This window comes from Thermomonas sp., assembly GCF_041919455.1.
Lineage (GTDB): Bacteria > Pseudomonadota > Gammaproteobacteria > Xanthomonadales > Xanthomonadaceae > Thermomonas.
The window spans coordinates 1-56,734 of the sequence record NZ_JAYRTQ010000017.1 but is presented as its reverse complement, the minus strand read 5'-3'; the positions used below and the strand labels follow the sequence as shown (position 1 = coordinate 56,734).

Below are 56,734 nucleotides of genomic sequence, written 5' to 3'. Positions count from 1 at the left end.
GCCGAAAAGCCGCTCACCGACATCGATTTCTCGCGCTACAAGCAGGTGCAGATCTCGACCTATCGCGACATGGGCGGCACCGTCGAACCCAGTGGAGTGATGGTGCGCGATGTCGAGATCGGGGTGATAAACCGCAATACACTGACCGAGCGCACCGTCCGCTACCGCGAGCGCTGGCGCTACGACGAGACGGCCAAGACCTGGTGGCTGCTCAGCGGCCTGCCGGACCTGTGGCAGGGCGATTGAGCGCGGCGCGGGTACAATCCACGCCCCGCACCACCCGGTCATTCCCGTGACGTTTGCCGAACTGGTCGCTTTCGCCGGCCGCCACCCGATCCTCTCGCTGGCACTGGCCGGCATTACCCTGGCCCTGCTCTACAACGAGATCGCCGGCCGCTTCAGCGGTTTCCGCCGGATCGGCCCGGCGCAGCTGACCGGGATGATCAATCGCGACGACGCCCTGGTCGTGGACCTGCGCCCCGCCGCGGACTTCGAGAAAGGCCACATCGCCGGCGCGAAGAACGTGCAGATGGCCCAGTTCGATCCCGAGAACAAGCACTTGGCCCCGGCCAAGGCATTGCCGGTGGTGCTGGTCTGCAAGTCCGGCGAGACCGCCAGCGGCGCCGCCAAGCGCCTGCGCAAGGCCGGTTTCGCCAACGTCAACGTGCTCGAGGGCGGCGTCCAGGCCTGGCAGGGCGCGGACCTGCCGCTGGTCAAGGGACGCTGACCCGCCGCGCCGGCCTGGCCGGCGCTTGCGAAACCGCCCGGCCGCCCCAACTCAGGCAGCAAGCGCCTCGCGGTGCGATAATCGCCGTCTTCACTCCGCGCGCCCCACCGCGCATCCATGTGCAATTCCTGGAGCCACCATGTCCGATGAAATCCTGAACGGCGCTTCCCCGCTCGCCGACGCCCAGCCGCAAGGCGCGACCTTCACCGTCGAGAAGCTGTACGTGAAGGATCTGTCCTTCGAGGCGCCGAATGCGCCGCAGGTGTTCAACGAACAGGGCCAGCCGGACCTGCAGATGAAGCTCAACCAGAAGGTCCAGCGCCTCGGCGAGAACGCCTTCGAGGTCAGCCTGGGCATCACCCTGACCTGCACCATCAATGGTCGCACCGCCTACCTGGCCGAAGTCGAGCAGGCCGGCGTGTTCGGCCTGGGCGGGTTCGAGGACCACATCCTCGACGCGATGCTCGGCACCCAGTGCCCGAACATCCTGTACCCGTATGCCTCCGCCGCGGTGGGTCAGCTGATCGTCTCCGGCGGCTTCCCGCCGTTCCCGATGCAGCCGATCAATTTCGATGCGCTGTACGGCGAAACCCTGCGCCAGCGCGTTGCGCAGCAGGCCGGCGGCGAGCTGGCCAACACCGAAACCGCCGGCAACGCGTAACCTGTCGACTGCATGACGCAGTCCAGCAAAAAACCGGCGGTCGCGGTTCTCGGGGCAGGCTCCTGGGGGACTGCGCTGGCCGCGCTGATCGCACGGCACGGTCACGCGACCGTGCTGTGGGGTCGCGATGCCGCCACGATCTCGGCGATCGAAGCGACCGGCGAGAACCCCCGCTACCTGCCCGGCATTCCGCTGCCGGGCAGCCTGCGCGCGACCACCGCACTGCCGGAGGCGATGGCCGATGCCGACCTGGTGCTGGTCGTCGTTCCCTCGCACGCCTTTGCCGAAACCTTGCGCGCGCTGGCACCGTGGCGCGAGCCGGGCGCGGGCGTGGCATGGGCGACCAAGGGCTTCGAGCCCGGCAGTGGCCGCTTCCTGCACGAGGTCGCCGGCGAAGTGCTGGGCGATGACGTGCCGCTGGCCGTCGTCACCGGTCCGTCGTTCGCCAAGGAAGTGGCCGAAGGCCTGCCGACCGCATTGACCGTGCATTCCGAGGATGCGGTGTTCTGCCAGCAGGTCGCCGATGCGCTGCATGGTCCCGCTTTCCGCGCCTACACCGGCGACGACATGTGCGGCGCCGAACTGGGCGGCGCGATGAAGAACGTGCTGGCGGTGGCCACCGGCGTCGCCGACGGCATGGGGCTGGGCCTGAATGCCCGTGCCGGCCTGATCACGCGCGGCCTCAACGAGATGCTGCGGCTCAACATCGGCATCGGCGGGCGTCCGGAAACCCTGATGGGCCTGGCCGGCCTGGGTGACCTGGTGCTGACCTGCACCGGCGACCTCTCGCGCAATCGCCGGCTCGGCCTGGCCCTGGGCCGCGGTCAGTCGATCGAGGATGCCGTCCGCGCGATCGGCCAGGTGGTCGAATCCATCCAGACCGCGGACGAAGTGATGCGGCTGGCGCAGCGCCACGGCATCGAGCTGCCGATCGCCGAGAATGTGCGTGACGTCCTGCACGGCGACATCACCCCGGCCGAAGGCCTCAAGCGCCTGATGGCCCGCGAGCGCAAGGCGGAATACCCGCAGTCGCTGTTCGGCGACTGATCCCCTGACGACCGTGTTGCTGCGCCTCTTTTGCCGGCGTGCAGAAAGAAAAACGCCCGGCATGTGCCGGGCGTTTTCGTTGGCGGACATCCCGGATGGGCTGTTCGCCGATCTTGCCGTGCGGATTACCAGGTGATGCGCGGGCCGACGAAGTACTGGGTGTCGCCGTCGGCGATCTTGACGTCGGCCACCACGCCCCAGGTCTGGTTGAACTTCACCTGCGCACCAAGGCGGCCGTAGGCGTCGCCGTCGAAGTCGCCGCCGTCCTCGTAGCCGAGCAGGGCATAGCCTTCCAGCATCGGGGTCAGTGCGCCACGCACGCCGGCCTCGGCGCTATAGCCGTCGAAGTCCAGGCCGCCGCCGAGGTCGTACTTCTCGTACGCCACGTTGGCCACGAAGTCGGCCTTCGGCGAGAACGACTTGTTGTAGCCGGCACCGACGCGCCACTGGTCGAAGTCGGCATTGACGCCATCGACGTTCTGGCTGGTGTAGTTGCCGAACAGGTGCACGTTCGGATGCACCGCGACCGAGCCACCCAGGCTCCAGCCGTCGGCGTCGCCAGCGTCGGTATTGGTGCCGACGTAGCCGCCCTGCACATAGTTATAGGAGAGACCGCTCTTGGCATCCTGCGCAGAGGCGGCAAAGGGAAGGGCGGCCAGCAGGACAAGGGCAAGCAAGGAACGCTTCATGGGGGAAAACCTCTTTGAGTTGTTGTTATTGCGCCCGGCCAGGAGGCAGGACGTGGGCGCATTCTGGGGAGGCGGTCACAACCCAAGATGAATACAAAACTCGTTGGTGCAGGAACTATTCCGGTTCCTTCCGGTCGAGGTGCGCGCGCCGTTTGGCTGCCAGCGTGTCACGACGCCGCCCGGTGCACGGTGATGTGCGCGGCCACGCACCACCAGTGTCCGGCGCGCTTCACCCAGATGTCGGTGTAGCGGTTCACCCCCTTCCGCCCGTCCTTCAGCGTGTAGGCGTTCTCGGCGTGGACGAGGGCGACATCGCCGAAGCGGCGGATTCGCACCTTGTCCACCGGGAATGAGGCGATGCTTTCGGCGTAATGGGGCTTGGCGAAGTCGGCCAGTGCCGCCGCCCGGCCATGCAGCGAACCGTCGCCGAACACCACCTGGTAGTCCGGCGCGAGGTGGGTGTTGTACCAGGCCACGTCCGCGTCGCGGAATGCTTGCACGTACTGCGCGTTCAGCGATGCCAGCATGGCGATGTCGTCGCCGGCGGGATCCTTGCGCTGGCTTGGCGTCCCGGTGTCGGCGACCGCGACGGCGGCGTCCTGTGCCGTCGCGGAGGTTTTGATCGGGGTGCTCTGCGCGCTGACCAGCCGCCAGCGACCGTCCTGCCATGCATACACATGGGTGTAGCGCACATGTGCGCGTTCGCCTGCTGGCGTGCGGGCATGGAACACCCCGTGAAGCATCGCCACCTCGCCCAGCAACCGCACCTGCACAGCGTCGTAGGCCACCTCGTCGAACGGCGCCTGCCCGCGCAAGCGCGCCAGGAAGGCGTCCCGATCCACCCATGCGCCGTCGCTGTCGGTAAGCAGGAAGTCGCGAGGGGTGAGCTTGCTCATGTAGGCCACGTCGGAGCCCCGAAAAGCATCGGCGAAGCGGTGGTTGATCGCGCGCAGCTGCAGCTCTGCTTCCACGGGGAAGGGTGGGATGGACGCAGGCGCTGCAGCCACGGGCGAACCATTGGCCATCACGGCAATGGCGAGCAGGATGGACATCGATGCCTGCATCTCAGGCAGCCCGATCGTCGCGTGCTTCGCGCAGCTTCTGCGCGCATTCCTCGCAGCACACCTCGACGCTGCGGCCGCCGACGGTGACCTGGATTGGATTGTCCTCCAGCGGATAGTCGCAGGCGGCGCAGGTTTGTTCTGCCATGGCACTTCTCCTGATGAAAGGTGCCCGGATTGGGCAGGCGCAGGAGACCATCGCGAGCGCGGCGGCGCTGTCGGATTCTTTAGCGGTTTCCCCGGCTGCGATCAGCCGGCCTGGCGGAATTCCGTCGGGGAGCGTCCGTACGCTTGGCGGAATGCCGCCGAAAAATGGCTGTGGCTGGTGAACCCGAGCGACAGCGAAAGCGCGGACAGGTCGACGTCGTCGCCCAGCAGGTCAAGCGCTCGTGCCAGTCGCAATCGCAATTGATAGCGATAGAGCGGCATGCCTTCGACTTGCTTGAAGGCCTGGGTCAGGTACACCGCTGAGCCTCCGACCTCGGCCGCGATCTCCGCCAGTGTCCAGCGCCGGCCAAGGTTGCTGGCCAGCAACAGCTTGGCGCGATCGACCAGGCGCTGGCGCGCACGGGTCGCGCCGGGCGCACGCGCGGTACGCGGGCCCAGGCTGCGCGAGGCGAGGGTGAGCGCAAGGCCTTCGGCTTCGAGCGCCTCGATCCGGCCGTGACGCAATGCATGCCGAAGGAGTGCGGCCAGCGCCTGCGCCCGCGCATCGATGCGCAGCGATTGCTCGCGGAACCCGCCGCCCTCGCCCGCGCGGAGGGATTCCTTCGGCGCGAGTTCGCGCAGCACCGGGTCGGCAAGCTCGAGCGACAGGCTGGCATCGCCACCATCGAGGGGATGGCTGACTTGGTAACCCTCGCCCGCATTGAAGAGCAGCACGTGGTTGGCATCCGCCACCGACTGTGCGCGTCCGACATGGCGCAGGTAGACGCCGCGATACGGAAACACGAGGCGGGTGGCGACGACGCATTCTTCCGCGCTGCGATGCCTGCATTCGCCGCCACAGGCGACGTCGCGCACGGAGATCGCAGCAGTATCGAGCAGATGCGCGATGTCGAATCTTGGCGGCGGGTTGCCGTGGCTAGTGGCCATGCCGCTAGCGTACGCGCTCATGCGCCGCCGTCGAAACCCTGTTGCCGCCAGCACTCGAACACCACCACCGCCACCGTGTTGGACAAGTTGAGGCTGCGATTGCCGGGCCGCATGGGCAGGCGCAGGCGCTGTGCCTCGGGGATGTCGTCGAGCACGGCCTGCGGCAGGCCCGTGGTCTCGCTGCCGAACAGGAAGGCGTCACCGGCGCGATAGTCGGGAGCGTCGAAACGGACCGTGCCGCGGGTGGACAGGGCGAACACGCGCGGCGCGGCGCCCTCGATCGCGGTGATGGCGGCAAGCGCGCCGGCAAGGTCGTCATGCACCTGCATCGGCGCGTACTCGTGGTAGTCCAGGCCAGCGCGGCGCAGCTGCTTGTCGTCGATGTCGAAGCCGAGCGGCCGCACCAGGTGCAGGTGCGCACCGGTGTTGGCGCACAACCGGATCACGTTGCCGGTGTTGGGCGGGATTTCGGGGCGATGCAGGATGACGTGGAACATTAGAGGCGTGCGCTCACCACGGCAGCGGCTCGCCGCGCCAGTCGACGAAGCTCCCGGACTGTGCCTGTGTCGCGCCGTCGATCACCTGCAGCAGCCCTGCCACCGCATCCGCGGGCGCAACCTGCGCCTGCGCCCCGCCCATCTCGGTCTGCACCCAGCCGGGATGCAGGGCCAGGACCAGGATGCCGCGTTCGGCCAGCGCCCGCGCCAGCAGCACGCTGCCCATGTTCTGCGCTGACTTGCTGATGTCGTAGCTGGGCGTGCCGAAGCGCGTCGTGCTGGCGATCGAGCCCAGTTGCGAGCTGATGTTGGCAATGACGGTACGGGAAAGCTTGGGTTCGTCGGCGCGGCTGGGGGTGCGGTCAACCGAGCGAGTATCGGGGAGCGAATTGACCGCACCCCCGGCCGCGCTGGCGACATCGGTAAGTAGATGCGCCAAGGCCTGCGCCAGCAGGAACGGTCCGATCGCATTGATCCGCAGGCTGTCCTCCAGCATCGCCTGCTCGACCTGGCCGAAGCGCTCGCCGGAATGCAGCACGCCGGCGTTGTTGACCAGCAGGTCGAGCGTGCCCGGCGTGCCGTCCTCGCGTTCGCCGAGTACCAGCGGCAGTTCGTGGGCCAGGCGCGCGCGTGATTTCGCATCGGCCACGTCCAGCGGCAGCACGTGCAGGCGGCCGGGGTGTTCGCCGGCCAGCGAATTCAGCGCGGCAGCCTTGCCGGGGTTTCGGCAGGCGGCAACCACGTGATCACCACGCGCCAGCAACTGGCGGACGAATTCCAGGCCGATGCCGCGGTTGGCGCCGGTGACCAGGGCGGTACGGGCCATGCCAGGCTCCTCGGGTGGCTTCCGGCCTAGTGTATCGACCGGTCCCGGCGGCTAACATCGGCGGTTCGCTGTCCCGCGCCTGTCCCTGGAGTTGCCCATGTCCGTGTTCCGTCCCGCCGTGCTCGCCGTTGCCCTCGCCACCGCCTTGTCCGCCGGCGCCTATGCGCCACAGGCCCGCGCCGCCACCGCCCCGGTGGTCGACATCGCCTACGAGAGCTTCACCCTGCCGAACGGCCTGCGGGTGATCGTGCACACCGACCGCAAGGCGCCGATCGTGGCCGTGAACGTCTGGTACCACGTCGGCAGCAAGGACGAGCCGGCCGGCCGCAGCGGCTTCGCCCACCTGTTCGAACACCTGATGTTCAACGGTTCGGAGAACAACCCGGGCGAGTTCTTCGCCCCGTTCAAGCAGGTCGGCGCCACCAACCAGAACGGCACCACCAATTCCGACCGCACCAATTATTTCGAGAACGTGCCGACCACCGCGTTGGACATGGCGTTGTGGATGGAATCCGACCGCATGGGCCATCTGCTCGGCGCGATCGACCAGAAGACCCTGGACGAGCAGCGCGGCGTGGTCCAGAACGAGAAGCGCCAGGGCCAGAACCAGCCCTACGGCCAGGTCTGGGACGTGCTGGGCAAGGCCATGTATCCGAAGGGCCATCCGTACAACCACAGCACCATCGGCTCGATGAACGACCTCAACGCGGCCTCGCTGGAGGACGTGAAGACGTGGTTCAAGACCTGGTACGGCCCGAACAACGCGGTGCTGGTGCTGGCCGGCGACATCGACGTCGCCACCGCCAGGGAAAAGGTCGCGAAGTACTTCGGCGACATCCCGGCCGGTCCGACCATGGCCCAGCCGAAGGTGGACGTGGCCGCGCACACCAAGGACAGCCGCGGCGAGATGACCGACAGCGTGCCGCAGTCGCGGATTTTCCGGATGTGGAACGTGGCCGAATACGGCCAGCCCGACCTGGACCGGCTGCAGCTGTTCGCGCAGGTGCTGGGCGGCGGCAAGTCGTCGCGCCTGGACCGTCGCCTGGTCCACCAGGACAAGCTGGTCGACAACGTCGGCGCGTCCCCGTACGGCTCGCAGCTGGGCAGCAATTTCATGATCACCGCCGCGGTGAAGCAGGGCGTGGACGTGGCCAAGGTCGAGGCGGCGATCGACGAGGAACTGCAGGAGCTGCTCAAGGACGGCCCGACCGCGGATGAGCTGGAGCGCGCGCGCACCAGCATCCAGGCCGGCTGGATCCGTGGCGTGGAGCGCATCGGCGGCTCCGGTGGCAAGGCCGACGCGCTGGCGGAATGCGCGGTCTACACCGGCGACCCCGGCTGCTTTCGCGACAGCCTGAAGACCTTGGGCGATGCCACCGTGGCCTCGGTGCGCAGCACCGGCAACACCTGGCTGGGCGCCGGCAAGGGCAGCCACACCCTGGTGGTCAATCCGGGCAAGCGCGTCGACATTCCCGAGGAGCCGGCGGTCACCCCGGCGCCGTTCAAGCTGCCGGCCGTGGACAAGAAGTACACGACCACCGCGAGCACGGTCGACCGCAAGGCCGGCGTGCCGGTCACCGCCAGCTTCCCCGACCTCAAGTTCCCCAGCCTGCAGCGCGCGACGCTGAAGAACGGCACCAAGGTGATCCTGGCTGAGCGCCACGACATCCCGGTGGTGCAGATGAGCTACGAGTTCCGCGGCGGCCAGTCGGCCGACCCGGCGGCCAAGCTCGGCACCGCCAGCTTCGCCATGGGCCTGCTGGACGAAGGTGCCGGCGACCTCGACGCCTTGGCGTTCGCCGACCGTGCCGAATCGCTGGGTGCCAATCTCGGCGCCAGCGCCGGCCTGGACAGCAGCAGCGCGTACCTGTCGTCGTTGAAGCAGAACCTGGAGCCGTCGGTCGCGCTGTACGCCGACATGCTGCGCAAGCCGCGCTTCGAGCAGGCCGACATCGACCGCGTGAAAGGCCAGTGGATCGCCGGCATCAAGCAGGAGAAGGTGAACCCGGACGGGATCATCCAGCGCGTGGTGCCGGGCCTGGTCTACGGCGCTGATCATCCGTACGGCGCGCCGCGCACCGGCAGCGGCACCGAGGCGTCCATCGCCAGCCTGACCCGCGCCGACCTGGTCGGCTTCCACGGCAGCGCGCTGCGTCCGCAGGACGCGACCCTGGTCGTGGTCGGCGACACCACCCTGGGCGAGATCGTGCCGGTGCTGGAGAAGCACTTCGGCGACTGGAAGGCGACCGGCGATGCCGCCGCCGCTTCGAAGCTCCCGGCGGTCGCGGCGCAGAAGAAGCCGCGGGTGTTCCTGATCGACCAGCCGGGCGCGGTGCAGGCGAACATCGTGGCCGCCCAGCTGGCGCCGTCCAGCATGGATCCGGCCGCGGTGGCCTTCGACATGGCCAACATGGTGATCGGCGGCGACTTCTCCGCCCGCCTCAACATGAACCTGCGCGAGGACAAGCACTGGTCGTACGGTGCCAGCAGCGGCGCCGGCAATTCGGTCGGCCCGCGCATGTGGACGGCATCGGCGCCGGTGCAGATCGACAAGACCGCCGAGTCGGTGGCCGAGATCAAGCGCGAGATCGCCGACTTCGCCAGCGGCAAGCAGAGCGCGAGCGCCGAGGAAGTCAGCGGCATGCAGAAGATCCGTACCCTGAGCCTGCCCGGCGCCTACGAGACCGCGGCGTCGGTGATGGGCACGATCGGCAGCAATGTGCTGTACAGCCGCCCGGACGACTACGTGTTCAAGCGCAAGGCCGAGATCGAGGCGATGACCCCGGCGCAGGTCGATGCCGCCGCCAAGGCGCTGGATCCGAACGCGCTGACCTGGGTGGTCGTGGGCGACCTGAGCAAGACCGAGCAGGTGGTGCGCGCGCTGAACCTGGGCGAGGTCACCATCCTCGACGCCGACGGCAAGCCGGTGGCGAAGAAGTAAGCCAACCGTTCAGCAATGCCCTGTCGATGCCGTCCACACTGGACGGCATCGGCTTTTTGGGAGACCACGATGCGCCTGATGCTCGTTGCTGCACTCGCGTTGTCCTTGCCCGCCTGCACCTTCGTGCACATGGCCCCCAGCGCGGGCAAGGTGAAAGTGCTGGCCAGCGCGCCGTCCTGCGATAAGCGCGGCGAGGCCGAGGTCTCGGTCCGCCACAAGGTCGGCTTCTACGAACGCAGCGAGGCGCAGGTGCGCGACGAACTGGAAACCCTGGCCCGCAACGAGGCTCCCGGGGTGGGTGCGGACAGCATCAGTCCACTCGGCCAGCCGGTGGATGGCACCCAGCGCTGGGCCTTGTGGCGGTGCACGCGCTGAGGCGCATGTTCCACGCTGCGGAACCGCGACCGCCGTTCGCGCAAGCGCGGGGCTAACCCGTTATCCTGTCAGGTTCCCGCGTCTCCGCGTCCCTGAAGTCCGCGCCCATGCTGTTCCAACATGTTGCCATCGCCGGCCTGGCCCACATCGATGCCCCCCGTCGCCTGTCGTCGGAGGAGATCAATGCGCGGCTCAAGCCGACCATGGATCGCCTCGGCATCAAGACCGACGTGCTGGGCGAGATCGCCGGCATCCATGCACGCTACCTGTGGGAAGACAACGTACAGGCCTCGGACGTAGCCACCCTTGCCGGCGTCAAGGCATTGGGTGATGCCGGCATCGATCCGGACAAGGTCGGCCTGCTGGTCAATACCTCGGTCAGCCGCGACTACCTGGAGCCGTCCACCGCCTCCATCGTTAGCGGCAACCTCGGCCTGCCGGACACCTGCCAGAACTTCGACGTCGCCAATGCCTGCCTGGCCTTCATCAACGGCATGGACATCGCCAGCCGGATGATCGAGCGCGGCGAGATCGACTACGCGCTGATCGTCGATGGCGAAACCGCCAACCTCGCCTACGAGAAGACCCTCGAGCGCCTGGGCCGCGAGGACGCCACCGAGGAGCAGTTCCGCAACGAACTGGCCACGCTGACCCTGGGTTCCGGCGCCGCCGCGATGGTGCTGGCCCGCGCCGAACTGGCCCCGGGCGCACCGCGCTACAAGGGTGGCGTCACCCGCGCCGCGACCGAGTGGAACAAGCTGTGCCGCGGCAACCTAGACGGCATGGTCACCGACACCCGCATGCTGCTGATCGAAGGCATCAAGCTGGCGCAGAAGACCTTCGTCGCCGCCAAGCACGCGCTGGGCTGGGTCTCCGAGGAACTGGACCAGTTCGTCATCCACCAGGTCAGCAAGGTCCATACCGCCGCCTTCACCAAGGCGATCGGCATCGACCCGCGCAAGGTCATGACCATCTTCGGCGAACACGGCAACATCGGCCCGGCATCGGTTCCGATCGTGCTGTCCAAGCTGCGCGAGATGGGCCGCCTGAAGAAGGGCGATCGGGTCGCCCTGCTGGGGATCGGGTCGGGGCTGAATTGCTCGATGGCGGAAGTCGTCTGGTGAGAGCTGCCGATTGATATAGATAGTTTCTGCAAATTTCTTTCGTTGACGCTTGTTTTCTAGATTCTTAAAAAAATATTTGCTATTTATCTTTCCTTGCGTTGGTCAAGACGCCGCGTAAGGAAAGCAGATGCCCATCCGTAGTACCGGTCATTACGTTCCCGGCTCATTGGCCGGTAGTCGCTATCAGGCCTTTGTGCCGGATCCACTGCCACCGCAGCCTCCACTGGCGCTGTCCAGCCCCGACCTGATCGCCCGGAAGGAACGCGCCGACCAGGCGCTCGGCCGCCTCGACGGCATCACCTTGATGCTGCCGGACCCCGAGTTGTTCCTGTACCAGTACGTGCGCAAGGAAGCGCTGCTGTCCTCGCAGATCGAGGGCACCCAATCGTCCCTGTCCGACTTGCTGCTGTTCGAGCTGGACGAAGCGCCCGGCGTGCCGCTGGACGATGTCGAGGAAGTCTCAAATTACGTCGCTGCGCTGAATCATGGACTCAAGCGCCTGCGCGAGGACGACTTCCCGTTGTCGTTGAGGCTGATCCGCGAGATGCATGCGTTGCTGCTGCGCGGCGGGCGCGGCGCTGGCAAGCAACCCGGGGAGTTCCGCAAGGGGCAAGTCTGGATCGGCGGCGCAACGCCGGCCTTGGCGCATTTCGTGCCGCCACCACCGGATGCGCTGGATGAGGCGCTGGCTGCCTTCGAGCGCTTCCTGCATGTGCCGGCAACGGATACCTCGCCGTTGATCAAGGCCGCGCTGGCACATGTGCAGTTCGAGACCATCCATCCCTTCGGCGACGGTAATGGCCGCCTCGGTCGCCTGCTGATCGCGCTGATCCTCTGCAATGAAGGCGTCCTGCGCGAACCCAGTCTGTATCTCAGCCTTTACTTCAAGCGCCGCCGCGCTGATTACTACGACATGCTCAACGGCGTACGCGTGCGCGGCGACTGGGAAGCTTGGCTGGGTTTCTTCCTGGAAGGCGTGGCGGAAACCGCGCAGCAGGCGGTGGAGACCGCACAACGCCTGCTGGCCCTGCTGGCGCGTGATCGCGCCCGCATCGCTGCCCTCGGTACGCGCGCCGGCAACGTGGGGTTGGTGTTCGACCAGTTCGCGCGTCGCGTCCTGCTCGGCGTGCCGCAAGTGCAGCCGCAAATGGCCTTGAGTGCGCCCACCATCCGCGCCGCGATTCGTACACTCGAGGACATGGAGATCGTCAATGAATTGACCGGCCAGCGCCGCCATCGGGTGTTCGCGTACAGCGACTACCTGGCCATCCTCAGCGAGGGAGCGCAACCGCTGTGAAAAAACGATTGGACGCGTTGCTGAAGCGGTTGGACAAGAGCCGCACAGAAGAAGACGTGAAAGCCGCCTGGGCTCGGCACCTGCGGTTGGACTACAACACTTCGGACGATCACGACCTGTATTCGCCGCAGGTGCTGTTCGAATTCAAGTACGACAAGAAGCTCTCGAGCGCGTCCCAGCTTGCCCCGGTCGTTGCGCAGCTTATGTATTACCTGCATCGTTTGAAATATCACCAGTCGTCCAAATCGATTCCGCTGGAATGGTGCGCCGCCGACAAGAACGAGATGGTCTTCGGCCACGTGGCGGATTGGAGCGAGATCTATAGCGACGATGGCAGCCGCTTCGACTGGTCACTGCGCCCTTCCTCGCCCGATCCCCGGCTGGTGGCGGCAGTGCGCGCGCATCCTGCATTCCGCAAAGTGGTCACGCGCAACTTGTCGATCCCGGCGGAAGCTGCGGCCCTCCTGGTGGAGCTGGACCAGCGCTTCACCGTGCAGGCCGGCTTCCGCTTTGGCGACAAGAAGCTGATCACCGAGGAAAACTTCGAGGAGGTGTATGCCTACTGGGCGGAAATTTTCGAGGAATCCGTGCGCAACGGCTTCAAGCCCTCACGCTATTTCGTCAACGACATCCAGCATGGCCGCTCGCAGGTCATGCGCGAGGAAGGCAAGGTCTATTTCCAGGTTGGCCAAGACGAAGTGCGAGTCAAGAAGATCCTAGCCGAGGACTATGACCGGTTCTGGAGCCTGTACGAGAAAGTGCGCGACCCCGAGGTAACGCGCGGCATCCTGGCCAAGATCGACCGCCTGACCGATGACGAGGCGCGTCGCCGCGAAGGCGAATTCTTCACCCCATTGCCATTTGCAGCGAAGGCGCTGGAAGGACTGGCGAAGGCCCTGGGTCCGCACTGGTGGCGCAGCGGTGAATACCGCCTGTGGGATATGGCCGCCGGTACCGGCAACTTGGAATACCACCTGCCGTCCGAGGCGTGGCCTTACCTGTACCTCTCCACTCTGCATCCGCAAGACGTCACCCACATGGAGCGCATCTTTCCGGGTGTGGACGTGTTCCAGTACGACTACCTCAACGACGATATCGGCAACCTGTTCTCCGGCGACGACGACCAGAACGTCAGCCACGGGTTTTCTGCGCAAGGCGGGTTCGCCTTCGCCAAATCCGCCACCTGGAAAATGCCAGAACGCCTGCGCCGCGATCTGGACAATCCGGCGCTCAAATGGATAGTCCTGATCAATCCGCCGTTCGCCACCGCGCAGAAGGGTGGGGCCAAGGGTGCCAACAAGGCCGATGTCGCGCGCACACATGTGCGCGAGAAAATGCACGAACATGAGCTTGGCGAAGTCAGCCGCGAATTGTTCACGCAGTTCCTGTATCGCATTCGTCGGGAATTCCGCGGCAAGCAGGCCTGGTTGGGCTTGTTCTCGACGCTCAAGTACATCAATGCAACCAACGATCAGAAATTCCGCGACCGCATCTTCCGATTCGGCTTCAAGCGCGGCTTCATGTTTTCCTCGGTCAACTTCGCTGGCACCTCGGGTGCCAGCCAGTTCCCGGTGGGCCATCTGCTGTGGGATTTGGCGCATGAGGAAGGCTTGGACGCACAAGACATCCTGCTAGACGTATATGACACTCGCGTGCAGAAGATCGGCCGCAAGCGGCTGGGCAGCGCGCACCGTAACCGCTTCCTGTCCAAGTGGATCAAACGGCCAGACGGTGTGACCACCTTCCCGCCGTTCTCTTCCGCGATCACCGTCAAGACCGCTGGGCCAGATATTCGCGATCGCATTGGTGCGGGCTTCATTGCGTCCTTGTCGTGCGCAGGAAACGATATACAACACCAGAACATGACGGCGTTGTACTCGGGTCCGTCAGCTAGCGCCGGTGCGCTGAGCATTACCCCGGACAACTTCGAGCAAGCGATGGTTGTGCACGCAGTGCGCCGTTTGCCCAAAGCGGAATGGCATAACGACCGCGACCAGTTCATGCAGCCGTCCGTACGGTTGCCGGCGCACTTTGTCACCGACTGCACGGTGTGGAACCTGTTCCACAACAGCAATCACACCGCTGCCTTGAAGGACGTTGCGTATGCCAGCAGGATCTGGCAAGTGCCTAACCACTTCTTCCCGTGGCGACTGGCAGCACTGCGTGGCTGGAACATCGGCGATGGTGATATCGCACTGCAATTGCCCGGTGCGCAGGACCGCTTCATGGCCGAATGGCTGAGCAGACGGGAGCTGTCCGTTGAAGCGCACACCCTGTTGGATGCTGGGCAGGCGGCATGGCGGATTTATTTGGACGCATTGGGCCAGCTGCGTACCGGCAAGTTCAGGATCGACACATGGGACGCCGGATGGTGGCAGGTGCGCAGTGCGTTGAGGGAGCGTGGGCTAGGCGAAGCGGAAATGGCCGCAGTGAAAGCCGCACACGATGCGTTGCGCGACAAATTGCGGCCGCAGTTGGCGGGCTACGGATTTATTGATGATGCGTTGTTGCCAGCGTCGGCAGTCACGGATGGCGAGGAACCGCAGGCGTGAGCGGTGTCCCGACATCGGGGATCAGCGGCAATTACACGCGATGTGCTTGGCATGAGTAGCGGAAAAATCAGTGACTTACCCATGATCACGAGTTTAACTGTCAAATATAATTGATTTAACTAGCAAATAGGCGCGCTTAATTTTAGAGTGGCGGCATGGCCCGCCCCAACCGTTCTGCCGAGATCGATGCCGCCCTCTTGCAGGCGGTGACGGCGCATCCGCACGACCTGGTGGGCATGGTGGCCGCGCAACTCGGCTTGTCCGGCGCGCGCATCAGCACGCAGGTTCGGGAGCTTGTGGCAGATGGTTACCTGCTGAAGGCAGGGAGCACTCGTCCAACCTATTCTTTGGGTCCCAAACGGCGGTTTCAGCAGTTTTACCCGCGGGCAAATCTGGCTGAGGATCGAGTGTGGTTCAGCGACCTGCTGCCATTGCTCGAGCAACTGCCGCGCAATGTCCTGGACATCGCCCACCACGGCGTGACCGAGATGGTGAACAACGCGGTCGATCATTCCGACGCGACGCATGTGATGGTGCGGATGGACCTTCGCGATGGCCAGTTGGGGTTCGAAGTGGCCGATGAAGGGGTCGGCATTTTTCGCAAGATCACCCGCGCCTTGGACCTGCCGGACGAACGACTGGCGCTGCTGGAACTGGCCAAGGGAAAGCTGACCACGGATCCGCGCCGGCATTCCGGCGAAGGCATTTTCTTCACTTCGCGCATGTTCGATCGCTTTCGAATCGCATCGGAAGGCTTGGTATTCGACCACGATCACGTCTATGACGAGGATCTCCTGGACGATGCCGACGAGGCTGGTGGCACCCGCGTTGCGATGCAAATCGGCTTGGGCTCGACACGCACCGCGAAGGAAGTGATTGATCAGTTCTCCAGTGGCCCGGACGACTACAGTTTCGCCAAAACCGTGGTGCCCGTGAGGCTGGCGAAGATCGGCGACGAGAATCTTGTCTCGCGCTCGCAAGCCAAGCGACTGCTGCAGCGGGTAGACCGGTTCCGCTGCGTGGTGCTCGACTTCGATCAAGTTGGCAGCATCGGCCAGGCGTTTGCTGATGAAATCTTCCGCGTATTCGCCAACGAACACCCGGAAGTGGAGCTGGTCGTCGTCAATGCCGTCGCCGAGGTTCAGCAGATGATCCGCCGCGCGGAAGTCCTGCGCGAAGAACAAGGTGGGCAGTTGCCGTTGCTGAAATAGGCTTATCCCCAACGCTGCAGCACCCACGCCCACGTCGGCAGGGTGACCAGCGACAACAAAATCCCGTAACCCACCAGTGCCGCCGCCAGCCGTGGCGCCAGCTGGTGGGAGATCGCCAGTGCGGCAGCGGTGATCATGCTGGGCATTGCGGATTCCAGCACGTTCGCCTGCAGCATCGCGCCCTGCAGGCCGAAGGCCAGCGACAGCGGCAGCGCCAGCGCGGGCAGCACCAGCAGGCGCAGCACCAAGCCGACTGCCAGCGGCTTGACCTCGTCGCGCGGCAGCTTGAGCTGGATGGTCAGGCCGACCGCCAGCATCACCAGCGGCAGCAGGGCATCGGCCAGCCGTTGCAGGCCGCCGGCGATCCACGTCGGTGGCTCGGCCGGCATCACGGTCAGGCCAAGCACCAGTGCCCACAGCGGCGGGAAGCGGAGCATCCGCATCGCCACCATGCGCAGGGTCGGCGGTGCATCGCCGCCGTAGCGGGCCAGCACATACAGGCCGAAGGTCGACAGCAGCACGAAGATGCCGAACTGATCGTAGACCACGGCGTAAGGCAGCGCGTGTTCGCCCAGCAGGGCATGGACCATCGGGTAGCCGATGAAGCTGCTGTTGCCCAGCGCCACGCACAGCAGCAGCACGGCATGTTCGTCGCGGCGGAACCGCAGCCAGCGGCTGGCCAACGTGACCAGGCCGACGGTGGCAGCGGCCAGCGCCCACGGGGTGGCGGCGATGCCCAGCAGCGAGGCGTCCAGTTGGAGCCTTGGCACGTAGGTCAGCACCGCCGCCGGCAGGCAGACGAACAGGACGATGCGGTTGAGGACTTCGGCGGCGTTGTCCGGCAGCACGCGCAGGCGCGCGAACAGCATGCCGATGCCGAGCATGGTCAGGATCAGGGCGAATGCGTCGAAGGCCATGCGGGGATTCTCGCCGCGGTGGCCGGGGCTCGCCATCGGAAATTGGTCGCAGTGGCCCGCGCCGGTATCCTGTGCGCCCCGTGCCCGCAGTCCCGCCTCGCATGCAGTTCCCCGACTACCCCTTCGCCCCGCAACGCGTCGAGGTGCGCCCCGGCATCGCCATGTCGTACCTGGACGAAGGTCCTCGCGACGGTGAGGTGATCGTGATGCTCCACGGCAACCCGTCGTGGAGTTTCTACTGGCGGCACCTGGTCAACGGGCTGAAGGATCGGTATCGCTGCATCGTGCCGGACCATGTCGGCATGGGCCTGTCGGATCGCCCGGACGATGCGCCGTCGGCATCCCCGACGTACGACTACACGCTGCAATCGCGGATCGACGATGTCGATGCATTGCTCAAGCACCTCGGCATCGATGGCCCGGTGACGCTGGCGGTGCACGACTGGGGCGGCATGATCGGGTTCGGCTGGGCGCTGCGCGACCCATCGCGGGTGAAACGGTTGGTGATCACCAACACCGCATCGTTCCCGTTGCCCGCGAGCAAGCGCTTCCCGAAGCGGCTGGCGATGGGTCGCGATTCGAAGCCGGGCGGCTGGCTGATCCGTCGCTTCAACCTGTTCGCGCGCGGCGCGGCATGGTTCGGCACCACCCGCTCGTTGCCGAAGGACGTGCGTGCTGCCTATGCCGGCGTGTACGACGGCTGGGACCAGGCTATCAGCACGCTGCGCTTCATGCAGGACATCCCGCTGGATGCCGGCGACCGCGCGATGCCGATCGTGCAGGCCGCCGCCGCGGCATTGCCGGGCTACGCGGATCGTCCGGCCTTCATCGGCTGGGGATTGCGCGACTTCGTCTTCGACCGGCATTTCCTGGACGGTTTCCGCAAGGCGCTGCCGCGCGCCATCGTGCGCGACTTCGAGGATGCCGGGCATTACGTGCTGGAAGACAAGCACGAGGTGTTGGTGCCGGCAATCCGTCGCTTCCTCGACGCGCATCCGCTGGCCGACGCGGCGTGATGGATTTCGACGCGCTGGACCGCAGCCTGCGCGAATCCGCGCAGGACTTCACCCTGGACGCAGGCGAAAAGCTGCAACTGCGCGAACTCGGGCAGCAACTGGATGCGGCGCGCGTGCGTTTCCTGCGCAACCGCGCGTTCGACATCGCCCGCGAGGCGATGCTGGCCACGCCCGCGGAAACGCTCGACGTGCTGCGCTGGCTGGAGCAGGTGGTGAAGACGCTGGATGCAGCGAACGAAGCCGCGCCGGTGGTGTCGAGCGCGTATTTCTCGCCGGGCGACACCTGCCTGCGGCGGTTGCGCGACCTGATGCGCGGCTGCAAGGCCACGCTGGACATCTGCGTGTTCACCATCGCCGACGATCGCCTGACCGACGCGATCCTGGAATGCCATGCGCGCGGCGTGCAGGTGCGCGTGGTCAGCGACAACGACAAGCAGCACGACAGCGGCAGCGACATCGCGCGATTGCGCGACCGTGGCGTGCCGGTGCGGCTGGACGACGCGCCGTACCACATGCACCACAAGTTCGCCCTGGTCGACGGGCGCGTGCTGGCCAACGGCAGTTTCAACTGGACCCGCAGCGCGACCGAGAAGAACGACGAAAACCTGGTGGTCACCGACGACGCCAACCTGGTGCGCGTGTTCGGCCTGCAGTTCGACAAGCTCTGGCAACAGTTCGACTGAGTCGATCAGGGCTCGGGCAGCGGGTTCTTCTCGGCCTCGTCCACGCCGATCCAGTCCGCCGGCGTCAACGCATGCAACCCGTGCGCGATCCGCGACTTGTCGCATTGTGCGCTCGCCGCGCCGAATTCCCAGCTCGCCGGCACCAGTGCGCACACCGACGGCCGGCGGTCGTGGATCGTGCAGCGCGAATAGCGGCCGATGTCCGCGTCCAGCGCGATGCAGCGCGGGTCTTTCTGCGATGTGCCGCGCATCACCCGTTCGTGCGTGCGCAACGGCTCGGTCAGCTCGAACGGCACCTGGCCGCCCAGCGCGGAATCGGCTTCCGACCAGTGGAAACTGACCCGGAAGAACGCGCAGCAGGCGCCGCAGCTGAGGCAGGGATGTTCGGCAGGCATGCGCCATTGTCGGCGACAATGCGCGCATGAGCGAGACGCAACCCGAGACCTGCAACATCGCCGCCGCATTGCCGCGGCTGGCCCGCGAGCGCCCGGAACAGGTCGCGATGCGCTGCCCGGGTCGCAACGGTCGCTACGAGGTTGCACTGACCTATGCGCAACTCGACGCGCGCAGCGATGCCATCGCCGCCGGGCTGGCGATGCGCGGCATCGTCCGCGGCACCCGCACGGTGGTGATGGTGCGGCCCACGCCCGAGTTCTTCCTGCTGATGTTCGCCCTGTTCAAGGCCGGCGCGGTGCCGGTGCTGGTCGATCCCGGCATCGACAAGCGCGCCCTGAAGCAATGCCTGGACGAAGCGAAGCCGGAAGCATTCATCGGCGTCCCGCTGGCGATGCTGGCGAAGACATTGCTGCGATGGGCGGCGTCGGCACGCGTGCGCGTCACCACCGGCATGCGCGCATGGCTGGCCGATGCCACCTTGGTCGAGGTCGAACGCGACGGTGCGAACGCGCCACCGCAACTGGCGGATACGCAACCTGACGACGTGGCCGGCATCCTCTTCACCAGCGGCAGCACCGGCGTGCCCAAGGGCGTGGTGTACCGGCACCGGCATTTCGTCGCCCAGATCGAGATGTTGCGCAACGCATTCGGCATCGCGCCCGGCGGCATCGACCTGCCCACGTTCCCGCCGTTCGCCTTGTTCGATCCGGCGCTGGGGCTGACCTCGGTCATCCCCGACATGGATCCGACCCAACCGGCGCGCGCCGATCCGCGCAAGCTGCATGCGGCGATCGCGCGCTTCGGCATCACCCAGTTGTTCGGCTCGCCCGCGTTGATGCAGGTGCTGGCGAGGCATGGCGAGAAACTGCCGACGGTGAAGCGCGTCACCAGCGCCGGTGCTCCGGTGCCACCTGCGGTGGTGCAGCGCATGTTCGAATTGCTGCCGGCCGATGCGCAGTTGTGGACGCCGTACGGGGCCACCGAATGCCTGCCGGTCGCGGTGATCGAGGGCCGCGAGCTGCTGACCCTGCGCACGCGCACCGAGACCGGTGCCGGTACCTGTGTCGGCCGCCCGGTGGCGGGCAACACCGTGCGCATCATCCGCATCAGTGATGACGCGATCCCGGCATGGGACGACGCCTTGCGGGTCGGCGTGGGGCAGGTCGGCGAGATCACGGTGGCCGGGCCGAGCGCGACCGACAGCTACTTCAATCGCGACGCGCAGACCGCCTTGGCCAAGATCCGCGAAGCCTTGCCCGACGGCAGCGAGCGCAGCGTCCATCGCATGGGCGACCTGGGCTGGTGTGACGGCGAAGGCCGGCTGTGGTTCTGCGGGCGCAAGTCGCAACGCGTGGTCGTCGATGACCTCACCACGCTGTGCACCGAGCAGGTCGAACCGGTGTTCAACACGCATCCGTCGGTGTTGCGCAGTGCGCTGGTCGGGATCGGCGCGAAAGGCGCGCAGATCCCGGTGCTGGTCTATGAATTGAAGCCCGGGGTGACGGCCGATGTGGCGGAAGTGAACGACGAACTGCGCCACATCGGCGAGGGCTTCGTGCACACCGCCAAGGTGAAGGCGTTCCTGCGCTACCCGAAGCCCTTTCCCGTCGACATCCGCCACAACGCCAAGATCGGGCGTGAAACCTTGGCGGCGTGGGCGGTGAAGCAACCCTTGAAGGAGAGCGAATGAAGATCCTCGTGACCGGCGGTGGCGGTTTCCTCGGCCAAGCGCTCTGTCGAGGGCTGGTTGCGCGCGGACATGACGTCACCAGCTTCAATCGCGGGCACTATCCGGCGCTGGATGCACTCGGCGTGCGCCAGGTCGCGGGCGATCTGGCCGATCGCGATGCGGTGCTCACTGCATTTGCCGGTGGCTTCGATGCCGTGTTCCACAACGCGGCGAAAGCCGGCGCATGGGGCAGTTACGACAGCTACCACCAGGCCAATGTGGTCGGCACGCAGAACGTGCTCGATGCCTGCCGCGCGCACGGCATCGGCAAGCTGGTCTACACCTCCACGCCCAGCGTCACCCATCGCGCCACCCATCCGGTCGAAGGCGGCACCGCGGAGACCGTGCCCTACGGCGAGCATTTCCAGGCGCATTACGCGACCACCAAGACCATCGCCGAGAAAGCCGTGCTGGCCGCGAACGATGCCAATCTGGCCACAATCGCATTGCGCCCGCGCCTGATCTGGGGCCCGGGCGACAACCAGATCCTGCCGCGCCTGGTGGAACGCGCGAACGCCGGTCGCCTGCGCATCGTCGGCGACGGCGGCAACAAGGTAGACACGACCTTCATCGACAACGCCGCGCAGGCGCATCTGGATGCGTTCGAGCATCTCGCGCCCGGTGCGGCGTGCGCGGGCAAGGCCTATTTCATCAGCAACGGCGAGCCTTGGCCGATGCGCGATGTGCTCAATGGCCTGCTGCGCGCGGCCGGCGCGCCGATCGTGAGCAAGCGCCTGCCGTTCGGCGTGGCCTATGCGGTCGGCGTCATCTGCGAGGGGCTGTGGTCGGTGTTGCCGCTGAAGGGCGAGCCGCCGATGACGCGCTTCCTCGCCGAACAGCTGTCGACGTCGCATTGGTATTCGATGGCGCCGGCTACCCGCGATTTCGGCTACGTGCCGAAGGTGACGATGGCGGAAGGGCTGGAGCGCTTGCGGTTGTCGATTCGTTCATAGCGCGGAACGACCACATCGCGACAACGGTAGCCAGCTGGCCTGTGGGTTTGCGCAGAGCGGGCCATGGGTGAGGGCAGTCTGCTTGCGCGGCATTGCCGCGCGACTGCATGAACGCCCAGCGCATGCGCTGGGCCGGGAGAGCCGCGCAGCGGCGTGCCCGCGCCCGCGACTCAGTCCTGGATGACTGGATGGAGCGGCTGCGCAAACCCACAGGCCGGCTGGCGGGGCGCAGCTACAATGCCCGCATGACCGAAGCCGCCTTCAACTGGAAGCAACCCGCCGGCAAGGCGCTGGAAGTCGCGCTCAACCGCGCGCTGGCGCTGGATGCGGAAACGCAGGTCGCCTTGCGCGGGCTGGATGGGCAACGGGTTGCGCTGCAACTGACCTCGCCGCCGCTGGCGCTGCAGGTGCGCGTGGACGGCGATGCCTTGCGCGTGGGACCGGTCGATGCGGATCGCGAACCCGACCTCGGCGTTCGTACGACGCTGGCCGGCCTGCTCGGCCAGATCCCGCTGTTCCGCCGTGACGACGCACCGCCGGTCGGCAAGCTGCGCATCGAGGGCGATGCCGAACTCGCGCGCCGCCTGCAGCAGCTGGCGCAGCGCTTCGATCCCGACTGGGCGCTGCCGTTCACCCGCGTGTTCGGCGACGTGCTGGGCGTGCAGATCGCGAAGGCGGTGTCGGCCGGATTGAGGCAGGCACAAGTTGCCGGCAAGAACTTCGCGGAAACCGCCGCCGAGTTCGTCACCGAGGAGAGCCGCGACGTGGTGCCTCGCGCCGAGCTCGATGCCTTCCACGACGATGTCGACGCGCTGCGCGACGACGTCGAGCGCATCGCCGCGAAGATCGCGCGCATGCGCCGCGAACGCGGGCTCGACGCATGAAGTCGGCCCTGCGCGCGCTGCGGATCGGCCGGGTGCTGCTGCGCTACCGGCTGGACGATTTGCTCGACGACACCCCGGCCGAGCGCTGGCTGAAACTGATGCGGCCGTTCGTGCCGCGTGCCTCGGCGCAAGTGGCATCGTTGTCGCGCGGCGAGCGCCTGCGCCTGGCGTTGCAGGAGCTGGGCCCGATCTTCGTCAAGTTCGGGCAGATCCTCTCGACCCGGCGGGACCTGGTGCCGCCGGACATCGCCGAGGAACTCACCCACCTGCAGGACCGGGTGGCGCCGTTTGATGGCGTGCGGGCGCGCGACATCGTCCAGCAGGCGCTGGGCCGCGACGTCGCCGAAGCCTACGAAAGTTTCGACACCACGCCGCTGGCCTCGGCCAGCATCGCGCAGGTGCATGCGGCCACGCTGCACGGCGGCCGCGAGGTCGTGGTCAAGGTGCTGCGCCCGGAGATCAAGCGGCAGATCGCCGCCGACGTGGCGTTGCTCAATGGTGTCGCCGCGATCGTCGAACGCACTCATCCCGCCGCCGACAAGATCCGTCCGCGCGAGATCGTGGCCGAGATCGAGACCACGCTCGCCGCCGAACTCGACCTGCAGCGCGAAGCCGGCAACGCCAGCGTGCTTCGCCGCAACTGGATCGATTCGCCGGACCTGTACGTGCCGGAGGTGATCTGGTCGCACACCGCCGAGCGTGCGATGACGATGGAGCGCGTGCGCGGCATCCCGTCCGACGACATCGCCGCGCTGGATGCCGCCGGCATCGACCGCAAGGCGCTGGCGGCGAAGGGTGTGCGCGTGTTCTACCAGCAGGTGTTCCGCGACAATTTCTTCCATGCCGATGCCCACGCCGGCAACATCTGGGTGGATGCCACGCGCAAGCAGAATCCGCGCTTCATCGCGCTGGATTTCGGGATCATGGGCCAGCTCTCCAGCGAGGATCAGTACTACCTCGCCGAGAACTTCATGGCGATCTTCAACCGCGACTACCGGCGCATCGCCGAGTTGCACGTGCAGGCCGGCTGGATGCCGTCGCACATCCGCATCGATGAACTGGAAGCCGCGGCGCGCGCGGTCTGCGAGCCGTACTTCACCCGTCCGCTCAGCGAGATCTCGCTGGCGGAAGTGCTGGTCAAGCTGTTCCGCACCGCGCAGCGCTATGAGCTCACCCTGCAGCCGCAGTTGATCCTGCTGCAGAAGACCTTGCTCAACATCGAGGGCGTGGGCCGGCAGCTGGATCCGGAGATCGACATCTGGGCGGTGGCGAAACCGGTCCTCGAGAAAATCCTGGTCGAACGCTACAGCCCGCAGCGACTGGCCGGCGAATTCCGCAAGCGCCTGCCGGAGATGATCACCCGCGCACCGGACGTGCCGCGCCTGCTGCATGCCTGGCTGCAGCAGCAGGTCGAGGGCAAGCACGAGCTGTCGATGCGCTCGCGCGACCTGGCCGAACTCACCCGCATTGCGCATGCCGCGCAGAAGCGCGTGGTCGCGGCGGTGCTCGGCTCCGGCCTGCTGATCGTGGCCGCGGTACTGTACGCGCTGGAAGCCGGGGGTCCGCAATTGCTGGGCGTGCCGGTGTCGACCTGGGTGGCCGGCATCGGTGGTGCCTGGGCCCTGCTGGCGGCGTGGCCGCGGCGCTGACCCACGCGTTTCGCGGCGGATCCAGGCGCTGTGGCTGCCAGGGCCTCATGGCCCGATCCTGTCGCCGTGCGCACCGCCACGCGACGCAGTGAGATTGTGTAACCGGTGCATCCGTCGCTAGGGTTCGGCCTTGGCGAATCGCGATGGCAGGCAGATGGGCGCAGGCCACGACCACAAGCACGATCACCACGGGCATGACCACGGCAGCGCCGGCCACAGCCATGTGCCCAGCGAGATCAAGTTCGAGCGTCCGCTGTGGATCGCGCTCGGGCTGACCCTGGCGTTCCTGGTGGTGGAAGTGGTCGGCGGCCTGCTGACCAACAGCCTGGCGCTGCTGTCCGATGCGGCGCACATGATGACCGACGTCATCGCGCTGGGGGTGTCGTTGTTCGCGGTGCGGATGGCGCGCAGGCCGGCGGACGCGAAGCGCACCTACGGCTATGCGCGGATGGAAGCGATCGGTGCGCTGGTCAACGGTGGCCTGCTGTTCCTGGTCGCCGGCTACATCCTGTGGGAAGCGATCGGCCGCTTCAGCCAGCCGCCGCATGTGGAATCCAACGGCATGTTGCTGGTCGCCGTGCTCGGCCTGGTGGTGAACCTGATCTCGATGAAGTTGTTGCAGGCCGGCGCGGGCGAGAGCCTGAACATGAAGGGCGCCTACCTGGAGGTGTGGAGCGACATGCTCGGCTCACTGGGGGTGATCGCCGGCGCAGTGCTGATCCGTTTCACCGGCTGGACCGTGGTCGATCCGATCATCGCGGTGTTGATCGGGCTGTGGGTGCTGCCACGCACGTGGACGCTGCTGCGCGCGGCCGGCCACGTGCTGATGCAGGGCGTGCCCCCAGGCCTGGACATCGACGAGATCCGCGATGCGATGGCGTCGCAACCCGACGTCGCCACCGTGCACGACCTGCATGTCTGGGCGTTGGGGTCGAAGGAGCCGATCCTCACCGCGCATGTCCTGCTGGCCAACGATGCGGTCGATGCGGACGCGGTGCGCCATGCGATGGCCACGATGCTGCACGAGCGCTTCGACATCGGCCACGCCACCCTGCAGGTGGAGCGCCGGCACTGCGGCGGCGACCTGCACGCCTGAGCGGGCGGATCGACGCGGGCGCGATGCGGGACAATGGCGCATGACCGACCTTGCGCCCGATGCCCCGCCGATCGACCTCGACCTGCCGGTCCTCTTTTGCGACGAGGCACTTGCGGTGGTGTGCAAGCCGGCCGGCCTGATGGTCCACGACAGCGCCTTGGCGCGCGGCGAAACCGATTTCGCCGCGGATCGCCTGCGTGAGCAGTTCGGCAAGCCGATCTTCCTGGTGCATCGGCTGGATCGCGCGACCAGCGGCTGCCTGCTGCTGGCCTTCGACCGCGAGACCGCCTCCGCGCTCGGCAAGACCCTGATGTCGCACGAGGTCGAGAAGGACTACTGGGCGGTCTGCCGCGGCTGGCCGGCGGAGCAGGCGTTCACCATCGATCATCCGCTCGATGGTGGTCCCGGCAAGCCGCAGAAGAAACCCGCGATCACCGACTTCGAGGTGCTGGGCCGCTGCGAGTTGTCGCTGCCGTCCGCCGGCTTCGACACCTCGCGCTATGCGTGGTTGCGCGCCTCGCCACGGACCGGCCGTTTCCGCCAGATCCGCCGCCACCTCAAGCACCAGTTCCATCACCTCGTCGGCGACAGCAGCCACGGCGATGGCCGCCACAACCGCAACTTCCGCATGCTCGGCATCCATCGCATGCTGCTGCATGCACGGCGATTGGCGTTCGTGCACCCGCACGCCACCGAGCGCATCGAAACGCTTGCGCCCGTGGATGCGGAATTCGGGAAGGCGCTGGCGTTGTTCGACGCCGTGCCGCGCTGAAAACGACTCAGTCCTTGCGCGACTTCGCTTCCTTGTCGATGTCGGCCTTGATGTCTTCCATCAGGCCCTGCATCAGCGGCTGCATTTCCTGCATGGTCAGCGACATCGCCTGCGGTGCCTTGCGCAGGATCGAGCTGCCTTCGGCACTGCCGTAGAACGCGATCATCGCGTCCACTTCCGGCTTGCTGAACAGCTGCAGGTAGACCTTGCGGATGATCGGTTCGATCGCCGGCCAGGACATCCGCTTCTTCACCAGCGCGTCGGTGCGCGCGGTCACCGACTTCATGCGTGCGCGATCGGCATCGGACAGGTCCTCGCCGAAAGCCTCGTCCACCATCTGCCCCTGCACGGCGGACATCTGGTCCATCATCCCGGCCATCATCGCCTGCATGTCCATCACCTCCAGCAGGCGGTCGATGTCGGCGGCGGTCGCCTGTTGCGGCGCGGGCACGGGATCGGCGGCGAACGCCGGCATGGCGAACGTGGTGGACAGGGCGAGGGCGAGGGCAAGGCCGAGACGGCGCATGGCAGGTTCCGTGGGGGATGGGTGCGGCATCGTCCCAACCCGATCGGCGGATGGCAACCGCTCTACAATCGCGCCATGCAGGTCGGCCCCCTTTCCATCGACGACGACGAACTCATCGAACGCTTCGTGCGGGCGTCGGGTCCGGGTGGGCAGAACGTCAACAAGGTCGCCACCGCGGTGGAGCTGCGCTTCGACGTGGCGCAGTCGCCCTCGCTGACGGAGCCCGTGCGCGAACGCCTGCTGGCCAAGTGCGACCGGCGCATGACCAACGAGGGCGTGCTGGTGCTCGCCGCGCAGCGCTTCCGCACCCAGGAGCGCAACCGGCAGGATGCGCGCGAACGGCTGGCGCATTTCATCGAAGGCGGACTTCACGTGCCGAAGCCACGGGTCGCGACCAGACCGTCGCGCGGGGCGAAGGAGCGCCGCCTGGGCGAGAAGCGTGGGCGTGCGACGATCAAGCAGGGACGTTCCGGGAAGGATTGGGAGTGAGCAACGCACGTGCCAATGACGTCGTGCTTGCGCTGCCGCCGAACGCGCCGCGGATGCCGCGCAACCGGTTCCTTGAAGGGCTGGGTCGTGGCGTGCTGCGGCTTGGCGGCTGGCGCATGGTCGGTGCGTTCCCGGACCTGCCGAAATTCGTGCTGATCGCCGCGCCGCATTCGTCCAACTGGGACGGCGTGTGGGGCGTGGCGGTGAAGCTGGCGATGGGCGTGAAGCTGTCGATCCTGGGCAAGGATGCGCTGGTGAAGCTGCCGCTGTTCGGGCCGCTGGCGGTGTGGCAGGGCGTGATCGGGGTCGACCGCACCGCCGCGCATGGCGTGGTGGAGCAGGCGGTGATGGCGATCCGCAACGCCGACCGCATGTGGTTCACCATCGCCCCGGAAGGCACGCGCAAATGGGTGGAGCGCTGGAAGCCCGGCTTCTGGCACATCGCCCGCGCCGCCGGGGTACCGGTGGTGCCGGCGTATTTCGATTACGCCAACAAGGTGATCGGCATCGGCCCGCTGCTCGAACTCACCGACGACATGCATGCCGACATCGCCCGCATCCAGCGCTGGTACAAGCCGTTCAAGGGACGCAACCACGACGTGCTGCAACCTGCGGAGTGAGCGAAAAAAAGCCCCGGCATGCCGGGGCTGGAAGCGTCATCACGCGGGGTGGGATTACAACGCCTTGCCGCCAAACTTCCAGGTGAACTCCAGGAAGAAACTGCGGCCCTGGGTGTCGAACCACGAGATGTCGTAGTACGGATAGCTGGTGTAGGTCGGGTCTGCAGGCGGCTTCTTGTCCATCAGGTTGTTCACGGTCAGCGACAGCTGTGCGTGGTCGGTGAACTTGTATTGCATGTTCGCGTTGTAGCGGTAGGTGGCGGGGATGGTCGGACCCGGATCGCCCTCTTCCCACACTTCATCGTAGGACCAGCCATTCGGCAGGCGGCCGAGGCGGCGCCCCTGCAGCGACGCCGACCATGCGTTCCGTTCCCACGACACGCGCGCCGTCGACTTGACCCGCGGGATGTCGTAGCCGCTGTTCACGGCGAACATGTCGACCACGGGCTCGTCCGGGTAGACCTGGATGTCATGCATGCGCACCCAGGTGTGGTTGCCGCTGAGGCGGAAGGTGCCGATGCCGGTTTCCAGGCGGTAGTTGGCGCTCAGGTCGACCCCGCTGGTGCGTTCGCGGGCGATGTTGATCGGGTTGACGTGCACGCCGTAGATACCGCCGTCCTGCAGGCGGGTGATGCGCGCCAGCGTGTCCACGCACAGTGGCGAGGAGATCGGCTGTACGCCGGTCCGGCATTCGAACTCGTTGCGCATGACCTCGCTCGCGCGCAGGTCCTGCACCTGGTTGCGCATGTCGATGGAGAAGTAGTCCAGCGAGACGTCGATCTTGCTGGAAGGCGACCACACCAGGCCTGCGGTCCACGAATCGCTGGTCTCGGGGTTGAGTTCGCGGTTGCCGGCGCGGCTGCGGATGATGCCTTCGTCGCTGTAGCTGCAGTCGTCGAGATCCTCGTCCGGCTCCTCCATCGCGCAGCGGTAGTAATCGGGCACAGAGGTTTCGTCGTTGCCGGGGCCGGAGTAGACGTAATGCAGGTCCGGCGCACGGAACGCGGTGCCGTAGGAGCCGCGCACCAGCAGGCTTTCGATTGGTCGCCATTCCACGCCCGCGCTCCAGGTCGGCTTGCCGACCGTACGGCCGGCGAAGCGGTACTGGTCGTAGCGACCGGCCAGGCTGAAGTTCAGCGAGTCCAGCACCGGCATGCGCAGTTCGCTGGCCAGTGCCCAGCGGTCGCGTCCGCCCTTGCCATCGGAATCCTTCCAGCTGTAGTAGTAGTACTGCGTCGCCAGCGGATCCGGCTTCAGGTCGTAGTCCTGGTGGCCGACTTCCGCAGTTGCCGCGAACCCGGCCGCGCCGCCGGGCAACTGGAACAGGTCGCCCTGGGTCAGCGTGAAGGACAGGGTCTGGCTGGCCGACTGCGGGTGGTACGTGGTGTAGGCGAAGATGCTGTCGTACTCGGCGCGGGTCAGCGGCGTGTACATGCGCGAGTACGGTGCATTGAAGATCGGGAAACCGTCCTCGTCCACGCCAAGCTGCGGGCCCAGGAACAGCGCATTGGCCTTGGCGGCGACGATCTGCGGCCAGCTGATCTCGGCCTTGTACTGCGAATGGCTGAAGGCGACCTCGTAGTCCCAGTCCTCGCCGAACACGCCCTTGAAGCCGGTGGTGAGCGAGAAGGTCTTCTGCACGGTGTTGACCATGCCGTTCTGCAGGCCGCCCATTTCCTCGACGGTGAACTGGCGTTGCCAGTACTCGACTTGTTCGGTGGCCTGGTTGTAGAAATAACCCTCTTCGTTGCCGTCCGGCATCATCAGCGACCAGCTGCGAGGCGCGCGGAACAACGAGACCTCGTGGCGACCGGCCTGCACATCGGCGAACCACTCGCCGCCATTGCCGAACATGTAGCTCAGCGAGGCGTAGGTGTTCATGCCCTTGCGTTCGCTGATCATGGTGCGGTACGCCACCGCGCGATCGCTGCCGCAATAGTTGCCGTAGTTGCGGCGGTAGGCGTACTGCATCGTGCCTTCATTGAGGCCGGACAGGCCTTCGCAGGTGGCCTCGCCCGGATCGATGTAGTCGTCCCACCAGTCGGTGATCAGGAAGTTGCGCGCGGGATAGCCGTAGCGGGTCGGGTTGGGTGCATCGAAGCTGGAGTCCTGCTGGTCGCGCTGGAAGCCCCAGAGCGGCTTCTGGTTGCGGTATTCCAAGCCGGCCACCAGGTTGAACGCCCCGCGTGAAAACCCGCTGGACACATTGAGCACGTGCGATTCACCGCCTCCATGGTCGTTCCAGCCGTAGCGGTAGTCGAGCGTGGTGCCGTCCGCTTCCTTTTTCAGGATGAAATTGACCACCCCGGAGATCGCGTCGGAGCCATAGATCGCCGAGGCGCTGCCGGTCAGCACTTCGATGCGGTCGATCATGCCGAGCGGGATGCTGGAAATGTCGGTGAAATTGCTGCGTCCGCCAAACGGCATCGGGAAGTCGGCGATGCGGCGGCCATTGACCAGCACCAGGGTGTGGTTGGGGCCCAGGCCGCGCAGGTCGACCTGTTGCGCGCCCGGCGAGAAATCGGCCCCGCCTGCGGATTGCTGGCTCTGGGTTTCGCCACCGTTCTGTGTCAGCGACTGCATCACCTCGGGCACGCTGGTGAATCCGCTGGCGCGGATGTCCTCGGAGGTGATCGTGGTGATCGGCGCCGGGCCTTCCACCTGCGCGCGCGGAATGCGCGAGCCGGTGACCTGTATGGTCTGCAGGTCGGTGACCGGCGCGTCCGCGGGCACCGACTGCGCGGGAGTGGCTTGCGCGGCGCGCGGTGGGGGAGGCGCGGCCGGTGCCGGCTTCGGGGCCGCCTGCGGCACGATGACGACGGCGCCGGAGGCATCACGCTGGGCGCGATAGCCGCTGCCCTTGAGCAGGGCGTCCAGCGCCTGCGGCGAAGCCGTTTGGCCCTGCACGCCGGCACTGCGCGCGCCTTTCAGCTGGTCGGCGCGGTAGACCAGCTGGGTGCCGGACTGGCGCGCGTAGGCATCCAGCGCTACGGCGAGGTCGCCGGCGGGGATGTCGATGCGGGGGGCGGTCTGCGCCTGCGCGGCAAGCGCGGCGGAACAGGCCAGGGACAGCAACAGGGCGCGCAACGGACGTGTTGGTTTCAAGACAGTTCCCCATGCGCCTTGTATTCGGCGCTTCCAGTGATCAGGACGAACGAGCCGGCGAAATCCCCCTGCCGACTTGAATGCAATGTCTTCAGCGGCTGCGCAGGACGATGCGGTCGCCGGTGTGCTCGGCGTGCACCGGGAAGCCCTGTTCGAGCAGGCGGACGAAGGCGGTGGCGTTGTCGGCGCGGAAGCTGCCGCCGATCCGCAAGGCGCCGGCCTCGGCATCGCCGATCACCAGCTTGCGCGCGTTGTAGCGATTGAACTCGGCGGCGGCCTCGGCCAGGGTGGTGTCGCGGAAGGCCAGCAGGCCCTGGCGCCAGTCGAGCAGGCGCTCGGCATCCTCCAGCGCCACGCTGCGCAGCAGCACGTCCTCGCCGTGGACGATCGCGATGCTGCCGGCCGGCAGCAGCGAGGCCGGTCGTGCAGCAGAACCGGTGGCCCGGGATTCCAGGCGCACCGTGCCTTCGGTCACCACCACGCGCAGGTCGGGGCCGTCGCGGCGTACCGAGAAGCGGGTGCCCACTGCGACCACGTCATGCCCGCCGGCGGCGACCACGAACGGGCGGTTCGGGTCCTTGGCCACGCTGAAGAAGGCCTCGCCCTGTTCCAGCGCGATGTGGCGTTGCTTGCGCGAGAGGCGCACGTCGATGCGGCTGTCGCTGGCCAGGATCGCCTGCGAGCCGTCGGCCAGCGGCAAGGTCCCGGTCGCGCCCAATGCGGTCTGCAGGTGTGCGCTGTCGACGCGGTTGTAGGCGCGCCAACCCAGGCCAGTGGCCAGCGTGCAGGTGATCAACAGCACCGCGGCGGCGGCGACATGCGGCAGCCGCGTGCGGCGGGTGGCGGCACGCGGTGCCAGTTCGATGCGTTCGCCCGCGGGCGTGGTCCAGTAGCCGCGCGGTGGCGGCCCCGATTGCCGCCAGCCCGCGGCCAGCGCCTGCAGCCGGTCGCTTTCCGACCATGCCGCCTGCAGGCGCAGGAACGCGACCCGATGCCCGGTGTCCGCGCCGAGCCAGGCCTGCAGCGCGGCTTCGTCCTCGTTCGTCCACGCATTGAACTCGCGACGCGCCAGCCACTCGGCTGCGCATTGCTCGATGCTCCGGCTGTCGCCGGGCGGATGGTCAATCGGCGCGCTGCTGTCCATCACGGCGGTCCGCAGCGGCGGCCTTTGCTTCATGCACGCCATCGCTGCCGTGCAGGTGGTCGGCGAGCAGGCGCATGCCCTTGGCGATGTGCTTTTCCACGGTTTTCTCGCTGATCCCCAGGCGCATGGCCACTTCCTTTTGCGACAGGTCCTCGACGCGGCGCAGCCAGACCACCTCGCGGCAGCGGTCGGGCAGGCGGTCGAAGGCCTCGGCAAGCCGCAGCAATCCCTGCCTGCCGCCGCACCAGCGCTCCGGCGACACGTCATCCACCAAGACGTGCGAAGGCTCGAAATCACCCATCGGCTCGATCGAGACCACCCGGCTGCGGCGCAGGCGGTCGGTCATGAGATGCCGCGCACTGGCGAACAGGAACGACTTGGGCTGGGTCGGCAGCGACTTGGCCGCGGCCTCGTAGACCCGCGCGTAGACTTCCTGGCGCAGGTCGTGGATCTCGTCGCGGCGCGACCAGCAGCGCTGCAGGTAGCGCACGAGCGCGTCCTCGTGGACGAGGATCTCGTCGATGAACCAGCGGTCGAGCTCGGCCTGCATCGCGGCACCATAGCCGAGAACGGGGGAAACCGTGCCGCCGTTCGTCTTCCAACGTGGCTGCCGATGACGGCGAATGAGGACACCCGATGATGCGACGTGCCGGCGTTTCGAAACTCCTTGCAGCGGCACTTGGCTTGCTGTTGGCCGGTGGCGCGATGGCTGCGGATGTGGGCCATTACGTGATCGGCGACGTCGCGGCGAAGACGCCCGGCAAGGTCCAGCCCGGCCTGCTGCTGATGGGCGGCGGCGACCGCAACTTCGATGCGATGCGCTGGTTCATGAAGCAGGCCGGCAACGGCCACATCGTGGTCCTGCGCGCGTCGCAGGGCGGCGAGATCGGCGAGGAATTCTTCAACGAGGTCGGTGGGATCAAGTCGGTCGAGACCTTCGTGTTCAAGGATCGCGAGGCGTCCACCGATCCGAAGATCCTCGCCGCGCTGAAGCGCGCGGACGGCATCTTCCTGGCCGGCGGCGACCAGTCGCGCTACGTGCGCTACTGGCGCGGCACCCCGGTCGCCGAGGCGCTTGACGCACACGTGCGCGCCGGCAAGCCGCTCGGCGGCACCAGCGCCGGCCTGGCGATGCAGGGCGAATATTTGTACGGCGCGATGGACGGCGGCAGCCAGGTCAGCCCGGACGCGCTGGCCGACCCGCTCGGCGACGGCAACACCATCGAAACCGACTTCCTGCACATCGCCCAGCTCAAGGGCGTGATCACCGACACCCACTTCAGCGAACGCGGCCGCCTGGGCCGGCTGATCGCCTTCGTCGCCAAGGGCGAGCACATCGCCGGCAAGCCGCTGATCGGGCTGGGCGTGGACGAGGATGCCGCGGTCGCGGTCGAAGCCGATGGCCGTTCGCGCGTGTACGCCACTGCGCCGGGTGCCGGCGCGATCGTGGTCAGGGGCGGCTTCGTGCAGAAGCAGGCAGAAGACACCGCGATGACGCTCGACCGCGTCGACACCGTGGTCGCCGGCGTGGACTCGGTGCTGCACCTGCCGGATGGCCGCGTCGAGAAGTCGCTGGCGCAGCGCCATTACGCCGCTCGCAACGGCGTGCTTGTCGCGCTCGATGCGCCTTTGCTTGTCATCCACGGCGGTGCCGGCGTGGAGCCGGGCGATCTCACCCCGGTGGAAGAGGAGGCCGCGCGCGCCGCATTGCGTGACGCGCTCAAGGCCGGCTACGCGAAGCTGCAGGCCGGTGCGTCGTCGGTAGAGGCGGTGACCGCCGCGATCACCGTCCTGGAGGACGCGCCGCAGTTCAACGCCGGGCGCGGTGCGGTGTTCACCCACGATGGCCGCAACGAGCTGGACACCTCGCTGATGGACGGTGCCAGCGGCAAGGCTGGCGCGGCGGCAGGCCTGCATCGGGTGAAGAATCCGATCCTGCTGGCGCGCGCGATCATGGAGAAATCGAAGCACGTGATGATGGTCGGCGACGGCGCCGAGGCCTTCGCGAAGGAGCAGGGCGTGGCGTTGGTGGATCCGGCGTATTTCCGCGTCGAGAAGCGTTGGCAGCAGCTGCAGAAGGCGCTCGCCGAGGAGAAGAAGGCGCAGGCGTCGAACACGTCGCTGGAACTGCCTGGCAAGGCCTACTTCGGCACCGTCGGCGCGTTGGCGCTGGATGCGCAGGGACGCCTGGCCGGCGGCACCTCGACCGGCGGCATGACCAACAAGCGCTATGGCCGCGTCGGCGACTCGCCGATCATCGGCGCCGGCACTTGGGCCGACGACCGCTGCGCGGTGTCCGGCACCGGCTGGGGCGAGTACTACATCCGCGCCGCCGCCGCCCACGAGATCTGCGCGCGCGTGCGCCTGGCCGGCGACCCGATCGCCCGCGCCGCCGACCGCGTGATCAACCGCGACATCCCCAAGGCCGGCGGCGACGGCGGCGCAATCGCGCTCGGTGCCGACGGCAGCGTGGCGTTCCCGTTCAACACCGGCGGCATGTACCGCGGCTGGATCGGCAGCGACGGCGTGCCGCACGTGGCGATCTACAAGACGGATGCGATGGCGACGCCGCGCTGATCCAACCCATTCCCACCCGCCGTAGGGGCAGGCCCCCGTGCCTGCCCGCTCTCCTGACAAACGCATGGCAACCACGGGGGCTTGCCCCTACGCGACGCGCGGTGCGGGCAGGCACGGGGGCCTGCCCTACGGAAACGGGATTGCCCCTACCGTTCCGAATGCCCGCCGCGATCCTGTTCGCGCGGGGACAGCAGTTCCGGCTTGATCAGTTCGACGAAGGCGCGCGCCTGCGCCGACAGGAACTTGCCCTTGCGCATCACGATGCCGTAACTGCGCGAGGGGAACCAGCGCGCCAGCGAACGCGCGGCCAGGCGCTGGCGGTCGGCCTCGGTCAGGCAGATCGCGGTGACGATGCTGATGCCCAGCCCCATCGCCACGTATTGCTTGATCACCTCCCAGCCACCGACTTCCAGCGCCACCGTGTAGGGGACACGGTTCTGCTGGAACACCAGGTCGACCAGCCGATAGGTGGTCAGGCGCTTCGGCGGAAGGATCAGGCCGTACGGCGACAGGTCCTGCAGGGTCAGGTCGCGCTTGGACGCCAGCGGGTGGTCGGGCGGCATGATCAGCATCGGCTCGAAGCTGTAGACCGGCGCGTAGGTGAGGTCTGCGGGGACGTCCAGCATCGATCCGACAGCCAGGTCCACCGCATCGTTGCGCAGCAGGTCGAGGCCGCCGGCACCGGTGACGTTGTGCAGGCTCAGGCGCACGTCCGCATGGCCTTGCCGGAAGGCATCCACGATCCCGGGCAGCAGGTACAGGATGGTCGAGCTGCCGGCGGCCACGTTGAGCTCGCCGGCGTCCAGGCCGCGCACCTGCTCGCGGAAGGTAGCCGCCAGCCCGTCCAGTCCTTCCACCAGTGGCTTGGCCAGTTCGTAGAGCAGTTCGCCCTCGCGGGTCGGGGTCAGCCGGCGTCCGCTGCGTTCCAGCAGGCGCACGCCCAGTTCGCGCTCCAGCGCCTGCAGCTGCAGGGTGACCGCCGGCTGGCTCAGGTACAGCGCTTCCGCGGCGCGGCTCACCGATCCCAGTCGCGCGACCTGGCAAAACGCCCGCAGCGGCTTGAGTCGCGAGCCCTTGTAGGCGAAGCGGAGATTGCCGGATCGGCTGTCCACCATCGTTTTGAATCACTTATTTGATTTACTAATACTAATCATTGACAAATCTGGTTTGTCAAATACCAGACGCAGGCGGATGGTTCGATTCCCCACTGATCGAACGCTGGAGTTGTCGATGTCCGCCGTGCTGCAAGACCGCCCCGAGCCGGGCACCGTGGATCTGACCTGCAGCCTGCCGGGCCAGGAGGCGCTGCTCACCCCTGCTGCGAAAATCTTTCTGGCCGGTCTGCATGTCCGCTTCGAAGGCGAGCGCCAGGCCCGCCTGGCCGCCCGCCGCACCCGCCAGGCCGCCTTCGATGCCGGCGCGCTGCCGGATTTCCGACCCGATACCACCCCGATCCGCAACGGCGACTGGCGCGTTGCCCCGATCCCGGCCGCGCTGCAGGACCGTCGCGTCGAGATCACCGGGCCGGTCGACCCGAAGATGGTGATCAACGCACTGAACTCCGGTGCCAACTGCTACATGGCCGACTTCGAGGACAGCACGGCACCGACCTGGGCCAACCTGCTGGCCGGCCAGGAGGCGCTGCGCGAGGCGATCAAAGGCACCCTGGAATTCACCGGTGACAACGGCAAGGCCTACGCGCTCCGACCCGAGGCCGAGCAGGCCGTCCTGATCGTGCGCCCGCGCGGCTGGCACCTGGACGAGAAGCACCTGCTGGTCGACGGCCAGCGGCTGTCGGCGTCGCTGTTCGACCTCGGCCTGTTCTGCTTCCACAACGCCGCGGCGCTGGCGGCCAAGGATCGCGGTCCCTACTTCTACATCCCCAAGCTGCAGTCGATGGAAGAGGCGGCGCTGTGGAATGCGGTGCTGGGCGACATCGAAACCACGCTCGGCCTGCCGCATGGCCAGTTGAAGGTCACCGTGCTGATCGAGACGCTGCCGGCGGCGTTCGAGATGGACGAGATCCTGCATGCGCTGAAGGACCGCATCGTCGGCCTCAACTGCGGCCGCTGGGACTACATCTTTTCCTACATCAAGACCCTGCGCCGGCACCGCGACCGCGTGCTGCCGGAGCGCGGCCAGGTGACGATGGTGCAACCGTTCCTGCGCGCCTACTCCGAGTTGCTGGTGAAGACCTGCCATCGCCGTGGCGCGCACGCGATGGGCGGCATGGCCGCGCAGATCCCGATCAGCGGCGATGACGACGCCAACGGTGCCGCGCTGGCCCGCGTGCGCGCCGACAAGCTGCGCGAGGTCACCGCCGGCCACGACGGCACCTGGGTCGCGCACCCGGCGTTGATCCCGCTGGCCCGCGAGGTGTTCGACGCGCACATGCCGGAAGCCAACCAGGTCCACATCGCCCGCGATGACGTGCATGCGGAGCGCGACGATTTGTTGCGCCCGTCGCTGGGCACGATCAGCCGCGCCGGCTTCGAGGGCAATGTCGAGGTCTGCGTGCGCTATCTCGCCGCATGGCTCGACGGCAACGGCTGCGTGCCGATCCACTGGCTGATGGAAGACGCGGCGACCGCCGAGATCGCCCGTACCCAGTTGTGGCAATGGCTGCACTTCGCCGACGACGGCCACGAACCGCTGCACCTGGACGACGGCACCCCGGTCGACTTCGCCCTGCTGGAACGCGCCTTCATCGGCCTGCCCGGCAAGTTCAACGACCAGCTGCGGATGCCCGGCGCCAGCCGCATCAACGAGGCGATCGGGATGCTCGACCGGCTCACCCATGCCGATGAACTTGCCGACTTCCTCACGCTTCCCGCCTACGAACGCATCGACTGACATCGCATCCATCGAACTGCATCGCCACCCCACTTTTGCTGCACCCCACCGAGGAATCGCCATGAAGAACCACCTGCCGACCGCCGAACAACTGAAGCTGGACTGGGCCAACAATCCGCGCTGGGCCGGCATCACCCGCGCCTACTCGGCCGAGGACGTGGTGCGCCTGCGCGGCACCGTCCACGTCGAGCATTCCATCGCCCGCCTCGGCGCGGAGAAGCTGTGGAAGTCGCTGCACACCGAGGACTTCGTCAACGCGCTGGGCGCGATGACCGGCAACCAGGCGATGCAGCAGGTCAAGGCCGGTCTGAAGGCGATCTACCTGAGTGGCTGGCAGGTCGCCGCCGACGCCAACCTGGCCGGCGAGATGTATCCCGACCAGTCGTTGTACCCGGCCAACTCGGTGCCGCAGGTGGTCAAGCGGATCAACAACACCCTGCTGCGCGCCGACCAGTTGCACCATGCCGAGGGTGATCACTCGATCGACTTCCTGCAGCCGATCGTGGCCGATGCCGAAGCCGGTTTCGGCGGCGTGCTGAACGCCTATGAGCTGATGAAGGCGATGATCGAGGCCGGCGCCGCCGGCGTGCACTTCGAGGACCAGCTGGCCTCGGTGAAGAAGTGCGGCCACATGGGCGGCAAGGTGCTGGTGCCCACCCGCGAGGCCGTCGAGAAGCTGACCGCCGCGCGCCTGGCCGCCGACGTGATGGGCGTGCCCACCCTGATCGTGGCCCGCACCGATGCCGAGGCCGCCGACCTGCTGACCTCCGACGTCGACGACAACGACAAGCCGTTCTGCACCGGCGAACGCACCGTCGAAGGCTTCTACAAGACCGACAACGGCCTGGACCAGGCGATCAGCCGCGGCCTGGCCTACGCGCCTTACGCCGACCTGGTGTGGTGCGAGACAGGCAAGCCGGACCTGGAATTCGCCCGCAAGTTCGCCGAGGCGATCCACGCGAAATTCCCCGGCAAGCTGCTGGCCTACAACTGCTCGCCCAGCTTCAACTGGAAGAAGAACCTGGACGACGCCACTATCGCGAAGTTCCAGAAGGAAATCGCCAGCTACGGCTACAAGTTCCAGTTCATCACCCTGGCCGGCTTCCACGCGCTGAACTACGGCATGTTCGACCTGGCCCACGGCTACGCGCGCCGGCAGATGAGTGCCTTCGTCGAGTTGCAGGAAAAGGAATTCGCCGCCGCCGATCGCGGCTTCACCGCGGTCAAGCACCAGCGCGAGGTCGGCACCGGCTACTTCGATGCGATCACCCAGACCATCCAGGGCGGCAAGAGCTCGACGGTTGCGCTCAAGGGCAGCACCGAGGAAGAGCAGTTCCACGGCGAGAGCAAAGCCGCCTGACATCGTGCGCGTCCCGCCGGCCTGCGCGCCGGCGGGTATGCGCGGGTTCGCGTCCGCGGTGTGCGATTTTTACGTGCCAGGACAGGCCGGCCGCAGTGCCGGCCTGCGTTCGTCCGATGGAGGCCCGGTGTATCCTCGTGGGCTCCAGCGTGTCGGGGGACGTGGGTGGCGGAAAGCGTGTCGGCGCAGGTGCAGGATGAAGGAGCCGGACAGGACGTGGACGATCCCACGGCCTCGGCCCTGATCGCCAGCGAATACGCGCTTTTCGCGCAGGTCGGGCGTGCCCGCCGGGTCGAGGCCGGCACCCCGCTGTTCCGCCGCGGCGACCTCGGCACCAGCATGTTCGTGATCGCCAGCGGCGCGATCGAACTCGATTTCGGCGAAGACCTGGTGGCCAAGCGGCTCGGCCCGCGCGAATTCTTCGGCGAACTGGGCCTGCTGATCGGCGACCACGCGCGCAGCGCGGACGCCACCATGATCGAGGACGGCGTGCTGCTGGAACTGGGCCGCCATGAATTCGACGTGCTCGCCCAGCGCGACCCGCAACTGCTTTCGCACTTCCTGCGCCGCGCGATCATGCGCGTGGTCTACAACGAGCAGGGTCTGATCGCGCGCCTGCGCCGGCGCAACTTGGAGCTGCAGACCGCACTCGATACCTTGCGCGCCACCGCGCACCGCCTGAACCAGACCGAGGTGCTGACCCGCACCGATGAACTCACCGGCCTGACCAACCGCCGCGGCTTCGCGCTGCACGTCGACCAGCGCCGGCGCAGCCAGGGGCTGGGCGGGCAGAGCCTGGTGCTGATCGACTGCGACCGCTTCAAGGCGATCAACGACGCCCACGGCCATCTGGCCGGCGACCGCGTCCTGCAGAGCGTGGCCAACCTGCTGCGCGCGGTGTCCGGGCCCGACGACATCGCCTGCCGCCTCGGCGGCGACGAATTCTGCCTGCTGGTGGCCGGCCGCCAGGCGCAGGACGTGGCGCGGATGGCCAACTACATCGCCGCCAGCGCGCGCACCCTGCGGCAGATGCAGAGCGTGCCGCCGCAGATCACCACCCTCAGCATCGGTGCCTGCGTGATCGCCGATGCCGCGCACGACTGGGAGCACTGGTACGCACAGGCGGACACCGCGCTGTATCGCGCCAAGCGCCTGGGTGGCGACCGCGTGGAGTGGCAGGACTAGGCATGGTGGAGTCGCAGGTCCCGTCCACTCCGCAGGTACGCACCCTGCTGCTCACCGACCTGGTCGATTCGACCGGGCTGGTGGAGCGCATCGGCGATACCGCGGCGGCGGCGCTGTTCCGCGCCCACGACCGCATCGTGCTGGACCTGCAGCAACGCTGGCGTGGTCGCCTGATCGACCGCAGCGACGGCCTGCTGCTGATCTTCGAACGGCCGATCGACGGCCTCGGATTCGCCCTGGACTACGTGCGCGGCCTGCGCGAACTGGGCCGCGAGCACAACCAGCCGCTTCAGGCACGGGCCGGCTTGCACGTGGGCGAAGTGCTGCTGTGGGAAAACAGCCTGGACGCGGTGCAATTGGGCGCCAAGTCGCTGGAAGTCGAAGGCCTTGCCAAGCCGCTGGCTGGGCGCTTGATGGCATTGGCCCGGCCCGGGCAGATCCTGCTGTCGGCCACCGCCGAACCACTGGCGCACCGCGCCGCGCGCGAACTCGGCGAGCGTGGCGAACTGCTGGTGTGGAAGTCGTACGGCCGCTGGCGTTTCAAGGGCGTGCCGGAGGCGCAGGAAATCCACGAAGTCGGCGAGCCTGGCCTGGCGCCGTTGCGGATGCCTTCGCACACGCCGAAGGCCTGGCGCGACCTGCCGTTGTGGCGGCGCCCAGTGGCGCTGGCCGCGGAAACCATGCTGCTGGCCGGCCTGCTGGTCGGCGGTTGGTTCATCACCCGGCCGCAGCCCGCCATCGCCTTCGGCGAGCGCGATTGGGTAGTGGTCGGCGACCTGCGCAACCTGACCGGCGACCCGCGCCTGGACGATTCGCTGGAGCAGGCGTTCCGCATCAGCCTGGAGCAGTCGCGCTACGTCAACGTGCTCAGCGACCTCAAGGTCCGCGAGACCATGCAGCGCATGCAGCGGCCCGACGACGCCAAGGTCGATCGCGCCAGCGGTTCGGAAATCGCCCTGCGCGACGGCGCGCGCGCGTTGCTGCTGCCGACCGTCGCGGAAGTCGGTGGGCGGCTGCGGGTGAGCGCGGAAGTCGTGGACCCGCGCACCCAGACCACCGTGTACGCGGTCTCCGCGGACGGCAAGGGCATCGACTCCGCGCTCGACTCGATCGACGACGTCACCGACCAGTTGCGCGAGCAGCTCGGCGAGGCGATGCAGAACGTGCAGAAGACCTCGGTGCCGCTGCCGAACGCGGCCACGCCCAGCCTGGAGGCATTGAAGGCGTTTGCGGTGGCGCGCAACGTGTACTACACGACGCGCGATCGCGAACAGGCGCTCGGGCTGTACCGGCGCGCGCTGCAACTCGATCCGCAGTTCGCCCTGGCGCATGCGGACATCGCGCGGCTGTTGGCCGGTTTCGGTGAGGTCGGGGCAGCCGCAGACGAATGGCGGAAGGCACTCGCGATACCCGGGCGGCTCTCCCCGCAGGAGAAGCAGCGCATCGAACTGATGTTGTTGCAACATGCGGGGCCGACTGTGTACTTCCGCAAGGTCGACGAATACCTGGCGCTTTATCCCGACGACAGCGAGGTCATCTCGCGATCGGGAACCAACATCTGGCATCAGTTGAACGATTTCCGTGCCGCCGAAGCCAGGTACCGGGCGGGCATCAAGCCGGCATATGCGAACCAGGGGAGCATCCAGTACGGCCTCGGCATCATGTTGCTGGGGCAGGAGCGTGATGCCGACGCGCTGGCGGCGTTCCGCAGGTCGCGCGAGTGGGGGTTCAGCGGGTGGAGTGAATTCCACGCCCGTGTGTACGACATCCGTGGCCAACACGAGGATGCGGATCGCATCTATCTGCAAAGCTCAGCCGGGAAGACGGGGTGGCAGGGTGAAGAGGGCGTGGTGACATGGATCGACCGCGGCGATCTGCGGCGGGCCAGTGAAATGGCGCGCGCCTGGCATCGGCGGACCGAAGACGCCGGGGACCGGCTTGAGTCCCTGCGCGCGCGCGCCGCCATTGCAAGCGTGGACGCCATTGGTAATGCCCGGGGGGTGGGCAACGACCTGCGTGCCTTGATTGCGGACTCCAGGCGATTGGCCAGGGAGGTCGATGCCGTCTACCCACCCACCTCGGTGGAGTTGCAGTTGTACGCAGGCTTGCTCGCCGCATACACGAACGATCGGGGGTTGGTCGCGGACGCGCTGCTCGGCACCGAGGACAGTCGTGCCGTGCGTGACTACCCCACGGTGGGGCAGTTGCGGGAAGTGGTGTTGGCGGAGCAGGAAAGGCTGTCAGGCAATGCGGAGGCTGCCGTGGCACGCCTGGGTCCGCTCGCACGTCAGGAAAACGCGCTGGTCGCGGTGCATTGGGCGCTGATGAATGCCCAGCGCGCGACCGGCAACACGGAAGCGGCGCTGGAGCGATCGCAATGGCTGGCGACGCACCGGGGTCGTGTATTCGTCGAGGCAACGACCACCGAAGTGCTGCAATTCTTCAACGTCGCCGTCGCGGCGCAGGCGCGGAAGGACAACGGAGCTGGCACCCGGGCGGAGCAGGCGTCCCCGGGCCCCGCGGTGCGTTGACGCGTTCTGAAGGACCACGAAAAAGGCCCGGGGGCTGGCAGCCATCGGGCCTTCCTAGGCGCGGATCGGAATGCCGATCCGATTACATGCCTTGCTGGGCGTCCAGCGGACAGGTGGCGCTCTGGATGCCGAGCAGCGACTGCTCCAGCTTGTCGCGCGACGCCCTGATCTGCTCCGGCGAGGCCAGCGTCTGACCTGCCTTTAGCGCCAAACACGGCGCCGCTTCTGTGTGGCCAATTGAACGTAGCGCCTGTTCGGGTGAGTCCACGAAGGCATCGCGGAAGTCGCTGTCCGTCTCCAGCTTGTCCAGCAGCAACTTGGCCACGCGCGGATGCAATCCGGCGGGCGGACTCTTGTCTTGTGCCACGGCATTCCCCCTGTTGAATGGAACGCGGACAATACCATCGCATCGGGACGGCGGAGTGCGGCATGTTGATCAGGCGGTGCGCGGTGGTGTGGCTGGAGCCGCGCGAGGTGGCCAGTTTCCAGTTGGATGACCTGCTGGCGGGTGGCACCGGGGTGGTGAGTCGGCTGGCCTGGTTCGCGCATGCGCCGCACCTGGGTGCGTCGATCGAGGTCGACCCTGCGCATGCCCCGGTTCTGGGTGCCTTGGGCCCGGTCGACTGGATTGCACGCGACGACCTGGATGCCCGTTTCGGTGGCGACGCGGTGGATGCGCTGCTCGCTGCGGGCCTGTTGTTGGCGGATCTCGAAGATGCCGAGTCGTCACCCAGCGATGCGGCCTTTCGCGAGCAGGGTTGGCATCCACCGGCAGCGGTGGCGCACATGGCGGCGCGCTGGCAAGGCGTCGACGGGCCCAAGGGCATGGCCGAGGCCGACGTCGACACCAATGAAGGGTTGCTGCGCCAGCACGGGCTGCCTCCGCCGCCGGTCGAGCCATCCATCTCGCCAGAGACGCACGTTGCCTTGCCACGGATCGAACGCGACGACTTCGATGCGCTGCTCGACACCCGCACGACCTGCCGCAACTACGACCCCGATGCTTGGTTACCGCTGGCCACGTTCTCGCAACTGATGGCACGGGTGTTCGGCGCGCGTGGCATCGGCCGTCCGGCACCGGGCTTCGATGTCTACAAGCGCACCAGTCCGTCCGGCGGTTCGCTGCATCCCACCGACTGCCTGCTGATCGTGCAGCGGGTGGAGGGCATCGCGCCCGGCCTGTACCGGTATCGCATCGAGTCACATGCGCTGGAACCGGTGGCGCCTGCGATCGCCCCGCCGCAGCTCGGCGACGCATGCACCCGGCCCTTGGGCGATGCCGCGCAGCGGGTTTGGAGCGACGATGAGCTGCATGCGTTCGCGCGCATCGCGGTCGCCGGCCAGGACTTCTTTGCCGATGCCGCAGTGTTGTGCGTGCTGGCACCGCGCTTCCATCGCAATTTCTGGAAGTACCGCAACCACGCCAAGGCGTATCGCGTGTGCGTGCTCGATGTCGGACACCTCTCGCAGACGCTGCAGCTGTGCGCGACCGAAGCGGGGCTTGGCCCCTTCGTCACCGGCGCGATCAACGAGGTCGACCTGGAGCGCGCATTCGGGATGACCGCGTACGCGCAGAGTCCGCTGGTGGTCTGCGGCTTCGGGAAACGCGCGGCGACGCTGATGACATCCGAGTTCGATCCCAACCGCAAGGTCTGGCCGCGCGACTGAGCCGCGCGGCCAGTGGCGTGGTCAGTTCTTGACCGATGCCGTGTGCGACTTGAGCGCCTCTGCCAGGCCGGGCACGCCATCCGCGCCGGCGGGCACGTTGATGCTGGAGCCGGCGAAGTCGCTGCCGATGGGTTGCGCGCGGCCGCCCAGGCATTGCGCCAGGAAGCCCTCGGCCACGGCGTTGAACGCTTTGCTGTTCTCCGGCCGGGCGAAGCCGTGGCCTTCGTCCGGGAACAGCACGTAGGTCACCGGGATGTTCTTCTCCTGCATCGCCTTGACGATCTGGTCGCTCTCCGGCTGCTTCACCCGCGGGTCGTTGGCGCCCTGGCCGATCAGCAGTGGCTTGCTGATCTTCGCCACGTGGGTGAGCGGCGAACGTTCCTCCAGCAGCTTGCGGCCGGCTTCCGTCCGCGGGTCGCCGACGCGCTTGGCGAACTGCTCGAAGAACGCGGCCCAGTACGGCGGGATCGTCGCCAGCAAGGTGTTGAGGTTGGACGGGCCGACGATGTCGACGCCGCACTTGAAGGTGTCCGGGGTGAAGGTCAGGCCGGTGAGGGTAGCGTAGCCGCCATAGCTGCCGCCCATGATCGCCACGTCATCCTTGGTGGTGACGCCGTTCTTCACCGCCCAGTCGACGGCATCGAGCAAGTCGTCGTGCATCTTGCCGGCCCATTCGCCGTCCGACTTGTTGACGAATGACTTGCCGAAACCGGTGGAGCCACGGTAGTTCACCGACAGCACCGAGTAGCCGCGATTCGCCAGCCACTGTGCGTAGCCGCTGTAGCCGTAGGCATCGCGCGCCCACGGACCGCCGTGGACCAGCAGGACCATCGGCGCGGGTTTGTCGGACTTGCCATCGTTGTTGCCATCGGCGGTCTTCGGCAACGTGAGGTAGCTGACCAGGGTCAGGCCATCGCGCGATTTGATCTCCTGCGGCCACATCGGCACCAGCGGCTTGCCATCCAGCGCCGGGCGCGTGGAGAACAGTTTTTCCGGCTTGCCGCCGCGTGCGTAGCGGTAATACACCGCAGGGGTCTCAGCGGCCGAGTAACCGACGATCCATGTCTTGTCATCCTGCGTGCGCGATGCGACCCAGGCTTCGCCGGGGCCGATCGCCTTCAGCGCCGCGAGATCAGCGGCGATGCCGTCGTCGACCGGCGTCCACTCTTCCTTGAGGTAGTTCGCGGCGACCGCCTGCACCTTGTTGGTGGCCGGGTCGCGCAGCGAATCGCTGACGTCGGCGCGCGGGTTTTCCAGCACCAGGGTCTTGCCGCCGGTCGCGGTATCGACGGCGAACAGCGCGGCGGTGTCGCGCCCGCGCGAGTCGATGAAGTACAGCGTCTTGCCGTCGCTGGTGTAACCACCGGGGAAGGTGGTCAGCGAGTCCGCGAACGGGATTTCGTCGACCATCTTCCAGCTGCCCTTGCCGTCCGGTTCCAGCAGGTCGCTGCCGCCGTCCGCGCGCGACTTGGTCGCCAGCCGCACCTTGAAATCCGGATCGACGCGGTATTCGGCGAACTCGCCGGTGTTCTTCTCGACCAGGGTGCGTTCGCCGCTGGCGAGGTCGACGCGGTACAGGTCATGCCATTTCGCATCGCGATCGTTCATGCCGACCAGCACCGCGTCCGGATGCAGGTGGCTGACGCCGACCACATACGCGCGGGTCTTCGGGAAGTTGCTGAGGTCGCGCGACTGGCCGCTGGCAAGGTCCACCGCGAACAGGTGGAAGTTCTCGTCGCCGCCGGTGTCGCGCAGGTACAGCAGCGTGTCGGGCTGGAACGACCAGAAATATTGGCGGATGCCGCGCGCCTTGTCGGACGTGACGGCACGCGCCTTGGTTGCGTCCTCGGCGGGCGCGACCCAGACGTTCATCACCCCATCGACCGCGGCCAGCCAACTCAGGTACTTGCCATCGGGGCTGATCTGCACATCGGTGCGCTCCGGATTGCCGAACAGCGCATCGCGCGGGATGAGCTCCACGTCCTCGATGGTGGCGGGCGCGGATGGTTGCTTTTCGGCCTTGGCCGAGGTCTCGGGTGCACCGCGGTCGCAGGCGGCCAGCAGCCAGGCGGAGATCGAAACGACGAGCAGCGAGCGATGCAGTGACATGGCGCCTCTTCCGTTGTGTTCTAACTTGCAGCATACGGAAACGACACCGGCGTGCGGCCACGCCGCTGTCAGGCCGCGACGCGTTCGCGCCCGCGCTCCAGCCGCCTGTAGCCGATCGCCTCGGTGAGATGAGGAGTCTGGATGTCGGGCGATCCGGCCAAGTCGGCGATGGTGCGGGCGACGCGCAGGATCCGGTGCAGCGAGCGCGCCGACAACTGCAGGCTGTCCACCGCCCGTTCCAGCAGGGCGGTGTCGCGCGGGGCGAGCCGGCAGTGCGCGTCGGTCCGCGCCTGGTCGAGGCGCGCATTGGGCAAGCCGCATCGCGCCTCCTGCACGGCACGCGCACGCAGCACCCGTTCGCGCACCGACGCACTCGATTCGCCCGGCGGGCCGTCGGTGCGCAATGCGCTCGGCGGCAGCCGCGGCACCTCCACGTGCAGGTCGATGCGTTCGAGCAGAGGGCCGGAGATGCGCGCGCGGTAGCGGCGGATCATCTCGTCGTTGCACAGGCAGCGACCGGAGGGATCGCCGGCCCAGCCGCAGGGGCAGGGGTTCATCGCCGCCACTAGTTGGAACCGTGCCGGGAATTCGCAATGACGGGCCGCGCGGGAGATGTGCACGCTGCCGGATTCCAGCGGTTCGCGTAGCACTTCCAGCGCATGCCGGCTCCATTCGGGCAGTTCGTCGAGGAACAGCACGCCGTGGTGGGCCAGGGAGATTTCGCCAGGGCGCGGGTCGGCACCACCACCGACCAGCGCCACCGCGCTGGCAGTGTGGTGCGGTGCGCGGAACGGACGCTGCCGCCAACGGGTGGGATCCAGCCCGCGGCCACCTTCACCGAAGCCGCGGGCCGATGCGATCGCCGCCGCTTCCAGCGCTTCGGTCTCGCTCGGCGGCGGCAGGATGCCGCATAGCCGCGAGGCCAACAGGGTCTTGCCGCTGCCGGGAGGGCCCGCGAACAGGACGTGGTGCGCGCCAGCCGCGGCGATCTCCAGCGCGCGCCGCGCCTGCGCCTGCCCGCGCACGTCGGCCAGGTCCGGCGGTGGGCGGTCGCGGCAGGGCAGCGGTTGCGCACGCGGCAGCAGCTTGCCGGCATCCAGCGCGGCGCAGACTTCCAGCAAGGTGCGCGCGGTGCGCACGTCCACGGTCGAGGCCAGCGCGGCCTCGGGTCCGTTGCCCGGTGCGACCAGCAGGCGTCGGCCTGCCTCGCCCGCGGCGATGGCGGCGCCGAGCACGCCATCGACGCAGCGGATTTCCCCGGTCAACGCCAGTTCGCCGAGGAATTCCCATTCCTGCAGCGCGTCGTTCGACAGCTGCCCGCTGGCGGCGAGGATCCCCAGCGCGATCGCCAGGTCGAAGCGCCCGCCGTCCTTCGGCAGGTCGGCGGGGGCCAGGTTGATGGTGATCCGCCGCGACGGGAATTCGAACTGCGCGCACTGGATGGCCGCGCGGACCCGATCCTTGGCTTCGCGCACCGCCGCTTCCGGCAGGCCGACGATGTTCATCGACGGCAAGCCGCCGGCCAGGTGCACTTCCACCCGGACTTCGGGCGCACGCACGCCCACCCGCGCACGGCTGTGCACGATCGCAAGACCCATGGCGGCGGCCTCAGTGGCGCGGCGGTTGCGGGGCGTCGGCCAGTTCGGCCAAGCGCTGTTCCAGCGCGTCGAGCTTCTCGCGGGTGCGCAGCAGCACCGCGCGCTGCACGTCGAATTCCTCGCGGGTGACCAGGTCCAGCTTGCCCAAACCGGCCTGCAGCACCGACTTGAAGTTCTGCTGCAGTTCCTCGCGGCTCTCGCGCAGGCCCGGCGGGACCAGGCTGCTGAGGCGGCGGGCGAGTTCGTCGAGTTGGGCCAGGTCGATCATGCGCTCGGGGGTCATCGGGGTTCTCCTGCGGGTGTCGCCAGCATGCGCATCGCGGTGCGCCATGGCCGTCGGTGCAGGGTGCGGGACGCGGTCAGGAAACCCCGCGTCCGGAGGGGCAGTATGCATCGGCGCCGCGCGGTATGCTCGCGCCGACCACTGGGAGGCGTCGTGATGAAAATGGTGATGGCGGTGATCAAGCCGTTCAAGCTGGACGACGTGCGCGAGGCACTGGCGGACGCCGGCGTCGCCGGCATCACCGCGACCGAGGTCAAGGGTTTCGGCCGCCAGAAGGGCCATACCGAGTTGTATCGCGGTGCCGAGTACCTGGTCGACTTCCTGCCCAAGATCAAGCTGGAGGTCGCGGTGCCGGACGAGCAGGTCGATGCCGTGGTCGAGGCGATCATGCGCGCCGCCGGCACCGGCAAGATCGGCGACGGCAAGATCTTCGTCTGGGACCTCGGCAAGGTGGTGCGCATCCGCACCGGCGAGCTGGATGCCGATGCGATCTGAGTCGGTGTTGACATCCCCCCCCCCCCCCCTATGTTCGACTGCCCGTCCCGCAGTGACGCGGGTCACACATTGGAGAGCCAAGGATGCAGCTTCGTACGATGGTGCTGGGAGCGGTGATCGCAGTAGGCGCGGCATTGCTGCCGATGGGTAATGCTCAAGCCTTGCCGCCTGGATGGTCAGGGGCATGCGCAGGTTCTGACTACGTTGTGTGGGACGGCAACGGAAATTACGCCATTTTCCACGATTCGTGGCGGTGCACCTGATGTAGCTACAGCGCCGGCTTATGCCGGCGCTGTTTTGGTAACTGGAAAGGTGAAGAAATGAATCAACAACGGATCATTGCATGGCTCTGCATCCTGCTACTGCAAGCGCTTCTTGCCTCCGCCTGCGTGGCCGCAGATCAAATGCCGCGCGACGTATCGCAAAAAGAGGTGAAGCAGTACTGGCGTCCTGCCCAGGAAGACATGGCCCCCAAGATGCCGCCGCTGGTTCGGGCCGTATTTGAGCTGGTCGACAAGCATGGGCGTGTCGTGCTGGATTACGAGGTCACCATCAACGAAAAGGGCGTGCCGGTGGATTTCAAGTTCAAGTCCATCACCCCCGCCCATGTCGATCCCAAGCCGTTCATCGCTTCGGTGATGTTCTATCGCTATCGTCCAACGCCGCAAAACAGCGCGCGCAGGCCAGTGCGCGTGCACGGGCCCAAGCCTTATTTCATCCCAAAAAAGTAGCCGCACGGCCGGCCTGAACGCATGAGAGCACAAGCAGGGATGCGTTGATGCACGCCTTTTTGCTGCGCAGCCTACTGGGCCGCGCCCCAAGCCTTGTGCTGACCGTGCTGGGGCTGGCCGTTGCGTTTGCGGCAACGCTGGCCGCACTGAACCTGCATGCGGTGCTGCGCGGCGGTCATCCGCAGGGCACGAATTTTGCGGGCGAGCCCGTCAGTATTTTCGCGCACATCACGGCGAGGGACTTCGATCTATTCCTGTTTCCACCGCAGATCATCGCGATGCAGGAAGAGATGGGCGACAGCGGCGCGGTGATTTCCTCCTCCGGTGCGCGGATGATCGATATTGGCATCGTCGGTGCGGAGCATGAGGCGGCCGTGGACGTGGTGTCGCCGAACTTCTTCACTGCGCTTGGGGTGGCGATCAAGGGCGGGGATGCACGGCAATTCGGCGACGATCGCACTGCCCCCACTTGCGTCGTGTCCGAGCAATTCATCGCACGCATGGGGCTGCAATCGCCGCCCGAGACGTTGCAGGTGGCCGGGCGTGCCCTGCGTGTGGTCGGCATTGCACGCGATTTCAACGGCCTGTGGGATCACGAAACGGACGTCTGGGTGGATTGGCGCCTGGGTCATGACCTGCTGTCCCCCACTACGACAGTCAAAGGCATCGATGGGTTTTACTGGACAATGGCCATTCCTGCGCGCGGACAGGCGGCGGTCTTTCGCGGCAAGCTGCAGCGCGCGCTGTCGCGCCGCGACTTGGCCGAGCCGCCATTCGACAGTTTCCGCGCGGTGCCCGGCATCACCAATCAGCCCGACATGCGCCGCACGGCCGATACCAGTTCCTGGCTGTACCTTGTGCTGTGTGCGGTGATGCTGGTGGTGGCCACCGCCAATCTTGCCGCTTGGTCGGCGCTGCTGCGAGCCGGCAAGATTCAGAGCGAATGGACCTTCCTCCAGCTTGGCATTCCGCGGCGCACGCATGCGCTGCTGGGGCTTGGTTTCGTGGTGCTTCCTGTGCTTGCCGGTGCGTTGCTGGCGCTGCCACTGGAACGTGTGATGTCGGCGCTGTTGCAGCAGGATTCGGCCATTTATGCCCTGCTGGCGTGGTCGGCGGAGTACAAAAACCGCGATTCGTGGCGGGCCTGGCTTGCCATCGTGCTGGCGGTGACCGTGTTCGGCTGGCTGCTGGGGCTGGCCGTGGTGCATCTGGCCGGCTTGCGGTACGACGCTGGCAACTTGCGGACAACGACAGGCAAGGTCGAACGGCTGTTCCGTCCGATGGCAGCACTGGTGACCATGCTGGCCAGCATCGCCCTGCTGTTCGGTACGCTGCAAACGGTCAACGCGCTGAGGGTGTGGCAGGCACTGTCACAGCAAGGAGCCGGTCAGGTGTGGGCGCTGTTTATCAACACTGACTTCGGTTCTAGCGGCGCAAGCCTGGATCACGGCCGGCGTGAAGCCGTCGTACGTGGCGTACGTGCACAGCTGCCACGTACGCAGGCGCTGGGCTTCGTGAAAATCCGCCCCCTGTCTACGGCCAAGGAGGCGTTGAGTGCCTATTCCCTGGACGCAGGCGGGCCGCCAGTACTGAAAGTGCTGCTCAACGAAGCGGATGCGGAGGGCATGCAGGCAATCGGTGCCGATTTGCGTGCCGGACGCGCCTTCGACACCAGCCTCAGCGCCATGGAGCTGGTGCTGGATGCGCAGGCCGCGCAGCGGCTGGTACAGGCAACCGGCAAGAACGATGTGCTTGGCATGAATCTGTACGATGAATTGAGCATGCCGTGGCGCATCGTCGGCATCGTGGATCGCATCCCGTATGGACCTGACCCCGACAAGGAAGCGCCGGTGGGGTACGTGACGCTTGGCGATTCCCCCATGATCGCGAATCTCGTGCTGCGCGGTCCGAATACGGCAGAACAGGCGGCCGATCTGGCGGAGACCGGCGTTCGCGTCGATGGGGGTCGCGTACGCTTCGGCGAGCCAGCCAACCTGGCAGAGAAAGCCGAGGAGGCGCTGGCGCAATACCGCAGCCGCGCCCTGTTGGGCCTGATAGCCGCAGCCATCACGATCATCATTTCCGCGTTGACCATCCTGTCCATCGTGACCCTGGAAGTGCGCCGGCGGCGGCGCATGTTGGCCGTTCGCGCCAGTCTTGGCGAAGGTCCGCTGGCCACGGCTTGGCACGGTGCACGCGGCGTGCTGATTGCCATCTTGTTGGGCACGATCCTGGGCATGCTGGCGATGTGGCTGGCCGGGCCATCGCTCGCATCTCGGGGCATGCTCAAGCCTGCCGACTTTGCTTGGGCCATGCCCGTGTGTAGCGCCTTGCTGATGGCACTGGCGTGCGTTGGTGCCGCCGCGATCCTGCTGCGCGAATTCTTCGCCAAACCCCTGGCACAGCATCTGCGCGAGGAATGAAGACGTGAACAAACCCGACAAGCCGTTCGTCATCGGGCAGATGGATATTGCCCGCATGGATCATCCGCAGCGACGCACGCGGCGGACCATGCAAGCGAGCGCGGTCATCTGCATCCTGTTGCTGACCGGTACCGTTGCCTATCGCTGGCTTGCCCCCGGGGTTCCGCGCATCGCCGCCGACCGGCTGTGGATCGACAGCGTACGCTTCGGCGATTTCGAGCGCACGGTGCGCGGAACCGGGGTGCTGACCCCCAAGGTCCAGCGCTGGTTGACCGCGCAATCAATGGCGACGGTGGAACGCATCGTGGCGCAACCGGGCACGCGTGTCAGGGCCGATGACGTGGTGATGGAAATGAGCAATCCTGAACTGCAGGATCAGCTCATCACGGCCCGCAGCGCGCTGACCGCAGCGCTGTCGGACGAAATTTCCAAGCGCCTCACGCTGGAAGGCCAGGTCATGGATCTGGAATCCTCGCTTGCGACCCTGCGATCCGACCACGGCTACACCCGTTTACAGGCCGAGCGGGAAGCCAAGCTGCTGGACATGAAGTTGATTTCGGACCTCCAGCACATGCAGACACGGCAGAAGCTTGAAGCCTTGACCGAACAATTGCGGATCGGTGGCCGCCGTCTTGCCGGTTTGCGCCGCAACGTGGCGGAGCAGGTCGAAGCGGGCAAGGCGCGCATCGAGCAGTTGCGACAGGCGGTCGAACAGCGGGAACGACAGGCCGATGCGCTTCGCGTGCGCGCCGGCATCGATGGTGTTGTGCAATCGATCGAAGCCACGGAGGGCAAACAGGTGGCAGTGGGCGCACCGCTCGGCCTGATCGTGCAGACATCACCGCTACAAGCCAGGCTCAGCGTACCGGAAGCGCAGGCCAAGGACATTGTGCCGGGCATGAAAGCGTTGATCGACCTGCGCAGCGCGACCTTTGTCGGCCATATCGCACGCGTCGCACCCGGGGTGCAGAACGCTGCGGTGGAAGTGTTGGTCGAACCGGATGGCCCGTTGCCAGCGGAGGCGCGGCCCGAGCTAGGCATTACCGGCACGGTGCGCATCGATCGAATCGCCAACGTAATGACGATCCCACGGCCACCAGAGGCACGGCCGGACTCGACCGGCAGTCTGTATCGGCTAGACAGCGACAACCGCGCCGAACGCGTTTCGGTGCGTTACGGACGAGCGTCGTCGGATCGCATCGAGATCGTCAGCGGGCTGAAGCAAGGCGACCGCATCGTGTTGTCGAATCTTTCCGACTGGAACAACCCTCTTGCCTTCCGACTGCAATGAACCCTTCCGATAGCGCATCCCTGATCGAACTGAACGGTGTCACCCGGATCTTCCGCACGGATACGGTCGAAACGCATGCGCTGTGCGGCATCGATCTGCGTGTCGATCCAGGCGAATTCATCGCCATCACCGGTTCATCCGGCTGTGGGAAATCCACACTGCTCAGCGTGGTTGGACTGCTCGATCAGGTCACTGGCGGATCGTACAAGCTCGCCGGACACGAGATCGGAAGCCTGTCCGCTGGACAGCGCGCGCAAATCCGAAACCGCGAGATTGGCTTTATCTTCCAGGCATTCAACCTGATTGATGAACTGACAGCCTGCGAAAACGTCGCCCTGCCTCTCGAGTTTCGCGGCGTGGCAAAGCGCGAGCGCATGGCGCGTGCAGCGCAGGCGCTGGAACAGGTCGGGATGGGCCACCGTCTTGATCATCGACCAGCACAGCTCTCTGGCGGGCAGCAGCAGCGCGTGGCGATTGCCCGCGCGCTGGTTGGAAGGCCTCGCCTGATTCTTGCGGATGAACCTACGGGAAACCTGGATTCGTCCAGTGGTGAAGCAGTCATGGAGCTGCTTGCAGGTGTACACAGAAACGGTGGGACCATATTGATGGTGACCCACTCGGAAGCCTGTGCTGGCGTTGCCGGCCGCCGCATTGCCATGCAAGACGGTGCAATTTCTCCGGCTCGGGACAGCTAGCGTTACCGAGGCGGTGACGGAGTCGCAGGTGGATGACCTCAAGTGATTCCATGGTGATTCGGGTACGGCACCACGCTGTATCGGTCAGTGCTCGACGCGGTCGCGGCCGCGCTGCTTCGCCCGGTACAGCGCGGCATCGGCGCGCGCCAGCACGCCTTCGTGGGTGTCGCCGCTGCGCTGCGATTGCGCCACGCCGATGCTCACGGTGACCCGCAGCGCCGCGTCGATGTCGTCGAAGCGCAGGGCGGCGGTCGCCTCGCGCAGCCGTTCCGCCACCACCATCGCCTGTTCCAGCGTGGTGTCCGCGCAGACCACCACGAATTCCTCGCCGCCGATCCGGCCCAGCGGATCGCAGCCGCGTAGGACCGTGTGCCAGGCGTCGGCGGCGGCGCGCAGCACGCGGTCGCCGACCGCATGGCCGTGGCGGTCGTTGATCGCCTTGAAATGGTCGAGGTCGAGGATCAGCAGCGAGACCGAATCGCCCGGCCGCGTGGCGCCACCGATCGCGCGGGCCGCCTCGCGCTCGATGCCGCGGCGGTTGGCGACCCCGGTTAGCGGATCGAGCAGGGTAAGGTCGCGCAGCCGGCGCGACTTGCGCCACTGCCGCCATGCCAGCAGGGCGAGCAGGGTCATCAGCAGCACGCCCAAGCCGATCGCCAGCCACTGCCAGCGCCGCAGCGCTTCCAGCGCGGCCACTTCCTGCTGCTTGATCGTTGCTTCCGCGCGCAGCTGCCGGTTCTCGAAATCGCGGAGCCGGATTTCGTACTCGTATTCCAGCATGCGGCTCTGCTCCAGCCGCATCTTGCCCTGCAGTTTCATCTGCAGGTCGGTGTAGCGTTTGTAGTCCGCCAGTGCGGCACCGGCCTGGCCGAGCGCCTCCTTGCTGGCCGCCTGCGCCTTGAACAGCATCGCCAGGTAGCGCTCGTTGCCGTCCTGCTGGATCAGAGGCAGCGCCTGCTCGTAGCGCGCAAGCGCCTCCGCATGCTGGCCCCGCCGCGCCAGCGCCTGGCCGGTAATCATCAGCAGCATGTCCTCGCTGGAGGCGTCGTGCTCGGCCGCGTAACCGGCCCGGGCCTGCCGCAGCATGTTCAGAGCGGCGTCCGGCTGTCCAAGCGCGATCTGGCTTTCAGCGATGCCCAGGCGCGCCGCGTTGATGTTGTAGGCGTCGTCGTGCTTGATCGCCACCCGCTCGGCTTCGCGGAAGGACGCCAGCGCCTTCTCCGGGGCGCCGGATTCCCCATGCAGGTAGCCAAGCTCGTTCAGGTTGGTGGCCACGCTCTCCCAGTCGCCCTTGTCCTGCATGCGTTTCACCGCGGCGGTGAAATAGCGCTGCGCCTGCGGCCAGTCGCCCATGCGCCGATATGCGACCGCAATGCTCAGCATCAGCGACTCCACCTCACGGTCGATGCCGGATGCGCGGTAGGCGGCGCGCGCGCGCTGGAAATCGAGCATCGCCTTCGCCTGCTCGCCCAGCAGCGAATGGATGTCGCCGCGCATCTGCAGTGCTTCCGCCAGCAGCTGCGGTTCGTCCACGGCCTGCAGCAGTGCGATGGCCTTTTCCACCTCGGGCAGGCCGCGCTGCGAGCCGCTGACCAGAATGACGTAGGTGGCGCGGCACAGCATCGCGCGCGCTTCCGACGCCACGTCGCGGGCATCGCGCGCCAGCCTCAGTGCTTCGTCCGAATACGCCAGCCCCTGCTCGGGTTCCTTCCACTTGCTGCTGCCGCAGTACACCGAGCGGAAACGGACCTCGCGCGGCATGTCGCCGGCGGGGAGCAGGGCGCGCAGGCGCTCGAGGTCGGCGTCATAGGCAGCGAACGTGCTTTCCAGCCATTCCGGACCGACCACCCTCTGCAGGGTGGCATCGAAGGCGGCGGTGCGGGTCGAAGTGGGTTCGTAGGCGTCGGCATGCTGCGGCGTGGCGGCGAACGCCACCAGTGGCCACGCCATCAGCGCGGCCAGCAGGCATGCCCGGATTGGACGCGACTGCGCTGCCACACGCCCCCTTGCGTCGGATCGACCCGACACCCTATCGGCGCAACGATACGCCTTCCGTGCCCGCTGTCGCAGTTCCCGCGGGGCGGGCGGTCAGCCGGCCAGTGTCTGGGCCACGAACGGCGGCAGCGCCTGCGCGCCTTTGTGCAGGTCGGCGCTGTAGTAGGCGGTGCGGAAGGACTTGCCGCGGGCATCGGCCTCGCGGAAACCGAAATCGGCGTTCGCCGCCTTCTTCGCCATCGTGCAGCTCCACCAGCCGGTGGGGTAGCAGGGCTGCGGGAACGGCAGGGTCTGGAAGCTGGCGAAGCCGGCCTTGCCCATTTCCGCGCGCATTTCCCGGATCAGGTCCAGCAGCACCAGTGGCGATTCGCTCTGCTGCACCAGGATGCCGTCGTCCTTCAGCGCGCGATGGCAGCTGGCGAAGAACGCGGCGTTGAACAGGCCTTCGGCCGGGCCGACCGGATCGGTGGAATCGACGATCACGAGGTCCACGCTGCCCGGCTCGCAGTTCGCCATGTAGGCGATGCCGTCGTCGAACAGCAGTTCGGCGCGCGGATCATGGTTGGATTCACACAGCTCGGGGAAATACTTTTCCGCCATGCGGGTGACTTGTTCATCGATGTCGCACTGGGTCGCTTTCGCGACGCCCGGGTGGCGCAGCACCTCGCGCAGGGTGCCGCAGTCGCCGCCGCCGATGATCACCACGCGCTTCGGGTCGGCATGGGTGAACAGCGCCGGGTGCGACATCATCTCGTGGTAGAGGAAGTTGTCGCGGGTGGTCAGCATCATCGCGCCGTCGATCAGCATGACGTTGCCCCAGTCGGTCGACTCGTAGATCTCGATGTGCTGGAACGGCGA

General features: G+C 66.9%; 50 protein-coding genes and 1 pseudogene (1 of these 51 cut by a window edge). 32 read left to right on the top strand and 19 right to left on the bottom strand.

Features of this window, described 5'->3' with window-relative positions; translation table 11 throughout:
• The 4 genes from ACE3T8_RS11855 to ACE3T8_RS11840 form a co-directional block, all read left to right on the top strand.
• A protein-coding gene (locus tag ACE3T8_RS11855; RefSeq protein WP_374609400.1) for a hypothetical protein crosses the window boundary here: on the top strand, nt 1-246 show its 3' portion. The gene continues 177 nt to the left of window position 1, outside the view; 246 of the gene's 423 nt are visible here — the last part of the coding sequence; the start codon falls outside the window, past its left edge; it ends in the stop codon at nt 244-246.
• Between the two features lie 46 nt (nt 247-292).
• Nucleotides 293-727 carry a rhodanese-like domain-containing protein gene (locus ACE3T8_RS11850; RefSeq protein WP_374609399.1) on the top strand — a complete coding sequence of 145 codons (435 nt, stop codon included), beginning with the start codon at nt 293-295 and terminating at the stop codon, nt 725-727.
• A gap of 139 nt (nt 728-866) precedes the next feature.
• Nucleotides 867-1,388 carry a protein-export chaperone SecB gene (gene secB, locus ACE3T8_RS11845; RefSeq protein ID WP_374609398.1) on the top strand — a complete coding sequence of 174 codons (522 nt, stop codon included), beginning with the start codon at nt 867-869 and terminating at the stop codon, nt 1,386-1,388.
• 12 nt (nt 1,389-1,400) lie between these two features.
• Nucleotides 1,401-2,435: an NAD(P)H-dependent glycerol-3-phosphate dehydrogenase gene (locus ACE3T8_RS11840; RefSeq protein WP_374609397.1), complete on the top strand. Its 1,035-nt coding sequence runs from the start codon at nt 1,401-1,403 to the stop codon at nt 2,433-2,435.
• A 125-nt stretch (nt 2,436-2,560) separates the two neighbouring features.
• Here ACE3T8_RS11840 and ACE3T8_RS11835 read toward each other — a convergent pair whose 3' ends face one another.
• The 6 genes from ACE3T8_RS11835 to ACE3T8_RS11810 form a co-directional block, all read right to left on the bottom strand.
• Nucleotides 2,561-3,124: a diffusible signal factor-reguated Ax21 faimly protein gene (locus ACE3T8_RS11835; RefSeq protein WP_374609396.1), complete on the bottom strand. Its 564-nt coding sequence runs from the start codon at nt 3,122-3,124 to the stop codon at nt 2,561-2,563.
• A 167-nt stretch (nt 3,125-3,291) separates the two neighbouring features.
• On the bottom strand, nt 3,292-4,176 hold the full coding sequence (locus tag ACE3T8_RS11830; RefSeq protein WP_374609395.1) for a DUF4440 domain-containing protein: 885 nt from the start codon (nt 4,174-4,176) through the stop codon (nt 3,292-3,294).
• Between the two features lie 13 nt (nt 4,177-4,189).
• Nucleotides 4,190-4,333, bottom strand: a complete 144-nt coding sequence (locus tag ACE3T8_RS11825; protein ID WP_374609394.1) for a TRASH domain-containing protein — start codon at nt 4,331-4,333, stop codon at nt 4,190-4,192.
• A gap of 101 nt (nt 4,334-4,434) precedes the next feature.
• Nucleotides 4,435-5,280 (bottom strand): helix-turn-helix domain-containing protein, encoded by an 846-nt coding sequence (locus ACE3T8_RS11820; protein WP_374609393.1) that lies wholly within the window; start codon nt 5,278-5,280, stop codon nt 4,435-4,437.
• Nucleotides 5,281-5,297: 17 nt separating this feature from the next.
• A complete protein-coding gene (locus tag ACE3T8_RS11815) occupies nt 5,298-5,777 on the bottom strand; it encodes a tRNA (cytidine(34)-2'-O)-methyltransferase (protein ID WP_374609392.1) in 480 nt (159 codons plus the stop codon).
• Between the two features lie 13 nt (nt 5,778-5,790).
• Entirely contained in the window at nt 5,791-6,603 is an 813-nt protein-coding gene (locus ACE3T8_RS11810) for an SDR family oxidoreductase (protein WP_374609391.1), read from the bottom strand.
• Nucleotides 6,604-6,700: 97 nt separating this feature from the next.
• Here ACE3T8_RS11810 and ACE3T8_RS11805 point away from each other — a divergent pair, with 97 nt between their 5' ends.
• From ACE3T8_RS11805 to ACE3T8_RS11780, 6 genes are all read left to right on the top strand, one after another.
• Complete coding sequence (locus tag ACE3T8_RS11805) at nt 6,701-9,544, top strand: M16 family metallopeptidase (RefSeq protein ID WP_374609390.1); 2,844 nt, start codon at nt 6,701-6,703, stop codon at nt 9,542-9,544.
• A 69-nt stretch (nt 9,545-9,613) separates the two neighbouring features.
• The gene (locus ACE3T8_RS11800; RefSeq protein ID WP_374609389.1) at nt 9,614-9,919 is read left to right on the top strand and encodes a DUF4156 domain-containing protein; all 306 of its coding nucleotides are present in this window, start codon (nt 9,614-9,616) and stop codon (nt 9,917-9,919) included.
• Nucleotides 9,920-10,026: 107 nt separating this feature from the next.
• Complete coding sequence (locus ACE3T8_RS11795; RefSeq protein ID WP_374609388.1) at nt 10,027-11,043, top strand: 3-oxoacyl-ACP synthase III; 1,017 nt, start codon at nt 10,027-10,029, stop codon at nt 11,041-11,043.
• A gap of 127 nt (nt 11,044-11,170) precedes the next feature.
• Nucleotides 11,171-12,340 carry a Fic family protein gene (locus tag ACE3T8_RS11790; protein WP_374609387.1) on the top strand — a complete coding sequence of 390 codons (1,170 nt, stop codon included), beginning with the start codon at nt 11,171-11,173 and terminating at the stop codon, nt 12,338-12,340.
• 8 nt (nt 12,341-12,348) lie between these two features.
• A complete protein-coding gene (locus ACE3T8_RS11785; protein WP_374609386.1) occupies nt 12,349-14,892 on the top strand; it encodes a hypothetical protein in 2,544 nt (847 codons plus the stop codon).
• 155 nt (nt 14,893-15,047) lie between these two features.
• Nucleotides 15,048-16,103, top strand: a complete 1,056-nt coding sequence (locus ACE3T8_RS11780) for an STAS-like domain-containing protein (protein WP_374609385.1) — start codon at nt 15,048-15,050, stop codon at nt 16,101-16,103.
• 2 nt (nt 16,104-16,105) lie between these two features.
• Here ACE3T8_RS11780 and ACE3T8_RS11775 read toward each other — a convergent pair whose 3' ends face one another.
• A complete protein-coding gene (locus ACE3T8_RS11775) occupies nt 16,106-17,020 on the bottom strand; it encodes an AEC family transporter (RefSeq protein WP_374609384.1) in 915 nt (304 codons plus the stop codon).
• Between the two features lie 101 nt (nt 17,021-17,121).
• Between ACE3T8_RS11775 and ACE3T8_RS11770 the strand changes: the two genes are divergently transcribed.
• A complete protein-coding gene (locus tag ACE3T8_RS11770) occupies nt 17,122-18,036 on the top strand; it encodes an alpha/beta fold hydrolase (protein ID WP_374609383.1) in 915 nt (304 codons plus the stop codon).
• Nucleotides 18,036-18,719: a phospholipase D-like domain-containing protein gene (locus ACE3T8_RS11765; RefSeq protein ID WP_374609382.1), complete on the top strand. Its 684-nt coding sequence runs from the start codon at nt 18,036-18,038 to the stop codon at nt 18,717-18,719. The genes ACE3T8_RS11770 and ACE3T8_RS11765 overlap by 1 nt, the downstream gene beginning before the upstream one ends.
• 5 nt (nt 18,720-18,724) lie before the next feature.
• Here the strand turns inward: ACE3T8_RS11765 and ACE3T8_RS11760 are convergent, their stop codons facing one another.
• Nucleotides 18,725-19,114 carry a YkgJ family cysteine cluster protein gene (locus tag ACE3T8_RS11760; protein WP_374609381.1) on the bottom strand — a complete coding sequence of 130 codons (390 nt, stop codon included), beginning with the start codon at nt 19,112-19,114 and terminating at the stop codon, nt 18,725-18,727.
• Between the two features lie 26 nt (nt 19,115-19,140).
• On the opposite strand from ACE3T8_RS11760, the gene oleC reads away from it, so the two are divergent.
• The 6 genes from oleC to ACE3T8_RS11730 all read left to right on the top strand — a co-directional run bounded on the left by oleC (nt 19,141) and on the right by ACE3T8_RS11730 (nt 26,198).
• Nucleotides 19,141-20,805 carry an olefin beta-lactone synthetase gene (gene oleC / locus ACE3T8_RS11755; RefSeq protein WP_374609380.1) on the top strand — a complete coding sequence of 555 codons (1,665 nt, stop codon included), beginning with the start codon at nt 19,141-19,143 and terminating at the stop codon, nt 20,803-20,805.
• Nucleotides 20,802-21,797, top strand: a complete 996-nt coding sequence (oleD, locus tag ACE3T8_RS11750; RefSeq protein WP_374609379.1) for a 2-alkyl-3-oxoalkanoate reductase — start codon at nt 20,802-20,804, stop codon at nt 21,795-21,797. Before oleC ends, oleD begins: the two co-directional genes overlap by 4 nt.
• A gap of 245 nt (nt 21,798-22,042) precedes the next feature.
• On the top strand, nt 22,043-22,681 hold the full coding sequence (locus tag ACE3T8_RS11745; protein ID WP_374609378.1) for an SCP2 domain-containing protein: 639 nt from the start codon (nt 22,043-22,045) through the stop codon (nt 22,679-22,681).
• Nucleotides 22,678-24,330 (top strand): ubiquinone biosynthesis regulatory protein kinase UbiB, encoded by a 1,653-nt coding sequence (ubiB, locus tag ACE3T8_RS11740; protein ID WP_374609377.1) that lies wholly within the window; start codon nt 22,678-22,680, stop codon nt 24,328-24,330. The genes ACE3T8_RS11745 and ubiB overlap by 4 nt, the downstream gene beginning before the upstream one ends.
• 154 nt (nt 24,331-24,484) lie before the next feature.
• On the top strand, nt 24,485-25,426 hold the full coding sequence (locus ACE3T8_RS11735) for a cation diffusion facilitator family transporter (RefSeq protein WP_374609414.1): 942 nt from the start codon (nt 24,485-24,487) through the stop codon (nt 25,424-25,426).
• Nucleotides 25,427-25,466: 40 nt separating this feature from the next.
• Nucleotides 25,467-26,198 carry a pseudouridine synthase gene (locus ACE3T8_RS11730; RefSeq protein WP_374609376.1) on the top strand — a complete coding sequence of 244 codons (732 nt, stop codon included), beginning with the start codon at nt 25,467-25,469 and terminating at the stop codon, nt 26,196-26,198.
• Nucleotides 26,199-26,205: 7 nt separating this feature from the next.
• On the opposite strand, the gene ACE3T8_RS11725 is transcribed toward ACE3T8_RS11730, so the two are convergent.
• The gene (locus ACE3T8_RS11725; protein ID WP_374609375.1) at nt 26,206-26,724 is read right to left on the bottom strand and encodes a DUF2059 domain-containing protein; all 519 of its coding nucleotides are present in this window, start codon (nt 26,722-26,724) and stop codon (nt 26,206-26,208) included.
• 75 nt (nt 26,725-26,799) lie between these two features.
• Here ACE3T8_RS11725 and arfB point away from each other — a divergent pair, with 75 nt between their 5' ends.
• Complete coding sequence (arfB, locus tag ACE3T8_RS11720) at nt 26,800-27,213, top strand: alternative ribosome rescue aminoacyl-tRNA hydrolase ArfB (RefSeq protein WP_374609374.1); 414 nt, start codon at nt 26,800-26,802, stop codon at nt 27,211-27,213.
• Nucleotides 27,214-27,266: 53 nt separating this feature from the next.
• Complete coding sequence (locus tag ACE3T8_RS11715) at nt 27,267-27,833, top strand: 1-acyl-sn-glycerol-3-phosphate acyltransferase (RefSeq protein ID WP_374609413.1); 567 nt, start codon at nt 27,267-27,269, stop codon at nt 27,831-27,833.
• Between the two features lie 54 nt (nt 27,834-27,887).
• On the opposite strand, the gene ACE3T8_RS11710 is transcribed toward ACE3T8_RS11715, so the two are convergent.
• The 3 genes from ACE3T8_RS11710 to ACE3T8_RS11700 form a co-directional block, all read right to left on the bottom strand.
• Nucleotides 27,888-30,938: a TonB-dependent receptor domain-containing protein gene (locus ACE3T8_RS11710; protein WP_374609373.1), complete on the bottom strand. Its 3,051-nt coding sequence runs from the start codon at nt 30,936-30,938 to the stop codon at nt 27,888-27,890.
• A gap of 91 nt (nt 30,939-31,029) precedes the next feature.
• Nucleotides 31,030-32,115, bottom strand: a complete 1,086-nt coding sequence (locus tag ACE3T8_RS11705) for a FecR domain-containing protein (protein ID WP_374609372.1) — start codon at nt 32,113-32,115, stop codon at nt 31,030-31,032.
• Nucleotides 32,060-32,632 (bottom strand): RNA polymerase sigma factor, encoded by a 573-nt coding sequence (locus ACE3T8_RS11700; protein ID WP_374609371.1) that lies wholly within the window; start codon nt 32,630-32,632, stop codon nt 32,060-32,062. Before ACE3T8_RS11700 ends, ACE3T8_RS11705 begins: the two co-directional genes overlap by 56 nt.
• 86 nt (nt 32,633-32,718) lie before the next feature.
• Between ACE3T8_RS11700 and ACE3T8_RS11695 the strand changes: the two are divergent.
• Together ACE3T8_RS11695 and ACE3T8_RS11690 are read left to right on the top strand one after the other, a co-directional pair.
• Nucleotides 32,719-33,219: pseudogene (locus ACE3T8_RS11695) on the top strand (cyanophycinase); the annotation flags it as partial.
• A 435-nt stretch (nt 33,220-33,654) separates the two neighbouring features.
• The gene (locus ACE3T8_RS11690; RefSeq protein ID WP_374609412.1) at nt 33,655-34,659 is read left to right on the top strand and encodes an isoaspartyl peptidase/L-asparaginase family protein; all 1,005 of its coding nucleotides are present in this window, start codon (nt 33,655-33,657) and stop codon (nt 34,657-34,659) included.
• A 146-nt stretch (nt 34,660-34,805) separates the two neighbouring features.
• On the opposite strand, the gene ACE3T8_RS11685 is transcribed toward ACE3T8_RS11690, so the two are convergent.
• Nucleotides 34,806-35,774, bottom strand: coding sequence for a LysR family transcriptional regulator (locus ACE3T8_RS11685; RefSeq protein ID WP_374609370.1), 969 nt, complete (start codon nt 35,772-35,774; stop codon nt 34,806-34,808).
• 115 nt (nt 35,775-35,889) lie between these two features.
• On the opposite strand from ACE3T8_RS11685, the gene aceB reads away from it, so the two are divergent.
• The 4 genes from aceB (at nt 35,890) to ACE3T8_RS11665 (ending at nt 42,588) form a co-directional block, all read left to right on the top strand.
• Nucleotides 35,890-37,512: a malate synthase A gene (gene aceB, locus ACE3T8_RS11680; protein WP_374609369.1), complete on the top strand. Its 1,623-nt coding sequence runs from the start codon at nt 35,890-35,892 to the stop codon at nt 37,510-37,512.
• A 61-nt stretch (nt 37,513-37,573) separates the two neighbouring features.
• Nucleotides 37,574-38,872, top strand: coding sequence for an isocitrate lyase (gene aceA / locus ACE3T8_RS11675; protein ID WP_374609368.1), 1,299 nt, complete (start codon nt 37,574-37,576; stop codon nt 38,870-38,872).
• A 216-nt stretch (nt 38,873-39,088) separates the two neighbouring features.
• Nucleotides 39,089-40,057: a diguanylate cyclase domain-containing protein gene (locus ACE3T8_RS11670; RefSeq protein WP_374609367.1), complete on the top strand. Its 969-nt coding sequence runs from the start codon at nt 39,089-39,091 to the stop codon at nt 40,055-40,057.
• A gap of 2 nt (nt 40,058-40,059) precedes the next feature.
• Nucleotides 40,060-42,588 carry a putative peptide modification system cyclase gene (locus ACE3T8_RS11665; RefSeq protein ID WP_374609366.1) on the top strand — a complete coding sequence of 843 codons (2,529 nt, stop codon included), beginning with the start codon at nt 40,060-40,062 and terminating at the stop codon, nt 42,586-42,588.
• Nucleotides 42,589-42,670: 82 nt separating this feature from the next.
• Here ACE3T8_RS11665 and ACE3T8_RS11660 read toward each other — a convergent pair whose 3' ends face one another.
• Complete coding sequence (locus ACE3T8_RS11660; protein WP_374609365.1) at nt 42,671-42,955, bottom strand: NHLP-related RiPP peptide; 285 nt, start codon at nt 42,953-42,955, stop codon at nt 42,671-42,673.
• Between the two features lie 62 nt (nt 42,956-43,017).
• Between ACE3T8_RS11660 and ACE3T8_RS11655 the strand changes: the two genes are divergently transcribed.
• A complete protein-coding gene (locus ACE3T8_RS11655; protein WP_374609364.1) occupies nt 43,018-44,256 on the top strand; it encodes a putative peptide maturation dehydrogenase in 1,239 nt (412 codons plus the stop codon).
• 21 nt (nt 44,257-44,277) lie between these two features.
• On the opposite strand, the gene ACE3T8_RS11650 is transcribed toward ACE3T8_RS11655, so the two are convergent.
• The 3 genes from ACE3T8_RS11650 to ACE3T8_RS11640 form a co-directional block, all read right to left on the bottom strand.
• Nucleotides 44,278-46,359 (bottom strand): alpha/beta fold hydrolase, encoded by a 2,082-nt coding sequence (locus ACE3T8_RS11650; RefSeq protein WP_374609411.1) that lies wholly within the window; start codon nt 46,357-46,359, stop codon nt 44,278-44,280.
• 74 nt (nt 46,360-46,433) lie between these two features.
• On the bottom strand, nt 46,434-47,963 hold the full coding sequence (locus ACE3T8_RS11645) for a YifB family Mg chelatase-like AAA ATPase (protein ID WP_374609363.1): 1,530 nt from the start codon (nt 47,961-47,963) through the stop codon (nt 46,434-46,436).
• Between the two features lie 10 nt (nt 47,964-47,973).
• Nucleotides 47,974-48,231, bottom strand: a complete 258-nt coding sequence (locus tag ACE3T8_RS11640; RefSeq protein WP_374358546.1) for an accessory factor UbiK family protein — start codon at nt 48,229-48,231, stop codon at nt 47,974-47,976.
• A 171-nt stretch (nt 48,232-48,402) separates the two neighbouring features.
• On the opposite strand from ACE3T8_RS11640, the gene ACE3T8_RS11635 reads away from it, so the two are divergent.
• From ACE3T8_RS11635 to ACE3T8_RS11615, 5 genes are all read left to right on the top strand, one after another.
• Nucleotides 48,403-48,741 (top strand): P-II family nitrogen regulator, encoded by a 339-nt coding sequence (locus tag ACE3T8_RS11635; protein WP_187553297.1) that lies wholly within the window; start codon nt 48,403-48,405, stop codon nt 48,739-48,741.
• Nucleotides 48,742-49,061: 320 nt separating this feature from the next.
• The gene (locus ACE3T8_RS11630; protein ID WP_374609362.1) at nt 49,062-49,472 is read left to right on the top strand and encodes a hypothetical protein; all 411 of its coding nucleotides are present in this window, start codon (nt 49,062-49,064) and stop codon (nt 49,470-49,472) included.
• 47 nt (nt 49,473-49,519) lie between these two features.
• A complete protein-coding gene (locus ACE3T8_RS11625; protein WP_374609361.1) occupies nt 49,520-51,895 on the top strand; it encodes an ABC transporter permease in 2,376 nt (791 codons plus the stop codon).
• Between the two features lie 4 nt (nt 51,896-51,899).
• Entirely contained in the window at nt 51,900-53,186 is a 1,287-nt protein-coding gene (locus tag ACE3T8_RS11620; RefSeq protein ID WP_374609360.1) for an efflux RND transporter periplasmic adaptor subunit, read from the top strand.
• Nucleotides 53,183-53,881, top strand: a complete 699-nt coding sequence (locus tag ACE3T8_RS11615) for an ABC transporter ATP-binding protein (protein WP_374609359.1) — start codon at nt 53,183-53,185, stop codon at nt 53,879-53,881. Before ACE3T8_RS11620 ends, ACE3T8_RS11615 begins: the two co-directional genes overlap by 4 nt.
• 84 nt (nt 53,882-53,965) lie before the next feature.
• Here the strand turns inward: ACE3T8_RS11615 and ACE3T8_RS11610 are convergent, their stop codons facing one another.
• Nucleotides 53,966-55,831: a diguanylate cyclase gene (locus ACE3T8_RS11610; RefSeq protein WP_374609358.1), complete on the bottom strand. Its 1,866-nt coding sequence runs from the start codon at nt 55,829-55,831 to the stop codon at nt 53,966-53,968.
• Nucleotides 55,832-55,969: 138 nt separating this feature from the next.
• Nucleotides 55,970-56,734, bottom strand: a 765-nt coding sequence (speE, locus tag ACE3T8_RS11605; RefSeq protein ID WP_374609357.1) for a polyamine aminopropyltransferase, incomplete at its 5' end; no start/stop codon positions are given.

What these genes read in the sequence shown, in the direction of transcription:
- ACE3T8_RS11615 (WP_374609359.1), top strand. Translation starts at nt 53,183, where the DNA reads ATGAACCCTTCCGATAGCGCATCCCTGATCGAACTGAACGGTGTCACC.
- ACE3T8_RS11790 (WP_374609387.1), top strand. Translation starts at nt 11,171, where the DNA reads ATGCCCATCCGTAGTACCGGTCATTACGTTCCCGGCTCATTGGCCGGT.
- ACE3T8_RS11635 (WP_187553297.1), top strand. Translation starts at nt 48,403, where the DNA reads ATGAAAATGGTGATGGCGGTGATCAAGCCGTTCAAGCTGGACGACGTG.
- ACE3T8_RS11780 (WP_374609385.1), top strand. Translation starts at nt 15,048, where the DNA reads ATGGCCCGCCCCAACCGTTCTGCCGAGATCGATGCCGCCCTCTTGCAG.
- ACE3T8_RS11700 (WP_374609371.1), bottom strand. Translation starts at nt 32,632, where the DNA reads ATGCAGGCCGAGCTCGACCGCTGGTTCATCGACGAGATCCTCGTCCAC.
- ACE3T8_RS11630 (WP_374609362.1), top strand. Translation starts at nt 49,062, where the DNA reads ATGAATCAACAACGGATCATTGCATGGCTCTGCATCCTGCTACTGCAA.
- ACE3T8_RS11820 (WP_374609393.1), bottom strand. Translation starts at nt 5,280, where the DNA reads ATGGCCACTAGCCACGGCAACCCGCCGCCAAGATTCGACATCGCGCAT.
- ACE3T8_RS11815 (WP_374609392.1), bottom strand. Translation starts at nt 5,777, where the DNA reads ATGTTCCACGTCATCCTGCATCGCCCCGAAATCCCGCCCAACACCGGC.
- ACE3T8_RS11610 (WP_374609358.1), bottom strand. Translation starts at nt 55,831, where the DNA reads ATGGCGTGGCCACTGGTGGCGTTCGCCGCCACGCCGCAGCATGCCGAC.
- ACE3T8_RS11725 (WP_374609375.1), bottom strand. Translation starts at nt 26,724, where the DNA reads ATGCGCCGTCTCGGCCTTGCCCTCGCCCTCGCCCTGTCCACCACGTTC.
- ACE3T8_RS11825 (WP_374609394.1), bottom strand. Translation starts at nt 4,333, where the DNA reads ATGGCAGAACAAACCTGCGCCGCCTGCGACTATCCGCTGGAGGACAAT.
- ACE3T8_RS11775 (WP_374609384.1), bottom strand. Translation starts at nt 17,020, where the DNA reads ATGGCCTTCGACGCATTCGCCCTGATCCTGACCATGCTCGGCATCGGC.
- oleC (WP_374609380.1), top strand. Translation starts at nt 19,141, where the DNA reads ATGAGCGAGACGCAACCCGAGACCTGCAACATCGCCGCCGCATTGCCG.
- ACE3T8_RS11795 (WP_374609388.1), top strand. Translation starts at nt 10,027, where the DNA reads ATGCTGTTCCAACATGTTGCCATCGCCGGCCTGGCCCACATCGATGCC.
- ACE3T8_RS11835 (WP_374609396.1), bottom strand. Translation starts at nt 3,124, where the DNA reads ATGAAGCGTTCCTTGCTTGCCCTTGTCCTGCTGGCCGCCCTTCCCTTT.
- ACE3T8_RS11765 (WP_374609382.1), top strand. Translation starts at nt 18,036, where the DNA reads ATGGATTTCGACGCGCTGGACCGCAGCCTGCGCGAATCCGCGCAGGAC.
- ACE3T8_RS11770 (WP_374609383.1), top strand. Translation starts at nt 17,122, where the DNA reads ATGCAGTTCCCCGACTACCCCTTCGCCCCGCAACGCGTCGAGGTGCGC.
- ACE3T8_RS11760 (WP_374609381.1), bottom strand. Translation starts at nt 19,114, where the DNA reads ATGCCTGCCGAACATCCCTGCCTCAGCTGCGGCGCCTGCTGCGCGTTC.
- ACE3T8_RS11705 (WP_374609372.1), bottom strand. Translation starts at nt 32,115, where the DNA reads ATGAAGCAAAGGCCGCCGCTGCGGACCGCCGTGATGGACAGCAGCGCG.
- ACE3T8_RS11840 (WP_374609397.1), top strand. Translation starts at nt 1,401, where the DNA reads ATGACGCAGTCCAGCAAAAAACCGGCGGTCGCGGTTCTCGGGGCAGGC.
- ACE3T8_RS11805 (WP_374609390.1), top strand. Translation starts at nt 6,701, where the DNA reads ATGTCCGTGTTCCGTCCCGCCGTGCTCGCCGTTGCCCTCGCCACCGCC.
- ACE3T8_RS11665 (WP_374609366.1), top strand. Translation starts at nt 40,060, where the DNA reads ATGGTGGAGTCGCAGGTCCCGTCCACTCCGCAGGTACGCACCCTGCTG.
- ubiB (WP_374609377.1), top strand. Translation starts at nt 22,678, where the DNA reads ATGAAGTCGGCCCTGCGCGCGCTGCGGATCGGCCGGGTGCTGCTGCGC.
- ACE3T8_RS11625 (WP_374609361.1), top strand. Translation starts at nt 49,520, where the DNA reads ATGCACGCCTTTTTGCTGCGCAGCCTACTGGGCCGCGCCCCAAGCCTT.
- ACE3T8_RS11735 (WP_374609414.1), top strand. Translation starts at nt 24,485, where the DNA reads ATGGGCGCAGGCCACGACCACAAGCACGATCACCACGGGCATGACCAC.
- aceB (WP_374609369.1), top strand. Translation starts at nt 35,890, where the DNA reads ATGTCCGCCGTGCTGCAAGACCGCCCCGAGCCGGGCACCGTGGATCTG.
- ACE3T8_RS11655 (WP_374609364.1), top strand. Translation starts at nt 43,018, where the DNA reads ATGTTGATCAGGCGGTGCGCGGTGGTGTGGCTGGAGCCGCGCGAGGTG.
- ACE3T8_RS11830 (WP_374609395.1), bottom strand. Translation starts at nt 4,176, where the DNA reads ATGTCCATCCTGCTCGCCATTGCCGTGATGGCCAATGGTTCGCCCGTG.
- oleD (WP_374609379.1), top strand. Translation starts at nt 20,802, where the DNA reads ATGAAGATCCTCGTGACCGGCGGTGGCGGTTTCCTCGGCCAAGCGCTC.
- ACE3T8_RS11640 (WP_374358546.1), bottom strand. Translation starts at nt 48,231, where the DNA reads ATGATCGACCTGGCCCAACTCGACGAACTCGCCCGCCGCCTCAGCAGC.
- ACE3T8_RS11745 (WP_374609378.1), top strand. Translation starts at nt 22,043, where the DNA reads ATGACCGAAGCCGCCTTCAACTGGAAGCAACCCGCCGGCAAGGCGCTG.
- ACE3T8_RS11810 (WP_374609391.1), bottom strand. Translation starts at nt 6,603, where the DNA reads ATGGCCCGTACCGCCCTGGTCACCGGCGCCAACCGCGGCATCGGCCTG.
- ACE3T8_RS11800 (WP_374609389.1), top strand. Translation starts at nt 9,614, where the DNA reads ATGCGCCTGATGCTCGTTGCTGCACTCGCGTTGTCCTTGCCCGCCTGC.
- ACE3T8_RS11715 (WP_374609413.1), top strand. Translation starts at nt 27,267, where the DNA reads ATGCCGCGCAACCGGTTCCTTGAAGGGCTGGGTCGTGGCGTGCTGCGG.
- arfB (WP_374609374.1), top strand. Translation starts at nt 26,800, where the DNA reads ATGCAGGTCGGCCCCCTTTCCATCGACGACGACGAACTCATCGAACGC.
- ACE3T8_RS11685 (WP_374609370.1), bottom strand. Translation starts at nt 35,774, where the DNA reads ATGGTGGACAGCCGATCCGGCAATCTCCGCTTCGCCTACAAGGGCTCG.
- secB (WP_374609398.1), top strand. Translation starts at nt 867, where the DNA reads ATGTCCGATGAAATCCTGAACGGCGCTTCCCCGCTCGCCGACGCCCAG.
- aceA (WP_374609368.1), top strand. Translation starts at nt 37,574, where the DNA reads ATGAAGAACCACCTGCCGACCGCCGAACAACTGAAGCTGGACTGGGCC.
- ACE3T8_RS11730 (WP_374609376.1), top strand. Translation starts at nt 25,467, where the DNA reads ATGACCGACCTTGCGCCCGATGCCCCGCCGATCGACCTCGACCTGCCG.
- ACE3T8_RS11645 (WP_374609363.1), bottom strand. Translation starts at nt 47,963, where the DNA reads ATGGGTCTTGCGATCGTGCACAGCCGTGCGCGGGTGGGCGTGCGTGCG.